General features: G+C 69.8%; 50 protein-coding genes and 1 tRNA gene (1 of these 51 cut by a window edge). 26 read left to right on the forward strand and 25 right to left on the reverse strand.

The features are described from left to right. The first annotated feature begins 255 nt into the window (after window positions 1-255). Both ypfJ and ACZ6SD_RS22025 read left to right on the forward strand, forming a co-directional pair. Window positions 256-1,164: a KPN_02809 family neutral zinc metallopeptidase gene (gene ypfJ, locus ACZ6SD_RS22020; protein ID WP_465318845.1), complete on the forward strand. Its 909-nt coding sequence runs from the start codon at window positions 256-258 to the stop codon at window positions 1,162-1,164. After that, on the forward strand, window positions 1,161-2,072 hold the full coding sequence (locus ACZ6SD_RS22025) for an aminoglycoside phosphotransferase family protein (RefSeq protein WP_465318894.1): 912 nt from the start codon (window positions 1,161-1,163) through the stop codon (window positions 2,070-2,072). Before ypfJ ends, ACZ6SD_RS22025 begins: the two co-directional genes overlap by 4 nt. Window positions 2,073-2,097: 25 nt before the next feature. Here the strand turns inward: ACZ6SD_RS22025 and ACZ6SD_RS22030 are convergent, their stop codons facing one another. Next, entirely contained in the window at window positions 2,098-3,678 is a 1,581-nt protein-coding gene (locus ACZ6SD_RS22030; RefSeq protein ID WP_465318846.1) for a M28 family metallopeptidase, read from the reverse strand. A 210-nt stretch (window positions 3,679-3,888) separates the two neighbouring features. On the opposite strand from ACZ6SD_RS22030, the gene ACZ6SD_RS22035 reads away from it, so the two are divergent. Continuing rightward, complete coding sequence (locus ACZ6SD_RS22035; protein ID WP_465318847.1) at window positions 3,889-4,851, forward strand: NAD(P)H-quinone oxidoreductase; 963 nt, start codon at window positions 3,889-3,891, stop codon at window positions 4,849-4,851. On the opposite strand, the gene ACZ6SD_RS22040 is transcribed toward ACZ6SD_RS22035, so the two are convergent. Continuing rightward, entirely contained in the window at window positions 4,841-6,043 is a 1,203-nt protein-coding gene (locus ACZ6SD_RS22040; protein WP_465318848.1) for a cysteine desulfurase-like protein, read from the reverse strand. The two genes, ACZ6SD_RS22035 and ACZ6SD_RS22040, sit on opposite strands and share 11 nt — an antisense overlap. 138 nt (window positions 6,044-6,181) lie before the next feature. Here ACZ6SD_RS22040 and ACZ6SD_RS22045 point away from each other — a divergent pair, with 138 nt between their 5' ends. Further along, a complete protein-coding gene (locus ACZ6SD_RS22045; RefSeq protein ID WP_091450047.1) occupies window positions 6,182-6,739 on the forward strand; it encodes a bacterial proteasome activator family protein in 558 nt (185 codons plus the stop codon). 407 nt (window positions 6,740-7,146) lie between these two features. Here the strand turns inward: ACZ6SD_RS22045 and leuA are convergent, their stop codons facing one another. Further along, on the reverse strand, window positions 7,147-8,937 hold the full coding sequence (gene leuA / locus ACZ6SD_RS22050) for a 2-isopropylmalate synthase (RefSeq protein WP_465318849.1): 1,791 nt from the start codon (window positions 8,935-8,937) through the stop codon (window positions 7,147-7,149). Window positions 8,938-9,182: 245 nt separating this feature from the next. On the opposite strand from leuA, the gene ACZ6SD_RS22055 reads away from it, so the two are divergent. Both ACZ6SD_RS22055 and ACZ6SD_RS22060 read left to right on the forward strand, forming a co-directional pair. Next, window positions 9,183-9,479 carry a hypothetical protein gene (locus ACZ6SD_RS22055; RefSeq protein ID WP_465318850.1) on the forward strand — a complete coding sequence of 99 codons (297 nt, stop codon included), beginning with the start codon at window positions 9,183-9,185 and terminating at the stop codon, window positions 9,477-9,479. A gap of 40 nt (window positions 9,480-9,519) precedes the next feature. Then, window positions 9,520-9,846, forward strand: coding sequence for a hypothetical protein (locus ACZ6SD_RS22060; RefSeq protein WP_465318851.1), 327 nt, complete (start codon window positions 9,520-9,522; stop codon window positions 9,844-9,846). Here ACZ6SD_RS22060 and ACZ6SD_RS22065 read toward each other — a convergent pair. Beyond that, on the reverse strand, window positions 9,827-10,408 hold the full coding sequence (locus ACZ6SD_RS22065; RefSeq protein ID WP_465318852.1) for a nitroreductase family protein: 582 nt from the start codon (window positions 10,406-10,408) through the stop codon (window positions 9,827-9,829). The two genes, ACZ6SD_RS22060 and ACZ6SD_RS22065, sit on opposite strands and share 20 nt — an antisense overlap. Continuing rightward, window positions 10,398-11,630 (reverse strand): hypothetical protein, encoded by a 1,233-nt coding sequence (locus ACZ6SD_RS22070; protein WP_465318853.1) that lies wholly within the window; start codon window positions 11,628-11,630, stop codon window positions 10,398-10,400. Before ACZ6SD_RS22070 ends, ACZ6SD_RS22065 begins: the two co-directional genes overlap by 11 nt. Window positions 11,631-11,831: 201 nt before the next feature. On the opposite strand from ACZ6SD_RS22070, the gene ACZ6SD_RS22075 reads away from it, so the two are divergent. Genes ACZ6SD_RS22075 through ACZ6SD_RS22085 form a run of 3 tightly spaced genes read left to right on the forward strand, consistent with a single transcriptional unit; the run spans window position 11,832 to window position 15,945 of the window. Further along, window positions 11,832-13,097, forward strand: coding sequence for an aspartate kinase (locus ACZ6SD_RS22075; protein ID WP_465318854.1), 1,266 nt, complete (start codon window positions 11,832-11,834; stop codon window positions 13,095-13,097). Further along, window positions 13,097-14,158 carry an aspartate-semialdehyde dehydrogenase gene (locus ACZ6SD_RS22080; protein WP_465318855.1) on the forward strand — a complete coding sequence of 354 codons (1,062 nt, stop codon included), beginning with the start codon at window positions 13,097-13,099 and terminating at the stop codon, window positions 14,156-14,158. The genes ACZ6SD_RS22075 and ACZ6SD_RS22080 overlap by 1 nt, the downstream gene beginning before the upstream one ends. Window positions 14,159-14,187: 29 nt before the next feature. Next, window positions 14,188-15,945: a serine/threonine-protein kinase gene (locus ACZ6SD_RS22085; RefSeq protein ID WP_465318856.1), complete on the forward strand. Its 1,758-nt coding sequence runs from the start codon at window positions 14,188-14,190 to the stop codon at window positions 15,943-15,945. On the opposite strand, the gene ACZ6SD_RS22090 is transcribed toward ACZ6SD_RS22085, so the two are convergent. Next, window positions 15,920-17,110, reverse strand: a complete 1,191-nt coding sequence (locus tag ACZ6SD_RS22090; protein WP_465318857.1) for an MFS transporter — start codon at window positions 17,108-17,110, stop codon at window positions 15,920-15,922. The two genes, ACZ6SD_RS22085 and ACZ6SD_RS22090, sit on opposite strands and share 26 nt — an antisense overlap. A 245-nt stretch (window positions 17,111-17,355) precedes the next feature. Here ACZ6SD_RS22090 and ACZ6SD_RS22095 point away from each other — a divergent pair, with 245 nt between their 5' ends. Then, the gene (locus ACZ6SD_RS22095; protein ID WP_465318858.1) at window positions 17,356-18,513 is read left to right on the forward strand and encodes a serine hydrolase domain-containing protein; all 1,158 of its coding nucleotides are present in this window, start codon (window positions 17,356-17,358) and stop codon (window positions 18,511-18,513) included. Window positions 18,514-19,036: 523 nt separating this feature from the next. On the opposite strand, the gene ACZ6SD_RS22100 is transcribed toward ACZ6SD_RS22095, so the two are convergent. Then, window positions 19,037-20,092 (reverse strand): alpha/beta hydrolase, encoded by a 1,056-nt coding sequence (locus tag ACZ6SD_RS22100; RefSeq protein WP_465318895.1) that lies wholly within the window; start codon window positions 20,090-20,092, stop codon window positions 19,037-19,039. Between the two features lie 141 nt (window positions 20,093-20,233). Between ACZ6SD_RS22100 and ACZ6SD_RS22105 the strand changes: the two genes are divergently transcribed. Further along, window positions 20,234-20,791 (forward strand): NADPH-dependent FMN reductase, encoded by a 558-nt coding sequence (locus ACZ6SD_RS22105; RefSeq protein ID WP_465318859.1) that lies wholly within the window; start codon window positions 20,234-20,236, stop codon window positions 20,789-20,791. A 237-nt stretch (window positions 20,792-21,028) separates the two neighbouring features. Here the strand turns inward: ACZ6SD_RS22105 and ACZ6SD_RS22110 are convergent, their stop codons facing one another. Further along, window positions 21,029-22,870, reverse strand: a complete 1,842-nt coding sequence (locus ACZ6SD_RS22110) for a S9 family peptidase (protein WP_465318860.1) — start codon at window positions 22,868-22,870, stop codon at window positions 21,029-21,031. A gap of 79 nt (window positions 22,871-22,949) precedes the next feature. Here ACZ6SD_RS22110 and ACZ6SD_RS22115 point away from each other — a divergent pair, with 79 nt between their 5' ends. The 3 genes from ACZ6SD_RS22115 to ACZ6SD_RS22125 all read left to right on the forward strand — a co-directional run bounded on the left by ACZ6SD_RS22115 (window position 22,950) and on the right by ACZ6SD_RS22125 (window position 24,653). Beyond that, a complete protein-coding gene (locus ACZ6SD_RS22115) occupies window positions 22,950-23,615 on the forward strand; it encodes a hypothetical protein (RefSeq protein WP_465318861.1) in 666 nt (221 codons plus the stop codon). Between the two features lie 43 nt (window positions 23,616-23,658). Further along, complete coding sequence (locus tag ACZ6SD_RS22120) at window positions 23,659-23,868, forward strand: ferredoxin (RefSeq protein ID WP_465318862.1); 210 nt, start codon at window positions 23,659-23,661, stop codon at window positions 23,866-23,868. A gap of 155 nt (window positions 23,869-24,023) precedes the next feature. Continuing rightward, entirely contained in the window at window positions 24,024-24,653 is a 630-nt protein-coding gene (locus ACZ6SD_RS22125; protein ID WP_465318863.1) for a hypothetical protein, read from the forward strand. Between the two features lie 487 nt (window positions 24,654-25,140). Here ACZ6SD_RS22125 and ACZ6SD_RS22130 read toward each other — a convergent pair whose 3' ends face one another. From ACZ6SD_RS22130 to ACZ6SD_RS22150, 5 genes are all read right to left on the reverse strand, one after another. Next, window positions 25,141-25,824, reverse strand: a complete 684-nt coding sequence (locus ACZ6SD_RS22130; protein WP_465318864.1) for a hypothetical protein — start codon at window positions 25,822-25,824, stop codon at window positions 25,141-25,143. A 614-nt stretch (window positions 25,825-26,438) separates the two neighbouring features. Continuing rightward, entirely contained in the window at window positions 26,439-31,163 is a 4,725-nt protein-coding gene (locus tag ACZ6SD_RS22135; protein ID WP_465318865.1) for a hypothetical protein, read from the reverse strand. Window positions 31,164-31,252: 89 nt separating this feature from the next. After that, window positions 31,253-31,441, reverse strand: coding sequence for a hypothetical protein (locus ACZ6SD_RS22140; protein ID WP_465318866.1), 189 nt, complete (start codon window positions 31,439-31,441; stop codon window positions 31,253-31,255). 173 nt (window positions 31,442-31,614) lie between these two features. Beyond that, a tRNA-Pro gene (locus ACZ6SD_RS22145) sits at window positions 31,615-31,688 on the reverse strand. 18 nt (window positions 31,689-31,706) lie between these two features. Next, window positions 31,707-32,672 (reverse strand): metallophosphoesterase, encoded by a 966-nt coding sequence (locus tag ACZ6SD_RS22150; protein ID WP_091456823.1) that lies wholly within the window; start codon window positions 32,670-32,672, stop codon window positions 31,707-31,709. Window positions 32,673-32,741: 69 nt separating this feature from the next. On the opposite strand from ACZ6SD_RS22150, the gene ACZ6SD_RS22155 reads away from it, so the two are divergent. Beyond that, on the forward strand, window positions 32,742-33,212 hold the full coding sequence (locus ACZ6SD_RS22155) for a GatB/YqeY domain-containing protein (RefSeq protein ID WP_465318867.1): 471 nt from the start codon (window positions 32,742-32,744) through the stop codon (window positions 33,210-33,212). Window positions 33,213-33,564: 352 nt separating this feature from the next. On the opposite strand, the gene ACZ6SD_RS22160 is transcribed toward ACZ6SD_RS22155, so the two are convergent. The 4 genes from ACZ6SD_RS22160 to ACZ6SD_RS22175 form a co-directional block, all read right to left on the reverse strand. Beyond that, entirely contained in the window at window positions 33,565-34,218 is a 654-nt protein-coding gene (locus ACZ6SD_RS22160; RefSeq protein WP_465318868.1) for a hypothetical protein, read from the reverse strand. Next, window positions 34,215-34,592: a hypothetical protein gene (locus ACZ6SD_RS22165; RefSeq protein ID WP_465318869.1), complete on the reverse strand. Its 378-nt coding sequence runs from the start codon at window positions 34,590-34,592 to the stop codon at window positions 34,215-34,217. The genes ACZ6SD_RS22160 and ACZ6SD_RS22165 overlap by 4 nt, the downstream gene beginning before the upstream one ends. Window positions 34,593-34,617: 25 nt before the next feature. Continuing rightward, window positions 34,618-36,957, reverse strand: coding sequence for a glycoside hydrolase domain-containing protein (locus tag ACZ6SD_RS22170; protein ID WP_465318870.1), 2,340 nt, complete (start codon window positions 36,955-36,957; stop codon window positions 34,618-34,620). 1,450 nt (window positions 36,958-38,407) lie between these two features. After that, on the reverse strand, window positions 38,408-40,948 hold the full coding sequence (locus tag ACZ6SD_RS22175) for a penicillin-binding protein (protein ID WP_465318871.1): 2,541 nt from the start codon (window positions 40,946-40,948) through the stop codon (window positions 38,408-38,410). Between the two features lie 246 nt (window positions 40,949-41,194). On the opposite strand from ACZ6SD_RS22175, the gene ACZ6SD_RS22180 reads away from it, so the two are divergent. Further along, entirely contained in the window at window positions 41,195-41,506 is a 312-nt protein-coding gene (locus tag ACZ6SD_RS22180; RefSeq protein ID WP_465318872.1) for a WhiB family transcriptional regulator, read from the forward strand. Window positions 41,507-41,555: 49 nt separating this feature from the next. On the opposite strand, the gene bagB is transcribed toward ACZ6SD_RS22180, so the two are convergent. From bagB to ACZ6SD_RS22195, 3 genes are read right to left on the reverse strand one after another with little or no spacing between them, the layout of a single operon-like run. Next, entirely contained in the window at window positions 41,556-42,677 is a 1,122-nt protein-coding gene (bagB, locus tag ACZ6SD_RS22185; RefSeq protein WP_465318873.1) for an ATPase BagB, read from the reverse strand. Further along, entirely contained in the window at window positions 42,674-43,678 is a 1,005-nt protein-coding gene (gene bagA / locus ACZ6SD_RS22190; RefSeq protein ID WP_465318874.1) for an ATPase BagA, read from the reverse strand. Before bagA ends, bagB begins: the two co-directional genes overlap by 4 nt. 46 nt (window positions 43,679-43,724) lie before the next feature. Further along, complete coding sequence (locus ACZ6SD_RS22195; RefSeq protein WP_465318875.1) at window positions 43,725-43,973, reverse strand: hypothetical protein; 249 nt, start codon at window positions 43,971-43,973, stop codon at window positions 43,725-43,727. A 49-nt stretch (window positions 43,974-44,022) separates the two neighbouring features. On the opposite strand from ACZ6SD_RS22195, the gene ACZ6SD_RS22200 reads away from it, so the two are divergent. From ACZ6SD_RS22200 to ACZ6SD_RS22215, 4 genes are read left to right on the forward strand one after another with little or no spacing between them, the layout of a single operon-like run. Further along, entirely contained in the window at window positions 44,023-44,181 is a 159-nt protein-coding gene (locus ACZ6SD_RS22200) for a DUF4177 domain-containing protein (RefSeq protein WP_436493282.1), read from the forward strand. Next, entirely contained in the window at window positions 44,181-44,639 is a 459-nt protein-coding gene (locus tag ACZ6SD_RS22205) for a RidA family protein (protein WP_465318876.1), read from the forward strand. The genes ACZ6SD_RS22200 and ACZ6SD_RS22205 overlap by 1 nt, the downstream gene beginning before the upstream one ends. 58 nt (window positions 44,640-44,697) lie before the next feature. Beyond that, complete coding sequence (locus tag ACZ6SD_RS22210) at window positions 44,698-45,300, forward strand: hypothetical protein (protein WP_465318877.1); 603 nt, start codon at window positions 44,698-44,700, stop codon at window positions 45,298-45,300. Between the two features lie 27 nt (window positions 45,301-45,327). Beyond that, window positions 45,328-46,371 carry a hypothetical protein gene (locus ACZ6SD_RS22215; RefSeq protein WP_465318878.1) on the forward strand — a complete coding sequence of 348 codons (1,044 nt, stop codon included), beginning with the start codon at window positions 45,328-45,330 and terminating at the stop codon, window positions 46,369-46,371. Window positions 46,372-46,824: 453 nt separating this feature from the next. Here the strand turns inward: ACZ6SD_RS22215 and ACZ6SD_RS22220 are convergent, their stop codons facing one another. Then, window positions 46,825-47,703 carry a Gfo/Idh/MocA family protein gene (locus tag ACZ6SD_RS22220; RefSeq protein WP_465318879.1) on the reverse strand — a complete coding sequence of 293 codons (879 nt, stop codon included), beginning with the start codon at window positions 47,701-47,703 and terminating at the stop codon, window positions 46,825-46,827. A 152-nt stretch (window positions 47,704-47,855) separates the two neighbouring features. Here ACZ6SD_RS22220 and ACZ6SD_RS22225 point away from each other — a divergent pair, with 152 nt between their 5' ends. From ACZ6SD_RS22225 to ACZ6SD_RS22235, 3 genes are all read left to right on the forward strand, one after another. Then, window positions 47,856-48,476, forward strand: a complete 621-nt coding sequence (locus ACZ6SD_RS22225) for an ATP-binding cassette domain-containing protein (protein WP_465318896.1) — start codon at window positions 47,856-47,858, stop codon at window positions 48,474-48,476. 81 nt (window positions 48,477-48,557) lie between these two features. Further along, window positions 48,558-49,427: an NUDIX hydrolase gene (locus tag ACZ6SD_RS22230; protein WP_465318897.1), complete on the forward strand. Its 870-nt coding sequence runs from the start codon at window positions 48,558-48,560 to the stop codon at window positions 49,425-49,427. Then, a complete protein-coding gene (locus tag ACZ6SD_RS22235) occupies window positions 49,424-50,215 on the forward strand; it encodes an MBL fold metallo-hydrolase (RefSeq protein ID WP_465318880.1) in 792 nt (263 codons plus the stop codon). The genes ACZ6SD_RS22230 and ACZ6SD_RS22235 overlap by 4 nt, the downstream gene beginning before the upstream one ends. Before the next feature lie 673 nt (window positions 50,216-50,888). On the opposite strand, the gene dnaN is transcribed toward ACZ6SD_RS22235, so the two are convergent. From dnaN to ACZ6SD_RS22255, 4 genes are all read right to left on the reverse strand, one after another. Then, complete coding sequence (dnaN, locus tag ACZ6SD_RS22240) at window positions 50,889-51,986, reverse strand: DNA polymerase III subunit beta (RefSeq protein WP_465318881.1); 1,098 nt, start codon at window positions 51,984-51,986, stop codon at window positions 50,889-50,891. A gap of 51 nt (window positions 51,987-52,037) precedes the next feature. Further along, a complete protein-coding gene (locus tag ACZ6SD_RS22245; protein ID WP_465318882.1) occupies window positions 52,038-53,279 on the reverse strand; it encodes an MFS transporter in 1,242 nt (413 codons plus the stop codon). Between the two features lie 411 nt (window positions 53,280-53,690). Beyond that, window positions 53,691-54,365 (reverse strand): Crp/Fnr family transcriptional regulator, encoded by a 675-nt coding sequence (locus ACZ6SD_RS22250; RefSeq protein WP_018683904.1) that lies wholly within the window; start codon window positions 54,363-54,365, stop codon window positions 53,691-53,693. A gap of 166 nt (window positions 54,366-54,531) precedes the next feature. Beyond that, a complete protein-coding gene (locus ACZ6SD_RS22255; protein ID WP_091456787.1) occupies window positions 54,532-54,783 on the reverse strand; it encodes a hypothetical protein in 252 nt (83 codons plus the stop codon). A 213-nt stretch (window positions 54,784-54,996) separates the two neighbouring features. Between ACZ6SD_RS22255 and nth the strand changes: the two genes are divergently transcribed. From nth to ACZ6SD_RS22270, 3 genes are all read left to right on the forward strand, one after another. Continuing rightward, window positions 54,997-55,713 carry an endonuclease III gene (gene nth, locus ACZ6SD_RS22260; RefSeq protein WP_465318883.1) on the forward strand — a complete coding sequence of 239 codons (717 nt, stop codon included), beginning with the start codon at window positions 54,997-54,999 and terminating at the stop codon, window positions 55,711-55,713. Next, a complete protein-coding gene (locus ACZ6SD_RS22265; protein ID WP_465318884.1) occupies window positions 55,710-56,312 on the forward strand; it encodes a TlpA family protein disulfide reductase in 603 nt (200 codons plus the stop codon). The genes nth and ACZ6SD_RS22265 overlap by 4 nt, the downstream gene beginning before the upstream one ends. A 64-nt stretch (window positions 56,313-56,376) precedes the next feature. After that, window positions 56,377-56,858 carry the 5' portion of an NUDIX hydrolase gene (locus tag ACZ6SD_RS22270; protein WP_465318885.1) on the forward strand. The gene runs 211 nt beyond the window's last position, so only the first 482 of its 693 coding nucleotides appear in the window; it begins with the start codon at window positions 56,377-56,379; its stop codon lies beyond the right edge, outside the window.

Genomic DNA, 56,858 nt, shown 5'->3' on the forward strand with positions numbered 1-56,858 from the left:
GGTTTCTTTTTCTCCCCCCCCCAGCGATACCCCACACCACCCGAGGGGCCGGCCCCCCCCCCCCCCCCCCCCCCCCCTCTTCCCCCCCCCCCCCCCCCCCCCCCCACCCAGGTGCTTGCGGTGACCCGCACCCAGGACCAGTGGGTTCCGGCGGACGCAGGTCGTCGCCCGCGATCGCCGGTGCGGCACTAATGTCTGGTGCGACAACCGGCAGCCGAGGACCGCTGAGGCCCCCGACGGACGCGGAGCGTGCTCGTGGAGTTCAACGACGACGTAGGCCTGGACGCCTCCCAGGTGCAGGACACCCGCGGCTCCGGCGTCGGCGGGCGGGTCGCGCTCGGCGGCGGTGGGCTGGGCATTGTCGGGCTGATCATCTACTTCGTGCTCTCCCAGCTCGGCGGTGTGCCCGCCGGGGCGCCGCTGAGCACGGACGCGGTCGGGCAGGGGCAGGCGGTCAGCAACACCGACCTGGCCGCCGAGTGCCGCACCGGCAAGGACGCCAACACCAAGTCCGACTGCGCCCTGGTCGCGATCATCAACTCCATCCAGGGGTACTGGGCCGACGAGTTCGCTCGCTCCGGCTCCACCTACCGGCAGGCGCCGACGAACTTCTTCAGCGGCGGGGTGAACACCGCCTGCGGCAGCGCCACCTCCGACGTCGGCCCGTTCTACTGCCCCGGCGACCAGGAGGTCTACGTCGACCTCACCTTCTTCAAGGAACTCCAGACCCGCTTCGGCGCGCAGGGCGGCACGTTCGCCGAGGCTTATGTGCTGGCCCACGAGTACGGCCACCACGTCCAGAACCTGCTGGGCACCTCCGACAAGGTCCGCCCCGGCACCGGCCCGACCTCCGACGGCGTCCGCCTCGAACTCCAGGCCGACTGCTACGCGGGGGTCTGGGCGAACCACGCGACGACCACCCCGGCCCCGGGCAGCAACAAGCCGCTGATCAAGTCGATCACCCAGGACGACGTGAACCGTGCCCTCGACGTCGCCGCCCGCATCGGGGACGACTTCATCCAGAAGAACCTGGGCAGCGGCCAAGTCGATGAGAGCCAGTTCTCGCACGGCACGTCGGCGCAGCGGGAGAAGTGGTTCACCGCGGGCATCAACAGCGGCGACCCCACGGTGTGCGACACGTTCAACACCCGCAACCTCGGCTGAGCGTGCCCATCCCCGTCCCCGCGCCGCTGATCGAGACCCACCGCGACAATCCCGGCTGGATCGCGGGCCTGCCAGGGTTGGCCGCGGGTTTTCTGGACCGCTGGTCGCTGCGGCTCGACGGGGCCGCCCGGCACGGCATGGTGTCGCTGGTGCTGCCGGTGGTCCGCGCGGACGGCACGCGGGCCGCGCTGAAGTTGCAGCCGGTGAACGACGAGAACGCTGGCGAGGCGTCGGGCCTGGCGGCCTGGGACGGCGACGGCGCGGTGCGCCTGCTCGACCACGACCCGGACACCGGGACGCTGCTGCTGGAGCGGCTGGACGCGACCCGGCCGCTGTCCAGCGAGCCCGACGACCTGGCCGCGCTGGTCATCCTCACCGAGTTGCTGGCCCGTCTGGTCGCCAAGCCCGCCCCGCCAAACCTGCGCCGCCTGGGCGACATCGCCGCCGCCATGCTGGACGAGACGCCCCGGGCGGTGCGGGCGCTGGCGGACCCGGCTGAGCGGCGACTGGTGCTGACCTGGGCGTCCGCCGTAGCCGAGCTGGTCGACGAGCCCGGCGACCGGCTGCTGCACTGGGACCTGCACTACGACAACGTCCTCGCCGGGCAGCGGGAGCCGTGGCTGGCCATCGACCCGAAGCCGCTCGCGGGCGACCCCGGCTTCGAGTTGCTGCCCGCGCTGGGCAACCGCTGGGAGGACATGGTCGCGACCGGCGACCTGACCGGCGCGGTGCTGCGCCGCTTCGACCTGATGACCGAAATCCTCGGCCTGGACCGGCAGCGGGCGACCCGGTGGACGCTGGGCCGCGTGCTGCAGAACTCTCTGTGGGACGTCGAGGACGGCACCACGGCGCTTGACCCCGGTCAGGTCGCCATCGCCACCGCCCTGCTGAACCGGCCCCTCACCTGATCGCGCAGGTGAGGGGCCGGGTCCGTCACGCCGCGGCGCGGTCGACGTGGATGCAGCCGACCCCGGCGTTGCCCGCCGAAGCCTTCGCGTCGTCCTGGGCCATCTGGACGCGCATCATGTTCTTCTGCGCGGCCCGGGTCTCCGCGCGGGCGGCGCGCGGCGGGATGCCGTTGACGTCCTCGGTGCTGATCGCGTACGAGGCCGTCACCCAGGCGATGGCGTCGGAGTTGCGGTCGAGAGCGACCCGGTCGAGGTTGCCCAGGTTGTCGCACTTCGCGTGGTAGCACTTGTCGTAGGCGACACCGGCGACACCGCCCCACTTCTCGGTCTGGGCCTGGGTCTTGACGCCCTCGGCCCCGGTGAACAGGCCGCCGGACGGGATGCCCTGGGCGATGAACTCGCCGTAGTCCGAGCGGCCGGTGAAGTCCGAGCCCTCGGTGGGCGCGCCGATGGCGCCGAGGAAGTTCGCGAACGCCGCCTCGATCTGCGCCGAGCCGTACGGGCCGGGGCCAGCGCCCACGGCGTCGGAGTCGTCGCCGTCGTAGACGAAGTACGCCGTGTTGGGTGAGGCGATCATGTCGAAGTTCAGGTAGAGGGCGATGTCGAGCTGCTGCTCGGACGTGAGGCCCTGCACGTACTTCTTCGACCCGACCAGGCCGAGTTCCTCCGCGCTCCACCAGGCGAACCGGACGGCGTTGCTCACCTTCGGCGAGCCGCCCATCTGCACCGCGGTCTCCAGCAGACCGGCGCTGCCCGAGCCGTTGTCGTTGATGCCGGGGCCCGCGGCGACGCTGTCGAGGTGCGCGCCCGCCATGACCACGTTGTCCTTGCGGCCGGTCTTGGTCTGGGCGATGACGTTGTAGCTGACGCGTTCCTCGCTCAGCGCGCGCAACTCCAGCGTCGCGGTGCCGCCCGCCGCGGCCAGGGCCTCGCCGTCGGCCTTGGTGATGCCGCCGGTGGGCAGCTTCGCCACGGCCGGGTCGCTGAGCGTGCCCGCGAGCGCGCCTTCGGTGTTGTTGTAGATGACCGCGCCGACCGCGCCCGCCTCGAACGCGGCCTGCTGCTTGGCGGCGAAGGTGCAGCCGCCGCGCGAGATCAGGGCGATCTTGCCGCCCGCGTCGGAGTAGTCGGCGACCTCGCAGCCGGGGGTGGTGTCCGCGCCAGCCGGGACAACCGCGAGCGGGGCGGTGACGCCGCCGACCGGGGTGGACAGGCTGTAGGTCATGATCGAGATCGGCACCGGCTTGCCGCCCACGCTCAGCTTCTCGGCCAGCGTCTCGGTGTAGGTGAACGGGAACTCGTGCCGGGTGACGTCGAAGCCAGCCGCTTGGAGCTTCGACTCGACGTACTCGGCGGACTGGGCGTGGCCGGGTGTGCCCGCGGCGCGGGTGCCGCCGTTGCGGTCGGCGATGCGCTGGAAGGCGATCAGGTGCCGGTTCACCCCCGCCCCGGTGACCTTCTTGACCAGGTTCCGTGCCAGGGCCGGGCCGTCCGGCACCTCGGTCGACGCGGTCGGCGCGGCCGTGGACGGGATCGTGGTGAACGCCAGCGCGCCAGCGGCCACTAGGACAGCGGCGCCGACACGTAACGTCTGATTGGTGGGCATGCAGGTCCCCTCGCTCACGAATGAGTACCACCGCAACCGGTGACCGCCCCGACGCGGGCCGTGTTCCGGAAACCACACCATTCACTCGAACGTGACGCCTGGTCAAGAGCTGTTCATTCCCAGGCACGCATGGATTGGTTCAGGCGGGCGCGAACGGGCGGGGTGGCGTGGACTGAATGCCGCAGCGGCGCGGGAGATAGCGTTGCGGGCATGCACGCGATCACCGTTCAGGAAGCGGGTGGGCCGGAGGCGCTGCGGTGGGCGGAGGTGGCCGACCCCGAGCCGGGGCCCGGCGAGGTTCTGCTCGACGTCGCCGCGACCGCGGTCAACCGGGCCGACCTGCTCCAGCGCAAGGGCTTCTACCCGCCGCCGAAGGGCACCAGCGACGTCATCGGCCTGGAGTGCTCCGGGACGGTCGCCGCGCTCGGCGACGGCGTCACCGGCTGGCAGGTGGGCGACAAGGTGTGCGCGCTGCTCGCGGGCGGCGGCTACGCGGAGAAGGTCGTCGTCCCCGCCGGTCAGCTCATGCCGGTGCCCGACGGTGTCGACCTGGTGACCGCGGCGGGCCTGCCCGAAGTGGCGTGCACGGTGTGGTCCAACGTGGTGCAGATCGCGCGGCTGGGCGCGGGCGAGACGCTGCTGGTGCACGGCGGCGCGGGCGGCGTCGGCACGCACGCCATCCAGCTCGCCAAGGCGCTGGGCGCGACGGTCGCGGTCACCGCCGGGTCGGCCGAGCGGCTGCGCCAGTGCGCCGACCTGGGCGCGGACATCACCGTGAACTACCGGGAGCAGCGGTTCGAGGACGAGGTCAAAGCCGACGTCATCCTGGACAACATGGGCGCGAAGTACCTGCCGCGCAACGTCGCCGCTCTCAACCGCGGCGGCAGGCTCGTGGTGATCGGCATGCAGGGCGGGGTCACCGGGGAGCTGAACCTGGGCCAGCTGCTGAGCAAGAACGCCAGCGTCACCGCGACCAGCCTGCGCTACCGGCCGCCCGCCGAGAAGGCGCTGATCACCGCCGAGGTCGCTGAGCACGTGTGGCCGCTGGTCACCGCGGGCGCGGTGCGGCCCATCACCCACCAAGTGCTGCCACTGCGCGAGGCCGCCGAGGCGCACCGGCTGCTGGAGGCGGGCGGGGTGTTCGGCAAGCTCGTGCTGGCCGTCAGGTCCTGAGCGCCGCGATCGCCTCGATGAGCTGGTCGACCTCGACCGCGTTGGTGTAGTGGGCGAGGCCGACGCGGACCGCGCCGCCCACCTCGCCCACCCCGAGGGTGGCGAACACGCCGCTGGGCACGTCGTCGGCGAACGCGCAGATGCCCCGCTCGGCCAGCCGGACGACCGCGTCCTGGGCCTTCATGTCGGTCACGGTGAACGCCAGGGCCGGGATGCGCCGCATCGCGTCGCCGATGACCATGACGTGCCGCTGGCCGCGCAGATCGCCGATCAGCCGGGACAGCAGCCCGGCCTGGTAGGACTTCGCCGAGCTCAGCGAGGTGATCAGCCGCTCCCGGCGGGTGCCGGTGGGGGCGTCGTCCAGCATGGCCAGGTAGTCCACCGACGCCACCAGCCCGGCCAGCAGCGGGTACGCGTGCTGGCCGAGTTCGAGGCGCTCTGGGCCGTGCGCGCGCGGGTCCAGCGAGCTGGCGGGCAGCCGGTCGAGCATCGCCGGGTCGGCGAAGGCCAGCGCGGCCACCGCCGGGCCGCCCCACGCGCTGGCCGACACCGTGACCACGTCCGCGCCGATCGCGTGGATGTCCATCGGCACGAACGGCGCCGACGACGACGCGTCGACCACCACGCACGCCCCGTTCGCCTTGGCCACATCGGCGATCTTGTTCAGGTCCGGCCGAGTGCCGACCGCGCCGGACGCCGCGGTCACCGCCACCACCTTCGTGCGGTGCGAGACCAGGTTCTCGTACTGCCAGGCGGGCAGCTCGCAGGTCTCGATGTCGATCTCCGCCCAGCGGACCGTCGCCCCCGCCCGCTGCGCCACCCGCAACCACGGCGCGGTGTTGGCCTGGTGGTCCAGCCGCGACAGCACGATCTCGTCGCCGATCAGCCACCCGTCGCCCAGCGCCTCGGCCAGCCGGGCCAGCAGCACCGCGTTGTTCGGCCCCAGCACGACCCCCGCCGGATCGCACCCCACCAGGTCGGCCACCGCGCGCCGCGCCGCGTCCACGATGGCCTCGGCACGCTGGGAGGCCGGAAACACCCCGCCCGGCCCCGACACCGGCGCCCGCAGCGCGGTGGACACGGCGGTGGCGACCTGCTCGGGCACCTGCATGCCCGCCGGGGAGTCGAGGTGGACCCAGCCGTCACCCAGCGCGGGAAACAGCCCACGGATACGAGCGACGTCGAACGCCATGCGCCACACCGTACGAGAGGCCCCTGATCCGGCGTTTCGTGGGGCGGCGAGGCGACTACCCTCGCAGTGGTGACCTCGGTCGCGTCCCCAGCGGGGACGCCCTTCGACCCGATCCGGATCTGGCCCAGGATGGAGCAGATGACTCACTCAACCAACGGCGCCGAACAGCCCGACGAGGGACACCACGTGATGGTGGTCGGCCCGGACGGCTCGCCACTGGGCACCGCCCGCATCCCCGACAGCGCGGACGGCCCCGGCGGCGAGTCCGTCGGCGACATGGTCGAGCAGCCCGCCAAGGTCATGCGCATCGGCACCATGATCAAGCAGTTGCTGGAGGAAGTGCGCGCCGCTCCACTGGACGAGGCCAGCCGCAACCGGCTGCGGGAGATCCACAAGCGGTCCATCGCGGAGCTTGAGGACGGCCTGGCGCCTGAACTGCGGGAGGAGCTGGAGCGGCTGTCACTGCCGTTCACCGACGAGAACACGCCTTCGGACGCTGAACTGCGGATCGCGCAGGCGCAGCTTGTGGGGTGGCTGGAAGGGCTGTTCCACGGGATTCAGACGGCGCTGTTCGCTCAGCAGATGGCCGCTCGGGTGCAGCTTGAGCAGATGCGTCGGGGGTTGCCGCCTGGGGTTGGCGCTGCTGAGGCAGCGCCGGAAGGGCCGCATATTCGCGGGACTGGGCAGTATCTGTAGGTGGCCTTGGGGCTCTTGGTCGCTTGCTTGGTGGGGTGGCTGGGTTTCGTGGGGTTGCTCGATGGGGTGGAGTGGTTTCTTTGGGGCCCCTACGAAGGAAGATCCCGTCGTGGGTAAGACGGGTGGGGAGCCTTCGGCCCCACGACCACGGCGAGTTTAGGGATCTTCCTTCACCCCCAAAGAAACCACTCCACCCCATCGAGCACCTGGCAGGGGCGGGTGCGGTTGGCAGGAGGGCGGGTTCGCTGCTGCTCGTTCCGCGCTGTCGAGCACCTGGCGGGCGCTGGTTCGGCTTGGTTGGGGGAGGGGCAGGGGGCAGGGCAGGGGTAGGGCAGGGGCAGGGGGCGAAGGCCGCCTTCGAGACGCTGGGTCTCGAAAGCGGCCTTCGCCGGTGTTGTGGGGGTGGGTTACTTGTGGGCGCGGTTTACCGCTGAGACGACTGCGCGCAGGGAGGCGGTGACGATGGAGCTGTCCACGGCCACGCCCCACAGGACCTTGTCGCCTACGGTGCATTCGACGTAGGCCGCTGCTCGGGCGTCGTCGCCTGCGGTGAGGGCGTGTTCGGAGTAGTCGAGGACGCGGACGTCGTAGCCGACTGTGGTCAGGGCGTCGACGAAGGCGGCGATGGGGCCGTTGCCCGCGCCGGTGATTTCGTGGTCTTCGCCTTCCACCTCGACTGTCGCGGCGATCTCGTCTCGGCCGTCGCCGTCGTCGGTGATGCGGTTGCGGCGCAGGCGCAGGGGGGAGATCCGGTCGAGGTACTCGGTGGCGAAGACGTCCCACATTTCCTTGGGGCTGACTTCGCCGCCTTCGCTGTCGGTGACAGCCTGGATGATCTGGGAGAACTCGATCTGCAGCCTGCGGGGCAGGGACAGTTGGTGCTCGGTCTTCATGACGTAGGCGACGCCGCCCTTGCCGGACTGAGAGTTGACCCGGATGACCGCCTCGTAGGAGCGGCCGACGTCCTTGGGGTCGATGGGCAGGTACGGGACCTCCCACGGGTGGTCGTCCACCGGCACGCCAGCGGCTTCCGCGTCGGCGCGCAGCGCGTCGAAGCCCTTGTTGATGGCGTCCTGGTGGCTGCCGGAGAACGCGGTGAACACCAGGTCGCCGCCCCAAGGGTGACGTTCGGCCACCGGGAGCTGGTTGCAGTACTCGACTGTGCGGCGGATCTCATCGATGTCGGAGAAGTCGATCTGCGGGTCGATGCCCTGGCTGAACAGGTTCATGCCGAGGGTGACCAGGTCGACGTTGCCGGTGCGCTCGCCGTTGCCGAACAGACAGCCCTCGATGCGGTCGGCGCCCGCCTGGTAGCCCAGTTCGGCCGCGGCGACGCCGGTGCCTCGGTCGTTGTGCGGGTGCAGGCTCAGGATCAGCGAGTCGCGGTTGTCGAGGTTGCGGTGCATCCACTCGATGGAGTCGGCGTAGACGTTCGGGGTGGCCATCTCGACGGTCGCGGGCAGGTTCACGATCATCGGGCGGTCCGGGGTTGGCTGCCACACGCGGGCCACCGCGTTGCACACCTCGACCGCGTACGACAGCTCCGTGCCGGTGTAGGACTCGGGGGAGTACTCGAAGCGGAAGTCGGTGTCGCCGTACTTCTCGGCGAAGGCCAGCACGGTCTCCGCGCCGTCGGTGGCGATCTTCGTGATGCCGTCGCGGTCCTGGCGGAACACCACCCGCCGCTGCAGGATCGACGTCGAGTTGTACAGGTGCACGATGGCGCTGTGCGCGCCTTCCAGCGCCTCGAAGGTGCGTTCGATCAGCTCGGGCCGGGCCTGGGTGAGCACCTGGATGCGCACGTCCTCGGGGATGGCGCCCTCGGTGACGATCTCGCGGACGAAGTCGAAGTCGGTCTGGCTGGCCGCCGGGAAGCCGACCTCGATCTCCTTGTAGCCCATCCGCACCAGCAGGTCGAACATGCGCCGCTTGCGGACCGGCGACATCGGGTCGATCAGCGCCTGGTTGCCGTCACGCAGGTCGACCGCGCACCACAGCGGGGCCTTGGTGATCCGGGTCGCGGGCCAGGTGCGGTCGGGCAGGTCGATCGGCTCCACCAGCTGATGGAAGGGCTTATACCGGTGGAACGGCATGGAGCTGCCGCGCTGCGGGTTCCAGGCGGGCTGGCCCTCGGGGATGGGCCGCGCGGGCATCCGCAGGCGGCTGGCGGCGGAATAGGAGGCGGGATCGGTGCTCATGTTCAGGGAACTCCTGCTGCTTTTCGGTTGCTGACAGCGACCGGCGGCAACGCCGAACTCCGCGACGGGGAGCCGGTCTGGTCAGGCCCCGTCGCGGCGGAGAAGCAGGAGAGCACGCGCCACCAGCCCAGGGTAACCAGACTCTCCGCGCGCACGTAACCGGGTTGTCCACATGCTGGACGGCGGATCGGCGTTGGGCTGATCGGAGTAGTTAAGGACCCGGAGGTCAGGGGCACTTTCCGAATATGACCACAAGCAGATGGCATGGCACCGGAAACCGAGGGGCCGCGGCGCGGATCGTGACCGGCGTCGGGGCGCTGTTCGCGCTGATCGAGGTCGTCCACATCCTGTTCGTCATCCTCGGCGCCAACGGCGCGAACGCGCTCGTCAGGTTCGTCCGGTCGCTGGCCGAGCCGCTGGCCCTGTTCTTCCCCAACCTGTTCCCCATCGCCAACCACAACCTCAACATCGTGGTGAACTTCGGGCTCGCCGCCGTGTTCTGGCTGGTCGTGACCAGTCTGTTGGCCCGTCTTGTCCGCTGACCGCGTGACCTTGGGGTGATCGGCGTGCCAGACTTCCGGCATGGCTGAGCACGCCGCGCGCACCGACGGGATGTCCAGCCGCCGCGGCGCGGCGGTGCGGTTGGTGGCCGGTGTCGTGCGGTGGGCCGGTCTGCTGATCGCCGCGCTGCTGGTGGCGCACGTCGTGCTGGTGATGGGCGACGCCAACCCGGGCAACCCGATTACGGGGTTCGTGCGGGGGCTGGCTGAGCCGCTGGCGCTGGCCTTCAAGGACCTGTTCACCCCCGACGATGCCAAGCTGCGCGTGCTGGTCGACTACGGCCTGGCCGCGGTGTTCTGGCTGGTCGTGTCGTCGGCGGGCAACCGGCTCATTCGCCGTCTGGGCTGAACGGTGTTCCCCAGTCGCCGGTAAACGCGGTTTCGCGCAGCGGTAGGCGGGTCCTGGGCGCGGTCTCTCGCGCCCTACGGTCCTCCGGTAGCAGGTCCGGTGACCCGAGCACGCCTACCGCGATCGCGGTAAGCGGCACGACCGACGCGGGCAGCCCGAACTCCCCGGCCACGCCCGGCGCGTCGAACCCGGCCATCTGGTGCGCCACCAGGCCCTCGGCGACGGCTTGCAGCACCAGGTTCTCCGTGGCCAGCCCCACCCCGTACTCGGCGTACGGCACGGCGCCCTTGGCGTTCTCGGTCTGCGCGCACGCCACCAGCAGCGCCCCCGCGTTCCCCGCCCACGCCTGGTTGCCCCGGTTGAGCAGCGCCAGAATCCGGTCGAAGGTGGCCGTCCCGCGCGGGCCGACCAGGTACCGGGCGGGCTGGGTGTTGCCGTACGAGGGCGCCCACCTGGCCGCCTCCAGCATCCGCAGCAGCGCGTCGGCGGGCACAACGCCCGCCGGGTCCAGCGCGCGCGGGCTCCACCGGGCTTTGATCAACTCGTGTGGATCAGATCGCATAGCCCCAGGCTGTCACGCCGTACGCGCCGAACCAGGAGCCGGTCAGCGCGATCGCGGCCAGCGTCAGCACCATCGTCGACGTCCGCCGCTTCGCCAGCGCCAGGGCGAGCGGCGCGAGCAGAGTGACCGCGGGCACCATGAGCCGGACCTTGGAGTTCATCATGCCGTTGGAGCACAGGTCCATCACCAGCACGCCGAGGGCGTAGACCAGCAGCGGCCACTCCAGCCGCCGCCGGATGCCGATCACCAGCAGCGCCAGCGCCGCCACGATCAGCCCGACTGTGGCCACCTCCAGCACCGACCGCGCGTCGGCCAGCACCTCGACGCTGAACCGCAGGGTGGCCGCGCCGCCGTCGAAGCCGGAGTCCCAGCCGCGCCGCTGCAGGGCGAACCAGCCGTTCCACTCGCCGGTCTGGGTGCCCACCCAGGCCAGGTACCCGACCAGGCCGAGCGGGGCGAGCAGGCCGCCGACCCACGGCCGCCAGCCGTCCCGCCGCTTGATCACCGCGACCAGCGCGGCCAGCCCGACGGCCAGGATCAGCGCCGCCGCGGTCGGCCGGACCAGGCCAGCGGCCGCCGCGCACAGCCCGGCGCCGATCCAGTTCCGCTCCAGGACGAACACCAGCGCCCACACCGCGAAGGCGCAGAACAGGGCCTCCGAGTACGTCATGGACAGCACGATCGCCATCGGCGACGCGGCGAACAGCGCGACCAGGATCAGGCCGGTCCGCCGCGACCCGCCGCGGATCAGCGTGCCCAGCCGGGTCAGCCCGTAGGCGCACACGACGCCGGACACGATGGTCACCGCCAGCGCCGCGGGCACCAGCGCGAAGCCCAGGTCGTGCAGCCAGCCCACCAGCTTCGGGTAGCCGGGGAAGAACGCCAGCGGGGTCTCGTCGCTGCGCTTGCCGTGCGCGTCGACCAGGTTGTGCGGGACGCCCGCGTAGCCCTTCTCGGCGATGGCCAGGAACCACTCGCCGTCCCAGGAGCGCAGCGTCGGGCCGACTTCGCGGTCGTTCTCCCCGGCCATCCAGCTCAGCACGAGCAGCCCGACCTGGCGGATGCCCAGGAAGACCAGCGCGGGGGTGAACAGCCGCAGCACCCTGGGCGCGGTCCAGCCGCGCGCCCGGCTCGCGGACGCCTCGGGACGCGTCGTCGGGCTCTCCGCCTGTGTCTCCGGCGCCTGCTCGGCTCCGGTGCGCGTCATCTCCGTCGCGGACACCAGGTTCCTTCCCCCGGGGCTGGTTGATCGGCTGGATTGATCGATGCCCCACAGTAGTGGGAGTACCCCCAACGGGGGGCGAAGTGGCAACGGCCACAGAACCCCCGGGGACGGCGGGACGGCGCGGGTACGCTCGGTCCGATGTGCGGCGACGGCCGTCCCGGCCGCCGAGTCGCGCACGGCCTGAGGAGGTTGCACGCAGTGGCGCTCGTCGTCCAGAAGTACGGCGGTTCCTCGCTGGAGAACGCGGACCGGATCAAACGGGTGGCCGAGCGGATCGTGGCCACCCGCAAAGCGGGCAACGACGTGGTCGTGGTCTGCTCCGCGATGGGTGACACCACCGACGAGCTGGTCGACCTCGCGAAACAGGTCAACCCGGTGCCGCCGGAGCGCGAGATGGACATGCTGCTCACCGCCGGTGAGCGCATCTCCAACTCGCTGGTGGCGATCGCGATCAGCGCGCTCGGCGCGGAGGCCCGCTCGTTCTCCGGCTCGCAGGCGGGCGTGATCACCACCTCGCGGCACGGCAAGGCGCGGATCATCGACGTCACCCCCAGCCGGGTCCAGACCGCGCTGGACGAGGGCTACATCGTGCTCGTCGCCGGATTCCAGGGTGTGAGCCAGGACACCAAGGACATCACGACCCTGGGCCGGGGCGGCTCCGACACGACCGCGGTGGCGCTGGCCGCCGCGCTCAACGCCGACGTCTGCGAGATCTACACCGACGTGGACGGCGTCTACTCCGCCGACCCGCGGATCGTGCCCGACGCCAAGCGCCTCGACCAGGTCACCTACGAGGAGATGCTGGAGATGGCCGCGAGCGGGGCCAAGGTGCTCATGCTCCGCTGCGTCGAGTACGCGCGCCGCTATGGCGTGCCCATCCATGTCCGTTCGTCGTACAGCACCAAGGCCGGGACGCTCGTCACCGGAGCAGTGGAGGACTTGACCGTGGAACAGGCGATGATCACCGGTGTCGCGCACGACCGGTCCGAGGCCAAGGTGACCGTGGTGGGGGTGCCCGACCACGCTGGCGTCGCCGCGCGGATCTTCCGCACCGTGGCCGACACCGAGATCGACATCGACATGGTGCTGCAGAACGTGTCCAGCACGGTGTCGGGCAAGACCGACATCACGTTCACCCTGTCCAAGAGCAACGGCCCGGCCGCGGTCGAGGCGCTGGAGAAGATCCGCGAGGAGCTGGGCTTCACCCAGGTCCTCTACGACGACCACGTGGGCAAGGTCTCCCTGGTCGGCGCCGGGATGCGCTCGCACCCGGGGGTCACCGCGACCTTCTGCGAGGCGCTGGCCAAGGCGGGCGTGAACATCGAGATCATCAACACCTCGGAGATCCGGATCTCGGTCCTGATCCGCGACACCCAGCTTGACGAGGCGGTTCGCGCGATCCACGAGGCGTTCGAGCTTGGCGGCGACGAGGCCGCTGTTGTCTATGCGGGAAGTGGGCGGTAATGGCACCTACCCTGGCCCTGGTCGGCGCTACGGGCGCCGTGGGCACGGTGATGATCGACATCCTGAACGGCCGGGAGAACTGGCCGTGGGGCGAGGTGCGGCTGATCGCGTCGCCACGCTCGGCGGGCAAGAAGATCACCGTGCGCGGCGAGGAGCTGACCGTGCTCGCGCTCGCGCCGGAGGTCTTCGACGGCGTGGACGTGGCGATGTTCGACGTGCCCGACGCGGTGTCCGCGCAGTGGGCCCCGATCGCCGCCGAGCGCGGCGCGGTCGCGGTCGACAACTCGGGCGCGTTCCGCATGGACGACGACGTGCCGTTGGTCGTGCCGGAGGTGAACTCCGACAAGATCGGGGATCGTCCCCGAGGCATCATCGCCAACCCCAACTGCACCACCTTGTCGATGATGGCCGCCCTCGGCGCGCTGCACCACGCGTTCGAGCTGCGCGAATTGGTCGTCGCCTCCTACCAGGCCGCCTCCGGCGCTGGCCAGGACGGCATCGACCGCCTCTACGCCGAGTACGCCGCCGTCGCGGGCAAGAACCTGGGCAACCGGGCGGGCGACGTCCGCGAGGCGCTCGCCGCCGCCGGTCTGGCGCAGGAGGACTCGCCGTTCCCCGCGCCGCTGGCGTTCAACGTCGTGCCGTGGGCGGGCTCGCTCAAGGAGGACGGCTGGGCCAGCGAGGAGCTCAAGGTCCGCAACGAGTCCCGCAAGATCCTCGGCATCCCGGACCTGAAGGTCTCCGCGACCTGCGTGCGCGTCCCGGTGGTCACCACGCACTCGCTGGCGGTGCACGCCACCTTCGCCTCCCCGGTCACCGTCGAGGAAGCCCGCAAGATCTTCGGCGCGCAGCCGTCGGTCGTGCTCGTGGACGACCCGGCTAATGGCGAGTTCCCGACCCCGGCCGACGTCGTCGGCGGCGACCCGACCTACGTCGGCCGCGTCCGCCAGGCGCTGGATTTCCCCAACACGCTCGACTTTTTCGTCTGCGGGGACAACTTGCGCAAGGGCGCCGCGCTCAACACATACGAGGTCGCGGAGGCTCTCGCCGCCCGCCTGTAAGCCCGGTGACGGCGCCTTCGTAGCATTCGATGCGTACGGGGGCGCCGTTCGGGGTTTCGGGGGGTCTGGTGGAGCAGAAGGTGGTCGCGGGCCGGTACGCGGTCGTTGGCGAACTCGGCCGCGGCGGCATGGGCGTCGTGTGGCGGGCGCAGGACCAGGTCATCGGGCGGCAGGTCGCGCTCAAGGAGGTCCCGATCCCGCCCGGCATCGGCGGCCGCGAGCGCGAGATCTTCCTCGAACGCGTGCTGCGCGAGGCGCGCACCGCGGGCCGGTTGAACGACCCGGCCGTGGTCACCGTGTTCGACGTGACCGCTGAGCACGGCTCGGCCTACATCGTCATGGAGCTGGTCGAGGCGCCCACCCTGGCCGACCTGCTCGCCCGCGGCCCGCTGCCGGACGCGCGGGTCCGCGAGATCGCCCGGCAGGTGCTCGGCGCGCTGCGGACCGCGCACGCCGCGGGCATCGTGCACCGCGACGTCAAACCCAGCAACATCATGGTGCTGCCCGGCGACCGGGTGAAGCTCGCCGACTTCGGCATCGCCCGCGCCATGGACGACCCGGCGCTGACCACGACCGGCATGATGGGCTCGCCCGGCTACATGGCCCCGGAGCTGTTCTCCGGGTCCTCGCCCGGCCCGGCGTCGGACCTGTGGGCGCTGGGGGCGACGCTGTTCCACGCCGTGGAGGGGCAGGCGCCGTTCACCCGCACCACCACCGCGGCCACCCTGCACGCGATCATGTTCGACAAGCCGCGCCCGGTGCGCGCCCAGGGCGCGCTCGCCTCGGTCGTGCTCGGCCTGCTCAACCACGACCCGGACGCCCGGCTCACCGCGGGCGGTGTCCTGAGCCTGCTCGGCCCGCCCTCGGGCGGCGGCGACCCGGAGACCACCGACGTGCTGTCCGCGATCACCGACGAGACCCACGTCGTGGCCGGGCCGACAGCGGTCGTGGCCGAGCCGCGGCGGATGACTCGGCCCGCCGTCGCCCAAGCCGATGACTGGGACCAGCCGGCACGGGACCAGCAGCCGGGCTGGGACCAGCCGGACTGGGACGAGCCGCCGCGCAAGTCGAAGCGCACGCTGCTGTTCGCGGGCGCCGCAGGCGTCGTCGTCGCGGGTCTCGTCGCGGTGTTCCTGCTGGTCCCGGGGCAGGGCGAGAAGGGAACGGCGGCGCCGCAGCAGGTCGCCAACGAGCAGTCCGCCACGACGGAGACGCGGGACGCGCCGGGCGCGCCCGGGTCCGCCGCCCCGGCTGCTCCCTCGGCCGCGGGGCCGTCGGTGTCGGTCTCGGTGTCCGTGTCGGTGGCCCAGCCCAGCGGCGGCGCCTCGGCCGCGCCCACCTCGGCCGTGTCCAACGGCGCCGCATCGCCCGCGCCCGGCCAGCCGTCGAGCGTCGCGCCGACCTCGTCCACGCCCGCCCGGGTCCCGGTCGCGCTCATCCGGTACAACCACCCGTCCGGCTGGCACTACAGCGGCACGGGCGCGCCGCCCGCCGGGTTCAGCCGCGAGGCCGTGCTCGGGTCGCTGGTGAAGGACGCGGAGCCAGGCACCCGCAAGCTTTTCGCCTGCCAGGTCAGCAACAGCGAGGACCGGTTCACCTCGACCGACCAGACCGGCGGCTGCGAGGGCCAGAAGACGCTGGGGTTCCTCGGCTACATCCTCACCAAGCAGGCCCCGGGCACCATCGCGTTGCAGCGGTGCAACCAGGGCGGCAGCCACTTCGACTCGCGCGACCCGAACTGCGAGGGCAAGACCACCGAGTTCACAATGGGCTACCTGCTGAAATAGGCGTCCGCTCGACCCGGCCCGCGCCGAGCGCCCACGCGGCCCCGGCGACGAGCACGCCGCCGACCCCGGCCACCGCGAACCCCCACGCCGCCGACGAGTGGTCGACCACGAACCCCACTAACGGCGACCCGGTAGCCGCGCCAAGAGTGAACGCCGAACTTTGCAAACCGGTCGCCTCACCGCGCATAGAGGGCGGCGCCAACCGGCTTATCTCTTCGCCGGTAGCCGCGACTGTCGGCGCGCACATAGCGCTGCTCGGGATCAGGGCGAGCGCGAGCATCCACCACTGCCCGGCGAACAGCCCGACCGGGATGACCAGCACCCCGAGCAGGGCCATCAGCGTCACCTGCGGCAGCGAGCGCCGCACCGCCCCGTGCACCAGGCCGCCCGCGGCCGACGCCACGCAGATGGCCGCGACCACCGCGCCGGTCCAGTCGAGCTGACCGGCCGCGCGCAGCGCCGCGACCATCGTGACGTCGGTGCCCGCCAGCACGAACACCGCGCCCGCGCCGACCGCGTACACCCCGACCATGCGCGCGGTCAGCCACTCGCGGCGCGGGATGCGCTCGCTGCCGTGCGCTTCCTCGTGGTGGGCCCGAACCCGCGGATTCACCACGAACAGGGCCACCCCCACCAGGATCACCGTGACACCAACCCCGGTGGCCGCCGCGCCCGTGGAGACCTGCGTGGCCAGCAGCACCGCCACCGCGGGCCCGACCATGTAGGTCAACTCCACCGACACCGAGTCCATCGAGTACGCCGTGCGCCGCAGCGCCTCCGGCACCAGCGCGGCGATGGCCTGCCTGCCGATGGACATCGCGGGCAGCACGAGAAACCCGCCCGCGAACGCGCAGGCGAGCAGCACCGGGTAGGACATGTGCCGCGCGGTGAGCCAGAACGCGGCCTCGCCCGCGGTGGTGACCACCAGCATCGGCCGCAGGCCGTAGCGGTCGACCACCCGGCCCATGACCGGCGCGCCGAGCGCGATGCCGACCGTGGCGACCCCGCCGACGAGCCCGGCCGCCCCGTAGCCCCGTTTCATCCCGACCGCGACGTGCAGGGTCAGCACCATGCTCGCGGCGGAGGTCGGGAGCCGGGCGAAGAGCATCAGGATCATCAGCGTCCGCATCCCGGGCAGGCTGAGCATCCGCCGATAGCGCCGCATGACCTGATGCCACCGTGTCGGGCAGGCGCCGTCAACCGAATAACCCCGACCGGGTGGGGGCCGGTCTTGATCGACTCCAGGAACGACGGCGGCCGCCCGTTGCGCGAAACGGATAACAAATACCGTCTTCGCCCGCCCGAGAATTGTCGTTGGCTTTCAAAGGTGACAAAGCGAAAAGTTGGCGTTGACAACCGCTTGTCCGCGCCGCCAATATTTTCCGGAATCGGAAAATCGGAGGGGCAGGCATGCCTGTTTTCACGCGTCGCAAACTCGCCACCACCGCCACCGCCGTGATGCTCGCCGCCGGTGCGCTGGTCGCGTTCCAACCGGGCGCCTCCGCGCGGCCGGGCGCCCCGCTGGGCGTGAATTGGTGGACGGGCGCCTACCCGGGCGCGGAATGGCAGCGCGCCGACGCCGCCGCCGAGGGCTTCGACCCGGCCAAACTCGCCGAAATCGCCGCCGCGGCCCAAGCCGACGGCTCGAACTGCATGGTCGTCATCCGCCACGGCCGCCTCGTCGGCGAGTGGTACTGGAACGGCGCCACCGCCGACTCGGCGCAAGAGGTCTTCTCGGTCACCAAGTCGGTCACCAGCACCCTGGTCGGCATCGCCCAGTCCCGCTGGAAGCTGAATGTCGACGACAAGGCCGCCAAGTACATCCCGGCCTGGGCGGGCACCCCGGCATCCCAGGTCACGGTGAAGAACCTGCTCAGCAACAACTCCGGCAGGCACTGGGACATGTCCACCGACTACGGCGCCCTCCCCACCGCCAACGACCGCACCGCCCTGGGCGTCTCCCTCCCGCAGGACCACCGCCCCGGCGACGTCTGGACCTACAACAACGCCGCCATCCAGACCCTGGACGACGTGCTGAGCAAGTCCACCGGCGCCGAACCGGCCGAGTACGCCGAAAAGAACCTGTTCGCCCCCATCGGAATGCGCGACACCCGCATGACGAAGGACCCGGCGGGCAACACCAACATGTTCTTCGGAATGCAGTCCACCTGCGAGGACCTGGCCCGCTTCGGCCACCTGTTCCTCAAGGGCGGCCGCTGGAACCTCCGGCAGATCGTGCCCAGCCGCTGGGTGCACGAGGCCACCGGCAAACCATCCCAGCCCATCACGTCGGCTTACGGCTACCTGTGGTGGCTCAACCGCCTCGGCGCCGTCGCCGACCCACTGGTCCCCATGACCCCCGAAGACAGCGCCAACGCCCCCCGCGAGCACATGGTGCCGAACGCCCCAGCGGACATGTACTGGGCCCTCGGCCTCGGCGGCCAAACCGTCCAGGTCGACCCAGGCTCCGACACCGTCGTCGTCCGCCTAGGCCCCATGAGCCTGAGCGACAACAACTGGCCCGAGACGAGCGCCCGGGTGGTCACTGAGGCACTGGTTCGCCGCTGACCTCATTGGTCGACGTGGTCTCTCGGAAGCCCGACGAAGGAAGATCGCTGTGGTGGAATCCCTTCGGCCACCCCCGCGAGCCCAGCCCGGCGATCTTCCTTCGCCCCGAAGAACCACTCCACCCCACGGCAGGTTCGGGTGCTTGGTGGCGTTCAGGTGAGCGCCCACCCACCGACCGCCTCCGCGGCAGGCTTGGTTGGCAAGAAGATGGCTAGCTGCCCGCCAGGCGCCCAGCAGGGCGATCGCTTGTCCCGACCTCGGGCTCAGTCAGGGCACAAGAACCTCGACCGCCCACGTCCACAACGGCCCAATTTCGGCCTTTTCACCGCCCCACAGCCCCCACAACAAAACCCCACCCACCCTGGGGGCTGACCCCGCTCCAGTCTATCGCCGCAGGTCAGCGCAGGGAAGAGGGTGCGCCGCGCCTGTGGATAACTCGCGATCATTGTGGATAACTTGCGATCACGGAGTGCTCGGGGCTCGATGAAGGCCGCGTGCCTTGGCGGTGGCGAAGCAGGCCCGCTCAGGACGTGCGGACGGGGACGCTCATCGCCAGGCCGGTGCGCAGCGCGCCCGCCGCTTCCGCGGTGGCTTCGCGGAAGCGGGTGCCGACGCCGATGAAGTTGGCGTAGCCGTGGATCAGGTCGGGGTGCCTGCTCAGGGCCACGGGGACCCCGGCGGCGGCGAGTTTGTGGGCGAACTCCTCGCCTTCGTCGCGCAGGGGGTCGAAGCCCGCGGTGGCGATGTAGGCGGGAGGCATGCCGGTCAGGTCGTCGGCGCGGAGCACGGAGAACAGCGGGTCCGCGCGCCGTTCGGTGTCGGGGCAGTAGTGGTCGGTGCACCAGTCGATGTCGGCGCTGGTGAGGAAGAACCCGTCGGCGAACAGGTCACGGGAGCGGCGGCGGGCGGTGGCGTCGGTGCCGGGGTAGAACAGGAGTTGGAACGCCGGGCGTGGGCCGCCAGCGCGGACCGCCTGGTACGCGGTGACGGCGGCCAGGTTGCCGCCCGCGGAGTCGCCGCCGACCGCGATCAGGTCGGGGTTCACGCCGAGTTCCGCCGCGTGCGCGACGGCGTAGCGGAACGCGGAGTAGGCGTCCTCGGCGGCGGCGGGGAAAGGGTGTTCGGGGGCTAGGCGGTAGTCGACGGAGAGCACCTTCACCTTGGCGTGCTTCGCCAGGAAACGGCAGGTGTTGTCGTGGCTGTCGAGGGTGCCCAGCACCCACCCGCCGCCGTGGTAGAACACCAGCAGCGGGGCGTCCTCGCCCACGTCGGCGGGGGTGTAGAGCCGGGCTGGGATGTCGTCGTCGAGGGTGAGTCCGCGCACGGTCACCGGCTCGATCGGGACGCCGCTGACCAGGTGCCGCGACCGGTCCAACATGGCGCGCGACCGTTCGGGGGTGCCGTCCACAAGCGAGTAACCGGCCATCTTGTCCAAGGTGAGGAGCAGCTGCGCGTCGAGGGCGAGTTCCTGCCCGTCGATGCGGGTTGGCTGGCCCGCGATGAGCCTGCGCAGCGGCTGCGGCAGCGCGAACGCCGCGCGCATGAAGGCGGCCTGGGCCTGGATCGGGACCCGTTCCATCAACTTCGACACGCCGCCTCCTCGGTAGCTCTGCGGGGATGTTACCTGCTGGTAGCGATTTCGGTAACCCGTCTCACAGGTGTGGGACCTCCAGCGCGGTAGAGGTCGTACGGTGCGGGGAACCGATGGAAGGATGGCCAGGTGACGGTCACCGTGGTGGGAATCGGCGGGTCGCTTCGCGCGGACTCGCAGTCGGAGCGCGCCCTGCGCATCGCCTTGGCGGGAGCCGCCGCGGCGGGCGCCAAGACGACGGCGTTGTCCGGCGCGGACCTCGTGCTGCCGTTCTACGACCCGGCGGTCCCGGACCGCTCACCCGAGGCCCGCCGCCTGGTCGAGGAACTCCGCGCCGCCGACGGCGTCATCCTGGTCTCGCCCGGCTACCACGGCACGGTCTCCGGCCTGGTCAAGAACGCCCTCGACTACGTGGAAGACCTCCGCGGCGACACCCGCCCCTACCTCGACGGCCGCGCCGTCGGCTGCGTCGCCACCGCGGCGGGCTGGCAGGCCTCGGTCACCACCCTCACCGCCCTCCGCTCGGTCGTCCACGCCCTGCGCGGCTGGCCCACCCCCCTCGGCGCCGCCGTCAACTCGGCGGAAGCCACCTTCGACACCACCGGCGACTCCTCCGACCCCGTCGTCGCCACGACGCTGCGCACCATCGGCGCCCAGGTGGTCGAGTTCGCCCTGAACCGCTCTTGATCCCGGTTCGTTCCACCCCGGCGCGCAGCCATGATCGCAAGTTATCCACAGGCGCGCCGCACCCTCTTCCCTGCGCTGACCTGCGCCGATAGGATGGAGCAGGGCCCGGCCCCCAGGGCGGGTGGGGCATTTCGGGTGGGCTTCGACGGGTGCCGAAAGCGTTTGCGGCGTTGGCGTTGTGGGGCGGTCTTTCGGGTAGGGGGAGGCCACTTCCGTGGGGAAGTGGCCTCCGTTCGCTTACCGCAGTTTGAGTGCCCGTAGCGCGAAGTAGACCTCGATCAGCGACTGCTTGATCGTCTCCGCGACCACCAGCGACCCATGTCCCGCGTCATACCGGTACATCTCGTACGGGATGTAGCGTTCGGCGAGGCGGTCGAGGTAGTTGTCGATCTGGCGGATGGGGCAGCGGGGGTCGTTCTCGCCCGCGAGGACCAGCACGGGGGCGCGCACCTCGTCCACGTAGGTGATCGGGGAGCACTCGACGTACCGGTCGCCGACTTCGGCGGGGGAGCCGCCGAACAGGGCGCGGTCGAACGCGCGCAGCGGCTCCATCTCGTCTTCGTACGCGGCCAGGTAGTCGGCCACCGGGACGCCCGCGACGCCCGCCGCCCACAGGTCGGGTTGGGTGCCCAGGGCGAGCAGGCTCAGGTAGCCGCCCCAGGACGCGCCGTTGACCACGCAGCGCTGCGGGTCGGCCAGGCCGGACTCGACCGCCCAGGTGTGCACCGCGCGGACGTCGGCGAGTTCGGTCAGGCCCGGCCGTCCCTCGATGGCGTCGCGCCAGGCGGAGCCGTAGCCGGTGGAGCCGCGGTAGTTCACGTGGACCACGGCGAACCCGGCGTCGAGCCACAGCGCCCGGTACGCGGAGAACCGGTCTTCGTCGGCGGCGTGCGGGCCGCCGTGCAGGCTGAACACGGTCGGTAGCGGGCCGTCCGGGGCATCGATCGGTCGGGCGACGAGCGCGTGCACCCGGCCGTGTTCGGTCTCGATGAACGCGTCGGCCAGCGGCGCGGAGCCGGGCGCGCGCTCTCCGGGCGGGGTCAGCAGGACCCGTTCGGTGCCGTCGTCGTAGAGGGCGCGCACCACGGCTGGCTCGGCCGCGCTTGACCAGGAGTACTCGACCGTGCCGTCAGGGCGGGCGTGCGCGGAGCCGATGGTGCCAGCCGGGGTGTCCAAAGTGGTCAGTTCGCCGGTGGCGATGTCGTAGCGGTGCAGGGTGTTGCGCGCTTCGTGGGTGTGCGCGACCAGCAGAGCGCGCCCATCGGTGTACCAGTTCGCGCTCACCTCGCCGGGCAGGTCCAGGGTGATCTCCTGCTCGGTGTCGGCGGCGACGTCCCAGATCAGCAGCTCCTCGCGGCCTCGGCGCTCGTGCAGCACCAGCAGCCGCGCGTCGCCCGCGACCGGGCTGAACTCGATCGCGTCGAGCCCCTTGCCCGGCCCGTCCCACTTCTCGGCGACGGTCGACCCGTCGGCGACCGACAGCACGCGCAGCGCGGGGTGCCGGTTGTCGCCGTGCTCGGAGTGCGCGATGGCCAGCAGCCGCTCGTCGCGCGAGAGCGCGGACACGCCGCCGTCGTGCTCGTTCTGGTAGATCACCTCGGCGTCGGCTGAGCCGCGGGCGAGGAAGATCGTGGTGCCGTCGTCGTCGGCGACGCCCACCGCGCGCACGGTGTCGCCGATTTCCAGCCCCGCTGGGTAGCCGCTCTTGGTGCCGGGCACCGCGGGGCTCGCGGCGGCGCCTGCGGGCAGCCCGGCGAACGGTTCCCGCACCCACGAGCCGAACTCGTCACCGTCGGTGTCGGCGAACCACCAGATGTGCTCTCCATCGGGGGACACGGTCGCGTGGAGGGTGCCGTTGGGGCGGTCGGTGACCTGCCGGTGGGTGTCGGTGGCCCGGTCCCAGGCGTAGACCTCCCACACCCCGCTGGCGTTGGAGACGTAGACGTTGCGGTCGGGCGCCTCCAGCGCCCAGCTCGGCAGCGACACCCGGGCGGCGTGGAAACGCGCCCGCCACCGTGTCTCGGCCTCGTCGTCGGCGAACAGGCGGTCGGGTACCTCGGCGACAGGATGATTCGTCACACCGTCGATCCTGCCAGGCCGATAGACTGGCGTCGCCCGCTGATCGAGCGGGCGGACCCGACCTGGGGGCGGTGTCTCGATGTGGGATGACTTTCCGGGGCCGAGAACCAACGCGCCAGGCCAGTTCGCCCCGCCGCAGCGGTTCCTGGCGCCCCTCGCGGAGCCGCCGCGCAAGTCCACCCGGTTGTGGGTCGGGTTGTCGGCGCTGCTCGTGACCTTGCTCGCGGCGATCACCTGGCTGGTCGTGGCCACCGCGACCAGCCCGAGCGGCGCCCCGGCCGCCGAGGTCGACCAGGGCACCGCGGTCGTCACCGCCCGCGACGGCCGCAGCAGGCTCACCCTGCCCGCGCAGTGGAAGGAGCTGCCCGAGGAGTACCGCAACGAAGCCGCGGTGCTGACCTACGGGCAGATCTACCAGGAGCGCTACGTCATGGTGATCACCGACGACAAGGCGGGCTTCGCGGACTTCGCTGATTTCGAGGAGACCGCCCTCGACTCGATGACGTCCCTGCCCGACCAAGCCACGGTCGACCAGGGCGAGGAGCTCACCGTCGGCGGCCACCCCGCGGTCCGCTACGAGGTCAAGACCAAGATCGCCGGTGTCGACGCCCTGTTCTGGCACACCCTGGTCGACGGCGAGAACGCCTACCACCAGGTGGTCAGCTGGACGCTCGCCGACCGCCGGGAGTCGGCCGAGCCCGCGCTGCGCCAGATCGTGTCGACGTTCGAGGAGATTCCCGGGTGACGAACCCCTGACGCGAGCCACCGGAAGCCCTTACGGTGGTGGGGTGACATGGAAACTGGGAGTGGACGCTGGCCGCTGCATGGCCTCCGGCGTCTGCGTGGCCACCGCGCCAGACCACTTCGAGCTGAACGGCACCGCCGCCACGGCCCGCGCCACCGAGATCGACCCGGACGAGAACGTGCTCGACGCGGCCGAGTCCTGCCCCGCCCTGGCCATCTCGGTGACCGAAGACGGCCGTGACCTCCTGGAGTGATCGCGGCGCGCTGACCACCGACGCACCCGGCTCGCGTGCCACCGGAAAGCACGCGAGCCGGTCTCCCTGACCTGCGCGAACACCCGTTCAGTCGAACATTTGTGTCATGCCCCGGCGGTAGGCTTTCCCCAGGCACTTCGACCGAGGGAGAGACCGTGGAGACCGTCGCGATCAACACCGCGTCCTTCGCCGAGTACGCCGCGGGAGACCGCCGCAGGCGCACCGAGATCATCGCCAGCCAGCACGACCGCGCCCGCGTTCCCGGGCACAACGCCACCCTCTTCTACCGCCCGATCCTGGCCGCCATCCACACCGCGGTGACCGCCCAAGACCCGGAAGCGGCCCTCATCGCCACCCCAATTCCCGACGACCTGACCGGCCAGCCCCGCGCCTTCGCCGAAGTCACCACCGGCTTCCTCCACTGGTGGCGCCAAGCGAAGGCCACCCCCATCCCCACTGCCACAACCACCCTCCGCGTAGCCGACCTGGACGTCGAGGTGGCCCCGCACCTGGGCATCCGCACCCGCCAGGGCGCCCACCACGCGGTCCTCCTCTACCTCAAGGAAGCCCCACTTCCCCGAGACGCCGCCAACGCCGCCCTCCGGCTACTCCAACTCTGCATGCCCGATCTGCTTCCCATCCCCACCGCCACGCCTCTGGTCGTGGACGTCCGCCGGGCCAAAGAACACCGCCTTCCCAAGAACACCAACACCACCACCCTTGACGCCTGGCTCACCGCGGAAGCCTCCGCCTACACCAGCCACTGGCACGCAACTGACTCCTAACTCACACCAAACCCCACCGACCAAGCCATCACAAATGGCCCACGTTGGTTCGGCTACCCACCGCACCGCGGGCGACAAGCCCATTGGTTACACATTTGCTGCCCAGCGGGCCGACCGCCCGCCGGACCTGGGCCGCGGCTGGATCGGCTGTCGACCGCGCCGTGGGTGACTCAATCCACGGTTACATGTGCCCTGACCATGGCAACTGCATCGAATATGCGTGGACGGGGGGCCGGTGCGGCTGGCCAGTCGGGCCTGGCGCTGGTCGAAGGTGGTTGTTGGCTGCTCGCGTTGATCGGGCGAGCGCGGCGCCCGCGCCCGACTGGGCCGATCGCGGTGAATGCGCTCCCCGATGACGGGTAGCCGTCACGCTGTCCCCACCCGTGTCCGAGCCTGGCGAAGGCTCGGGCCGGAGTTGACACCTGATCGGATAGCCACGGCCGTCCCCTTGGTCTCGCTCGATTAGCCCGAGGGCCCACCGGGTTGGTCAATCCGGCTCGTGCAGTAACGCCGCGGTCTCCGCCGCGCCGTCAAGCTCCGTGAAAGTCGGGTGCCCGCTGACCACGGCGGACTCCCCAATGACCACTATGTCCCCATCTAGACGTGAGCCGTAGTACCTGCCCGTGTAGCGCACTCCGGCAAGACCCAGCGCTGACGACGCGATAGCCGACACGTTTCCCGTGCCGTCCCGATCAACCAGCCCTTTGAGCTGAGCCGCATCACCCGCGGACGGCATGTGCACCCAGGAGATCGCCACAACGAACGTCGCCTGATCCCGACCGATCACCACGACAAGCTCTCGGTGAAGCTTCGCGCACCGTGTGCGCAGGAAGAAGTCCCGCACCTGCCCGTATGAGTGCACAGCGCACTGGAACTGGTCGTCGAATTCCTGCCTAAGCACCTTCAGGCCCCGTTTGAGCAACGCCTTGTCCCGTTTGGCATTGCGCCCATTTCCCCTGGTCGAGTCGACCGTATTGTCAGTGGCTCGATCCACCCCCCTGCCTGCCTGGGACTCAACCGTCGAACCGACCTCCACCCCGAACGCGCCCTCGCCCCCCAAGGCGACCGCGGCCCCGACGCCGAGCGCTGCTACCGCCGCCGCCCCAGCCTTCTTGGGCTGGTTGATGAGGACCGGCTTGCCATTGATCGTCTTCCAGTTCGCTTCAGCCACGCTTCCCCCTCGGTCGATGACCGAGGATGCCAGGACCACCGTCCGCACGGGCGCAAAATCCCGTCGACAGACCCAGTCGGCTTATCATCGACACCCATTCGTGGACGTGCGAGAGCTGAAGGCGAATTCCTGGCATTGCCTTCCGCCGGTATCATCCACCAGCACACGAACTTCGGCGGTTCGACCAAATCGAGATCGACGGCCGCAACCGCCACGGCTACCTCCGCCGCACCGTCGCTGGCGCCCGGGCGGCTAATCGCGAGAGCACGCCGCAGTCGCTTCTGGTACCGCCGGACCAGCGAGCCAGCTGATCATCGCGGTCCCGGTGCTAATAGTCGGGCTGATCGTCTACCTGCGCCGCCGCTACCGAAATAAGGCGTCAACGGTGGTGCTCGGGTTCCCTGTTTACCGGCTGGCCCAGTCACAGCGCAGAGAGGAGGTAATCTGCCGCGACCACACCGACCAACCAGACGACGAAAGATCGCCAGTGAGGAAGGCGACCATGAGCCTTGCGCAGACAGGGCGGCGACGGTGGCGATCTGTTCGGCGGTGAGGGGCCCCTGGGTGTCATGGATGGTCTGTCGCAGCTTGACGGAAGTGTTTCGCCTGTGGCCTCACTCCAATCTTTTTTGGAGTTCCACCGCACGCTCGCTCCCTTCGGCCGCCAGCGTGTCCACGATCCGGTTGAACACTCGGACGTCCGGCGGCGCGAAGCAGCCGACCGAGTGCAGTTCGTCCAGCCAATCCATCACCGTTCTCGAGAAGAATCCAACGTAGTCGTAGTCTCCGCCAATGACCCTCTCGATCATGGGCAGTCCGCTGGTAACCTGCTCGCTCACCGGCATGGACCTGACCACGCCGACGAGGGCATTCACAGCGCGGAAGTCGCCGTGCACCAACGGTATCCACCGATCCACCAGGTCGCCGAGCGCCTCGAGGGTGATCCATTGGCTCCGTGTGGTCGACAGCACATCCTCGGGGTTGGCCGTGGTCATCCCCAACGCGTCGGCAAGGGGCCTGACGTCGATCGGAGGCGGTGGCCAATCCTCCCGCGAAACACGCGGCTCAGGAATAAGCACGGCAAGAGCCGCCCGGTAATCGGCATCATCGACCACAGGCAGGTCGAGAACCGCCGACATGACGCTGGGCCAGACGTCTGGCAGCGACCGGCGTACCTCGACATCGCTCGTGGCCTGACAAGCCAAGTCGCGCAGGAACACGCCCAACGCAACAGGACTCTTAGCCAAGACCTTCACATGTGTAGTCAGGATCTCGCGGTTGCCGCGTGCGGCGACGAGGAAGAGCGCTCTTGCAACCGCTTGGTGTCTCTTGCCGGTCTCGTGCTGCCAGCTGGGCACGACACAACGATGTTGGATAGCACGACGGTAGGCATCAAGCAGGACTCCAACCAGCGACTCAGCCCGTTCGGTGACACAACAATCGCTGCACACGGCATACACACAAGCCGCGACGACGCCCGGAAGGCTGTCTACCGCCAACTCGTCGGCAGACAGCCTGCGAATGGCTTCCTCAAGGCGGCCGCTCAGCCTTAGCCTTGGAGTGCCACCTCTGCCGTAACCTGTCCTCCAGCGGGCCTCTCGGCGAAGAACTTCGTCCACGACGGTCCATGCCACCGCATGCGGGCAACGGCCCGTACCGGGACAAGGCGCCTCCCAGAGTCGGTCGGCACCGAGCGCCAAGCCGTCCTCGAGTTCGTTCAACAGTGCTTTGGCCTGTTCGAGCAGGCTCTGCTCCAGCCTCGCGTAGTCGATGTCTTCGGTAACGAATCTCGGATGAAGCAGGGTTACCAGAGCCACGCCAACGCCGTGGAAAATCAACTCATCATGGTCGTAGGTGAACGGGAGGGCCATCAGATAGATCACTACCCAACGGAGGTCCTCACCGGAGATCATGACCTTCTCGTCGGCGAACGCGGTCACGGCTGTCGCGACGACCCGCCGAATTGCGATGCGATCTGATTTGCTGAGCGACTCGCCCACTGCGATCGCCTGGACAAACGTCAAGTCGTCGGCCAAATGGTAAGCCAGGCCCTCTGGAATCTTGATGGCGCCGAAGAAAATTCCCGGTGGGGGGTAACGCATGGAGATTTCAAAGAGGCGATTTGGTGTGTCCAGTTCACGTTGGAGCACCTCTCCCCTGGATCGGAGTCCAGATGACACAAAGCCAATATCAGCGATCTTGCCGTCACGCCACACAGGCCGATAGCGCTCAGCATTCAGAAGGTCAACCCACAGCACCGCGCGCTCGGCTATGGCGCCGTCGCTTGCCGCGACCCGCTGCCGGATTCGGCGGGCCAACTCCAACCCGACCTGTTTCAGCGCGGTCACACGACTCTGGTCGTGCTGTTCGAGTGCGTTGACCATCAGCAAAGCGGTTGCCAGCCGGATATCCGGAGCCTGATGGCTCGCGACAGGCGGGTTCGTGCGCCGATTCTGGACGCTACATTCGAATTCCCATACATGAGGTTGCATCAGCCAGTGGTCGAGTTCATCGACGACGGAGTCGATGTGTCGCCGCAACAATCCGACCACCAGTCCTGGCATTGCCAGGTTCTCGCAGCCACGCAACAGGGAATCCGCCACGTCGCGGAGCGGCGTTCCAGACCGTATCAATTCATCCGCGTAGATCTCGACGGCCCGGAGCGCGTTGACGCACGCCCTCGAAGTCGAGGGAGTGTGGGTATACAAGCTCCACGTGACCGCGTCGCCTTTGCACCACCGCCGATTTTCAGCGCTGAGTTCCAGTTCGACGCCGGTCCCGCCGCCCCGAGCAGCGAACTCATCCAGCAGCCGTCTAACCAGCGACAAAGTTCTGCCGCGATTTGCGTAAATAAGCGCGAGAAAAACGATGCAGTCATCAGGCCACGGGAAATCCGACATCGTGAGGCAGGTATGGGTGAGGTCGAACAATAGATCAAGTCTATTACGGGTCATCGACCACACGGCGAGGTCAGACGTGAACACTGGTAGCAGATCCTCACACTCCCGTTCGGCCGCCTCACGCAGAAATTCCTCGGCGGGTAAATTGAGATCGGGGCCAAGCAGGGCGATCATCTCCACAGCGGCTCTGTCGCGACTAGAGGGCGCCGCCGCTAGCACCGTGTCCCGCACCAGTTGGCGGACTGGATTCATCGCATCGCTCTCGTCCGAGGTGCTCCGGAGCCAAGCGAGTGTCAGCTCGCTCGTCTGGTAGTCGATATCGAGCCAGCCGAGCGCACTGATCCCACACGGCGAGTGGAACGAAAGTCTGACCAGGGGGGTGAGAACGGTCGTGTCGCCTTTATCGCCCCAGGTGTAGCGCTGCACGCCCAGTCGGATCAGGACAGCCCGCTGGGCGCTGGTGAGCCAGGGCCAGGCCGTGGCCAAGACCTCGTCGGCGTTCCCGAGTGTCAGCATGGCTTCGAACGGCAGTTCGGCCCACCTCTGGCCATGTTCCTCGGCGATTGCTTCAAACGCCTGAGTCAGCTGAAGGAAGTGGTGCTTCAAGTCGGGGCCTGCTGCGGCGACCGTCGCCTGGCACGCGAGCCGCACTGCCCGCAACGCCCACCGCGGAGCACCCGCCTCGGCGAGTAGAGACCAGCCGTCGAGCAGAAGCAATCGAGCCACCGCCAGATCCCGCACCAGGTCGGTGGCGAAGTCCTCGCGGCAGTTCCAACTCGATGGCAGCAACAGGCCATCCGAACGGAGCGATGGCAGCGCGGACACGTCCACAGACAAGGCGGGGGTCGACCCCAGGAGAAACTGGCTGCGGGCAAGGGCGACAAGGGTGCGCTCTCGCGCGTCGGGAGAGCCGACCCCAGTGCGGCGGACGAGACCTTGCCAGATCGCAGCGAACACATCGGCTTCGGACAACGCCCGGTCGGGCAGGGCCAGTGCCGCGTCGCTCCTCAGTAGGAGGTCCACGAGACCGGGACGTCGCAGGACTTCGACGGACCGCTGGTCCTCGGCCAGCCTGCTCAACCCGCTGAACGCCGCGGCTAGCTGGTCGACCTCGTCGTCGTTAAGCGGCGGGACCACGTACTCGGGTGGGCGGGAAGCCACCCGACCGACCGCGCGTTCGGCTGATCTGAGGCAGTCGGCCACCACGCTCGCGGCGTCCGACCGAGTGACCGTGACAACACCGAGCCCGGCGCGAAGAGCTGCGGTGGCAAGGTCGGCCAACAGAGTCTGCCGCCCCTCCAGCGCTGCCTCAGCGCCGTCCACCACCAGCAGTCGGACCTCGTCGACCGATGCCCCAGCCAGCACCTCGACACAGCCCGTCCCCAGGATCGCCTCAAACTCGACCATCGTCACGGGCAGGTCACGGAGGCTGAGCGCGGCCACGCCCGCGTGCTCGGCTCGCAGTTCCTCGATGGCCTGCAATGTCATCGAGGACTTGCCGACGTCAGGTTCACCGCGGACGATGAGTACCCCGGTGTCCGCGCCGACCGCCCGCAACCGGTCCCGCAGCGCCGCTCTCGACTCGACACGATCGATCTCGAGTTCACGTTCGGGAGTAGCCAGCCGCAGGCTGGTGCGGTCACGCAGTCGGGCCAGCAGCCGATCCAATACCAACCATCCCGGCGCTGACGCGGACGAGCCAATGAGGGGGAATTCGGCGAGGTCGCGGCGCAGCATGGCCTCACTCACGACGGCGCCTGCGGGTGCGTAGTCTCCGACCAAGTCATCCAGCCGTCGGAACAGCGCGTCGGCGGCGGCCAGCGTCCCTGACTTCACGACTCCGCGAAGCATTCCGACCGTGTCCGCGCGGTCTCGCTGATCAGCGCCCTCAACGTGGATTTCAACCGGCCAGAGCGCGAACAACAACCGCCAGGTCAGCTCGCGAGGGGCGACTGCCTCACCGACCTGCTCGGCCGCGAGCACGACCATCTCGTCCAGTCGCTTCAGCCTTGTGGCCAGCGCCGCCGCACCTGACGCGACGGCGGTGCGAAACTCCGCTTCATCGAGTGCCCGCGCCAACGCGGCTAGTTGAGCGATCCTCCGCGCGTCGGCATGCGGGCCTGCGACGGCCAGTCCGAGGCGCCATCGGCCCGCCACTATGTCGTCCCAGCGATCACGTGCTACTAGGAGGTAAGTCGCGAGCAGCTTCACTGTCTTCCCGTGACTTGGGATGAATCTCGGCGATCGCCGCACACCAATCGCGAGGTGCCGCTGGCGCCCGTCGGCCATCCGTCCGATGACAACGATGTCGTCGACCTCGCTGACCGCATCACGCTGGAATCCGATTTGAACCGGCGAGACACTGTCCCCGAGCATCGGAATTGGACCGGCTGTCAGCAAGCGAGCCAATAGTGTCGCCCCGTAGCGGTGCTCCAGCACCGTGCCGCCTCCGCCAGTCGCATAAGGCCTAGCCACTCGAACACCCTAACGAGGCCCCACAGGCTGATCGTGTCAAGTCCGACCTGGCATCAACGCCAGGCATATCCGAGGCCACTGGCGGCGTCGTTGTTGGTAGACGCGGCATGAGCCGGGGGCGGGTACAACCCGCCCGTGCTGTTGCGGGTCATGCGGCGCAGCGTGTTATCCAGGTCGCTGACAACGTCGGCGACGGCTTGCGCAGCAGCTCGACGTACGCGCTCCTCGATCTCGGCGTCCACGCACACGTCGTATCTCGACCGAGATCGGCACCTGTTGCCTCGCGGCGATGGCTGCGCAGTCGAGTCTGTCCACCATATGTAACCAATGGAAGGTTCGCTTAGGGGCACCCCCAGATACGACAACGGGCGACGCAGTCCGCGCTTTCCGCGGACATGCGTCGCCCAGTCGATCGTCGGGGTGACAGGATTTGAACCTGCGACCTCTTCGTCCCGAACGAAGCACGCTACCAAACTGCGCCACACCCCGGTGTGGAACGAGGGAAGTCTATCGGACGCGTGCTCCGGCTCCGAATCGGGCCCCCTTGGCGCCTTCTTGGGCCGGGTCGTTGCTGGTCGTGCGGGGTACGAGGGTCAGGAGGCTGGCTTCGGGGGGGCAGGCGAAGCGGACGGGGGCGAAGGGGGAGGTGCCCAGTCCGGCGGAGACGTGCAGCCAGGTGTGGGCGCCCCAGCGGGAGGAGCCGCGGGCGCGGGAGCGGTCGAGTTCGCAGTTGGTGACGATGGCGCCGTAGCCGGGGATGCGGAGCTGGCCGCCGTGGGTGTGTCCGGCCATGATCAGGTCGTAGCCGTCGTCGGCGAAGCGGTCGAGGACGCGGGGTTCGGGGGAGTGGGTGACGCCGAGGCGGAGGGTGGCCTGGCGGTCGGGTTTGCCCGCGATCTCGTCGTAGCGGTCGCGCTTGAGGTGCGGGTCGTCCACCCCCGCGGCGGCGATGGTGCGGCCGTCGACGGTGAACAGGGTGCGGGTGTGGGTGAGGTCGATCCAGCCGCGTTCGACCATGGCGGCGCGCAGGTCCCGCCAGGGCAGCGGGATGCCGTGGATGCGCTTGTCGGACGGGAACAGGTACCGCGCCGGGTTCTTGAACCGGGGGGCGTAGTAGTCGTTGCTGCCGAAGACGAACACGCCGGGGCGGTTGAGTAGCGGCCCGAGGGCGCGCACCACGGCGGGCACGGCCTGCTTGTGCGCGAGGTTGTCGCCGGTGTTGACGACCAGGTCGGGGTTGAGTTCGTCCAGGGCGGCGACCCAGCGCTGCTTGGACTTCTGCCCGGGCAGCATGTGCAGGTCGGAGATGTGCAGCACCCGCAGTGGCCGCGCCCCTTCGGCGAGCACCGGCAGCGTGGCCTGCCGCAGGGTCCAGTGCCTGCGTTCGATGCCCGCCGCGTAGGCGAGGGTGGCGGCGCCGACCGCGGTCGTGCCGAGTGCGATGCGACTGAGGGTCCTGGCTGCGTCACTCACACCCCTGAGCGTACGGGGCGGCGTGGCCGAGGCCGAAACTCCGTTTGCGGAGTCAGTAGGGTTCTTCTCATGGCTCAGCTCAAGGACCGGTTGCAGGCGGACCTCACCGCCGCGCTGAAGAACCGGGAGAAGACCCGGCTCGCGACACTGCGCATGGCTCTTGCCGCGGTGACGACGGAAGAGGTCGCGGGCACCGAGGCCAGGGAACTCACCGACGACGAGGTCCTCAAGATCCTCACCCGCGAGGTCAAGAAGCGCAAAGAGGCCGCCGCGGCGTTCGCGGGCGCGGGACGCGCGGAGCAGTCGCAGCTGGAGCTGGACGAGGCCGAGGTCCTCGCGGACTACCTCCCCAAGCAGTTGTCCGACGACGAGCTGACCGCCTTGGTGGACGAGGCTGTGGCTGACGTCACGGGCGAGCTTGGCGCCGCTCCTGGTCCCCGTCAGATGGGCCAGGTCATGAAGGCGGCCAACGCCAAGGTCGCGGGGCGCGCTGAGGGCGGCCGGGTTGCCGCCGCCGTCAAGGCCAAGCTCACCGGCTGAGCGCTCAGCAGGTCGTCTCGCGCTCTCCAGCCGCCAAGCATCGCCGCAGGTCAGGGTGAAGGTGAAGCACACGCTCACCTCGCGCTGGCCGAGCAGTCCTGCGGCGTGTCCGCGATAGCCCGCGACCACTTGGACGCCGTCCGGAATCCGCCGGATGGCCGAGAGCCACCCGGCGGTGTCCCGCACGACCGCGGCCAGCGCCGCGTCGAGCGGGGCCCGCCGCCTCGCCACCCTCCCCGAAGGAGGACCCGTCGGTCTCGTCTTCCGAGACGACGATGTTGTGCTCTGGTGACCGACCGGCTCCGCGCGGAGGAGAAGGGTGGCGAGGGCTAGGTCCTCGCCACCCGTCGGATCAGCGGCGGCGTTGTTCGCGTTCCAGGGCCATTGCCCGGGAGCGGCGCTGGGGGATGAACGGGTCCGGGTTGGTGCCCGCAGTGCGGTCCAGTGTTTTCGCGGTCTTGGCCAAGGCGCGGCTGCCCGGGGCCGCGGCGATGTGGAACAGGCCCTCGGCGGGGCCGGTCAGGTCGTCGCCGCCCCAGCGAACCAGGCCGTCGCAGTCCGCCAGGATGTCGCGGAGGATGGCCAGTTCGTGCGGGTAGTAGGTGTCGACCACGCCTGCGGGGCGCAGACCCGGTTGCAGAGTGATCGCGGTGCCAGACAAGTGGTTGGATTCGACGGGAACCGTGACGGCGGAACCGGTGCTGGCGCCGACGACGTCACCGGCGTCGAGGGTGGCGATCTCATAGTGGAAGCGGCGGGCTACGTGCAGCAGCAGAACCGCCACCGGGCCCGCGGGCAGCGGGACGAAGGCCGCGGAGCCCTCCACCGGGTGGGTCGACACGTCCTTCGGCGGGATCGGCCAGCCGTTGGCGGAGGTGTCCGCGGCCCACCCCGCGGCACTGGCAGGGGTCGCCAGGCCAATCGTCCAAGCCCCGGCCACGCCACCGGCGAGGCCGAGCCCGGTCAGGAACCCGCGGCGGCCGATACCGCTGCTCGTCTCGGTCATCGTGTGCTCCTCTGAGGTGCCCTCCGCGCCTTGACCAGCGCGGTGACCGCGCAGGCCGCGGTGAGGGCGAGCAGGGCGAACAAGATCGGGTTGATGTGCGCGGGCACCAAGTTCTCGGTACCCGCGCAGGTCCAACTCAGCGGGAAATAGGAAGGGACGTCGGCAGGGTCGTGACCGGGGCACCGGTACTCCAGGTCGACGACGAACAGGTGCGACCACCCCCACCCGTACCAGGCCAGGGTGGTCACCGCGGCCAGGCCGGTCAGCAGCACCCAGTCCTGGGCCGCGGGCCGCACGGCCTGCCGGACCAGTCGGAAGAAGCCCCACCACAGCAGCGAGGCCGCCAGCCACAGGACGATCACGAACAAGGCCACGAGGCCGCCACCCCTTCCGCTGACGTCACGAGCTCTCCTGTCCCACCAGGTTCTGGAGCACGTCCGCGTAGCCCTGAAGGAACGGGTCCAGCTTGTCATCGGGCATGAACCAGGGGTACATCGCATTCCCGAGCAGGCCCAGCCGCAGGCCCGCTATCACCGGGGGCAGCGTCGCGGCCAGCATGGTGCGGGCGGTGGCCACGGCGTCCGCGGCGCGGCCGTTGTGGCGGGCGAAGAAATAGTCGCGGAAGCGGTGCAGGTGACCGCCCTGCTTGAGGTGGAACCGCAGCGCCTGGTGGATCTGGGCGCCGTCGCGCAGCGCCCAGCCGACCAGGCAGGCGTCGACGTCTTCGATCAGGTCGCCCAATGGGAACGACGAGACGACGTTCACCTTTGCCAACCGATCCTGGCAGAAGGCGTAGCCCGAGGCGTAGGAGGTGGCGTTGTCCCGCCAGTCGACATAGAAGCTGATCAAGGCGCCGCCCCAGGAACCGAAGTCGCCTTCGTTGACCTCCGATCCGGGACCGGTGTTCTTCAGTAGCACGGCGTTCATCGACGCGGCGAGGTGGTTGGTCTGCACCTCGACGCCCCAGGACGGGTCGACGAAGCTCTCCACCCGCGGCGGGATGTTGTTGTGGGCGTACTCCAGCCACTCCTCCTCGGCGTCGCCGATCAAGCTTTGCCAGCCTGAGGCGAGGCCGTGGTAGCGGGGGTAGCGCATCCACTGCAGGGTCAAGTTGTTCACATCGACATCGGGGTGGGTGTTGCGGTAGTTCACCGCTGCCGCGTAGACGGCCTCCACCCAGATGAGGAAGGTGTCGACGGTGGTGGCCGTGGAGCCGACGTTCTCCGGCCCCACGCCGCGGTCCAGGCTGGACCGGTGCACGTCCCGGTCGAGGTCGATGGGTGTGGATCCGCCGGGGGCGAAGCGGTACTCCTTGATCTGGTTGTAGACCCAGTTGCGCGGCATCGGGAAGCCGAGGTTGCCGGAGAATCCGTAGGACATGCCTGACACGAAGGAGAACCGCGCGCTGGCCTCGGTGGAGACCCGTGTGCAGACGTTGCGCGAGCCATACACCCCGGCGATGTAGCGCTTGCCGCGGCTGGCCAGGCCCGCCTGGACGCCGCGGAAGTACGGAATGATGTTGCTGGTGATCTCCTCGTCGGTGGCGTCGTAGTCGACCGCGAAGTAGATCACCGTTCCCTGGTTGAAGGCGTAACCGACGGCGCGGTCGTGCGCGCGCTGGCCGTGAGCCCGGCCCTTGTCGTAGTCGAAGTCCACCAGTTGGCGGGAGTTCAGCTGGAAGATCGGGAACATCCGCACGCCACCGCTGAAGATGTTGTTCAGTTCGCCCGGCTTGAGCTCCTTGTCCAGGGTGCTGGTTTCGTCCTCGTCGATGTAGCGACCGACGATGTCGTAGCCGGAGGCCTTGAGCTCGACCGCCCGCGCGGCGGAGATCTCGAACCGGGTGTCGCAGCCGTGTGCCTCGCGGTCCTTGTCGCCGGTGGAGATCAGCAACTGCGCCCACGTCCCGTAGTCGCCGTTGCCGGTGGCGGGCAGCAGGGAAAACGCTTGGAAGGCGCGCACCCAGGCGGCCAGGTCAGCGTCATAGGAACTCTGGAACCGCGCGTAGACGTCCCCGCCCGCGGTGAAGGCGGGGCCGTTGAACACGCACGCGGCGCTGAACAGTTGGACGAAGACCCCGCTCGCGCCTTGGGCGAGGGTGTGGTTGCGCAGACCGTTCTCCGTGGCAGGCCCGAAGTTGCCGGTGGCCTGGTCGTCCGGGATGCCGAACTCGTACTGCAGGGCCCGCATCAGGGCCTTCTGCACATCGCGGGAGAACACTCCGTCGCACGGGATGATGAAGAACGTGGACCGGTTGAAGTAACGGTTATTCAGCCAATGCTGAATCCAGCGCACCTCGTCGCGGCCGGGTGACAGCAGGACGTAGGCGTCCATGGTCAGGATCGCCTTGAACACCTTGGGCGACGTGCTGATCGAGCGGTCCAACCCCATGTCGCCCATGATCTTGAAGATAGAGTTCTGGGTGGCGGTGTCGTAGTTGCCGGGAATATTGCCGCCCCAATAGCCCTTGCAGAACAGGCCGTGCTGCAGGATTCGAACGATGTTCTGGTTGCCGAAGCCGGGGCCCACATCGCCCAGGGCTCCGAGCTTGCTGAGCGTCGTCGGGCCGAAAGAGTCGGACAAAGCGGTGATCCCTAGTTCGTGCTGCAGCGCGCGGGTGAGCGAGAACATGGTGCTCCACGCGGTTTTCCCGTCCTCCGGACAGCGGTTGTAGCCTGCCACGGCCCCGTAGGTCGCGTTGACCCACTTCTGCGCTTCAAGCACCTTGGCGTCAGGCATTCTTCTCCCCAAGTCTGGCAAGCACGCCAGCAGACGAAGTTGGCCGAATCCGATTTCGTGCCGGATCCGGCGGTGCGCGACTGCGCCCGCACCGACTACCCCCGATATTCAGTGCGACATCTCCCCCAAGCGCGCATAGGAACCACTACGTCAAGCGGGTGGTCGGCTAATAAATGTCAGCAGGAATATCAGCTGTGCATCGACCTGCGCTGCCGCGGATGTCCGCGCATGTTCGGTGCGCTGCAATCAAACCGCTGACGGTACTGTGTTGGATCGCACAGGTCGACCTTGTGGCCGTGTCGGGCCGCAGGTCAAATTAACCGGGCATTTTGCTCATCTGAGCCCCCACTCGTCAGGTTGAGCACCTTGCGGGTAGCTTCGCAGGTAAGGCGATGTTTGGCAATAGCCCGTTCAGGTTGGTATCGGTTTCTGAGTGCGCGGAAGGATGCTCGCGTTACGGTGGCGTAGATCATAAGCGCAGGGAATGTTGCTGCGCGCGATCGCTTGCCGTCCCGTAGCGCGATGGATCTTTGGCGTTCTTGATCGCTCCGGTTGGCGGACTTCTCGTGGCTGCCGCCAGTGACGCAGATCGGCCGTGAAGTGTATTGCTCAAAGTCGCGCTCGTATGCTTCCATGGAACCCTGTGGGAAGGGGGCGATCGCGTAGCTCGCATGTCATTCGGCCCGCGTCGTTCTGATGCGCTTGGCATGTGAGTCTGGACGCGTTTGCTAAGTGTTTCTGGGGTGAACGATAATTTCTGCGCACCGCCTCGCGTGTGTTTTATCGCCGCAATGGCAGGTGATGTCTTGAAGAGTGAGATCCTGGCTGTAATGGTGAAGTGATCGACTAGTCGCCCCTGGTGGCGAAGGGACTATTCAATGTATTCTGTCAAATTTTCTCGTCGCGCGGTTCTCAAGGTCGCCGGAGTGTTGTCAGGCGCAGTGCTGATGTTAGGCACGGTGACGGCCGGGACTGCTTCGGCGGCGATCCACGCATGTTATACGGGATCTCCTGATGATTTGTACTGCGCTGACACTACGGCCCGGGTCAATGTACGCGCCGGGGCAAATACGAGTACTTCGGTCATTGGGACTTTGAACGCTGGCCAAGAAGTGTGGCTCGGGTGCTATGTGTATGGCCAGTCCATTAATGGCGATAGTGTGTGGTACTACGTGGGAACTACCTACGCCAACCCGTGGGAGAACGTGATCGGGTACGTCGCGGGGTATTACCTGGCCACGGGACGCGATCCGCACCCGGCGGTTAGCCCGTGCTGACCCCTGCTGCAAGTCGCTTTGTTGTTCCAATCGGGTTGGGTGCACACCAAAATTGATGTGTGCGCACCTGCGCTGAATAGTCCGTGCTTGTGTTCATCAAACCCGGCATTCGACCGATCATCGCGTCACGTTTGGCGCAGTGACCCTCGACGCCTATCCGCCCTTGATTGCCATCAGGGGCGGATAGGGCCGATGGTGATCGGTGGGCCGCCGCCGGGGAAGCCGCCGCCGGGGTTGCCGTTGCCGTTCCCGTTTCCGGGGTTCTCGCCTTCCGCGGGTGGGGTGCCGCCGCCGTTGTCACCGCCGCCGTTGTCGCTTGGGGGTGGGGCTGATTCGCTGGCTGGGGGTGGGGCGTCCGAGGTGCGTGGGGGTGGGACGTAGCCGGTGCTCACCTGGATGGTGATGGTCTCGCCCGCCAGGGCTGCGCCGCGGGGGGACTGGCCGACGACGGTGCCCTTCTGCCGGGCGTCGTTGCGGTCCTTGGCGACGACCTGGTAGCCGGCCTGCTGGAGGATGCTGGTCGCCTCTTCCTGGCTCTTGCCGATGACGTCCGGGACCTTGATCTCCGGGCCGCCGTCGAGGTAGCGCGGGTCCGGTGGCGGCAGTGGCAGCGCGGGCTGGCCCTCCAGGAGCTTCGACATCGTCTGGAACCAGGTGCGGGCGGGGACCTTGCCGCCGTAGATGTTGCCGCCGGTGCCGCAGAGGCGGGGCGGGTCGGTGTCGCAGATGCCCTGGGGCTTGGGGCTGTCGTTGAAGGTCAGCACTGCCGCCGCGTACTGCGGGGTGGCGCCGAGGAAGCCCGCCGACTTGTACTCCTGCGTGGTGCCGGTCTTGCCGATCATCGGCCGGTTCCAGCCGACGGCCTGGGCTGCGGCCCGCGCGGTGCCGGTGGTCTCGTCCTTGGACAGGCCGATCGCCAGCGTGTTGGCCAGCGGCTCGGCGACGGCCTGCTCGCACGGCTGCTCGTTGACCTCGATCTTCTTGCCGTTGCGATCAAGGATTTCGATCAGCGGCGACGGTGGGCACCAGACGCCACCGCTCATGATGGTCGCGCCGACGTTGGCCAACTCCAGGGTGCTCACCGGGCCAGGGCCGAGCGTGAACGACGCCTTGCCCGCGTTGGTGGGCGTGGGCTTGAAGAAGTCGGACTGGCTGAGCCGGTATTCGTCCTCTTTGCGCTCGGGGTTCGGATCGAAACCGGCCATGCTGGACGCCATGGTGTCGCGGAGGCCGAGCCTGCTCGCCATGTCGACCACCGGGCTCATCCCGACCCGTTCCTCAAGGATCACGAAGGCGGTGTTGGGGGAGGTTGCGAGAGCGTCCTGCAGGGTCAGCTTTCCCGGGTAGTCCGCGGCGTTGCGCACGCAGTATGTCCGTGTGGCGCCGTCGCCCTGTCTGGCGGTCGGGGGGCAGGAAGCCGCGCCGTTGATGAACACCTGAGAGGTGTAGGTGGACGGCACGTCGACCTGGTTCATGATGCCGCCGCCCTTTTCCAGGTAGGCGGCCGAGGTGAAGATCTTGAAGATGGAGCCCGCGCCGAACTTGTTCGCGATCCGGCTGGGCAGGCCGTAGGTGGTCTGGCCCGCGGCGGCGTCGAGGCCGTAGTCGCGGTTGGCGACCAGGGCGAGGACTTGGTGGCGTTCCTTGCCGGGGGCGACGATGGCCATGGTGTTGGCGATGCCGGGCTGGCGCTTGGGCACCTCGGCCTCGGCCGCCGCCTTGGCGAGCTGGGTGGCGCGGGCGTCGAAGCTGGTCTTGATGGTGTAGCCGCCGGTCTTGATCTGGTCCTCGGTGAACCCGACCTTCTCCAGGTACTCGAACACGTACTGGCAGTAGAACCCGTACTCGGGGCCCGCACCGACACAGTTGGCCGCGGGCTTCTTAGGCGAAGGAAGCACGCCCAACGGCTCCTTCTTAGCCGCCTCTGCGAAGTCCGGTGAGAGCTTCTGGTTCTCGACCATCTTGTCGATGACGACGTTGCGCCGCTGCAGCGTCTCAGCGGGCTTGCGCCACGGGTTGTAGAGCACGGGGTTGTTCACCGCGCCCGCGAGCAGCGCCGACTGCGCGACGGTGAGCTTGTCGGGCGTGGTGCCGAAGTACGCGCTCGCCGCCGCCCCGATGCCGTAAACCTCGTAGGCGAACTCGACCACGTTGAGGTACCCGGCGAGGATCTCTTCCTTGCCCATCTTCTGCTCAAGCTGGATCGCGATCCGCGCCTCGCGCAGCTTGCGGGCGATGGTCTGCTCCTGGGCCCGGGACTGCTCGGTCTTGTTGTCCCGGTTGACCACGTTGATCAGGTAGTTCTTGACGTACTGCTGGGTGAGGGTGGACGCGCCCTGCACGTCGCCGCCGGACTGGTTGGAGATCGCGGCGCGGATGGTCCCCTTCCAGTCCACGCCGTGGTGCTCGTAGAAGCGGCGGTCCTCGATCGAGACCAGCGCGGCCTTCATCGTCGCCGAGATCTGCTCGGGGGCGACCGGGATCCGGTACTGGTCGAACAGGGACGCGATCGGGGTGCCCGCGCTGTCGGTGATCGTCGTGATCAGCGGCGGCGGGGTCGCCACGAGGTCGGCCGAGACACTGTCGATCGTGTCACTTGCCCGGTTGGACACGACCCCCAACGCCCCCACGATCGGGAACAGCATGCCGGCGACGAGCACGCCGGCGAGCAGGCAGAGACCGAGTAGTTTCAGCAGGCTGTCTCCCACACGCACGTGCACCAGCGTACGCGTGGCCGGGCCAGTCCACCGCCAAGCGCCGCCGGTCTCCCCCGTGCGGTGCGTTGACATTCTGTAACGGGTGCCTATCCCGGTGTTCTCTATGGAACCGTGACCGACTAAAGTCCGTCAACGTCTCACGACAGCGCCGAACAGCGCCACCGGTCACGCGGTGGGGCTCGGAGGCACTCGATACCGGGGGGTATCGGGTTCTGGGTCGCGACGACGACAGGGGTGGGGGATATGCATCTCGAAAAGCAGAAGGCCGACTGGCGCGTGCGCGCGACGTGCCGAGACGAGGACCCCGACGGGCTCTTCGTTCGGGGGGCCGAGCAGCGCAAGGCCAAGATGGTCTGCATCGCGTGCCCGGTGCGCACGGAGTGCCTGGCCGAGGCCCTGGACAACCGCATCGAGTTCGGTGTGTGGGGCGGGATGACCGAGCGGGAGCGTCGGGCGCTGCTGCGCCGCAGGCCGGACGTGGCCTCGTGGCGTGAGCTGCTCGATGACGCCCGTCGCAGGCACAGCTACGACGACGAAGACGTCCGAGTCGGCTAAGAGCCCGTTGACGGTTACCCGCCGCGGCTCCGGCCGCCGCGGGTGACTGTCATGTCCCGGCCAGGCGGTCGCCGATCTGCCGGAGGCCATCGAGGTCGTGCACGTCGGCGGCCATGGCGGGCACATGCGCCAGCGACACCCCGGGGTGGGCCTTGGTGAACCGGGTGATCAGCCTGCGCTCCCGCTGGGCGAGCGCGACCCGGTCGGCGTGCAGCCGCAGCACCGCCGCGGCCAGTGGCGCGTCGCCCTTGCCGTCGAGGCTGTCCGCCGCGGCGAGGGCCTTCGCCGCGGACAGCTTCGCCAGGACAGGATGCGTGCGGTTGACCACGAGCCCGGCGAGCGGCATGGACTCGGCGTCGAGCCGTTCCACGAAGTAGCTCGCCTCGCGCAGCGCGTCCGGCTCCGGCGCGGCCACCACGACGAACGCCGTGCCGCTGGAGCGCAGCAGCTCGTAGGTCTTTCGGGCGCGCTCGCGGAACCCGCCGAACATGCCGTCGAAGGCCTGCACGAACGCCGACGCGTCGCTGAGCAACTGCCCGCCGACGATGGTCGACACGGCCTTGGCGAACAGCCCGAACCCGGCGCTCACGACCTTGCGGATGCCCCAGCTGCCCGCCCGGGCTGGCCCGGTCAGCAGCTTGATCATGCGCCCGTCCAGCGCGGTGGACAGCCGCTGCGGCGCGTCGAGGAAGTCCAGCGCCGACCGCGACGGCGGCGTGTCGACCACGATCAGGTCCCAGGCGCCCTCGGCGGCGAGCTGCCCCAGCTTCTCCATCGCCATGTACTCCTGCGTGCCGGAGAACGACGACGAGATCGTCTTGTAGAACGGGTTGGCCAGCACCTCCTGGGCGCGTTTCTCACCCGCGTGCGCCAGCACCATGTCATCGAACGTGCGGCGCATGTCGAGCATCATCGCGCTCAGCTCGCCCTTGGGCTCGAACCCGGGCAGGGTGATCTGCCGGGGCGTGTTGCCCAGTTCCTCCAGGCCGAGGGCCTGCGCGAGCCTGCGGGCCGGGTCGATGGTCAGCACCACCGTCTTGCGCCCGCGCTCGGCGGCGCGCAGCGCGATCGCGGCGGCCGTCGTCGTCTTGCCGACTCCGCCGGAGCCGCAGCACACCACGACATGGGTTTCGGGGTCATCGATCAGCGCGTCCACGTCGAGCACGGTCATCGGACCCCCTGGTCCACCAGGCACTCGGCCAGCTCGTAGAGGGCGCCGATGTCGATGCCGTCGACCAGGTCGGGCAGCTCGACGGCGGGCAGGTCCACCTCGGCGAGTTGCTCCCGGGCCCGACGCTCCGCCTGCACGCGGACAGCGTGCTCGACGGTCTCGTCAACCAAGCCGTCCAGGTCGTCCTCGGACAGCGCGAGGCCCGCCGCGGCCAGCCCGTCGCGGACCCGGGTCGCGTCGACCCGGCCGTCGGCCGCCGCGGTGACCGACCGCGCGGGCAGCCGGGGCGGGCGGACCCGGTTCAGCAGGATCGCGCCCGGGCGCAGGTCGGCGCCATCCAGGTCGCCGACAGCGTCCATGGTCTCGCGGACCGGCATCTCTTCGAGCAGGGTGACCAGGTGCACGGCGGTGTCACCGGAGTGCAGCAGCCGCACCACGCCGTCGCTCTGCCCCTTGATCGGCCCGACCTTCGCCAGATCCGCCATGGCCTTGGTGACGTCGAGGAACTTCACGACCCGGCCGGTCGGCGGCGCGTCGACAACCACCGCGTCATAGACATGCCTACCGGCGCCGTCAGTGCGCGTGACGCACTCTTTGATCTTGCCGGTGAGCAGCACGTCGCGCAGGCCCGGCGCGAGGGTCGTGGCGAACTCGATCGCGCCCATCTTGCGCAGCGTGCGGCCCGCGAAACCAAGGTTGTAGAACATCGCCAGGTACTCCAGCAGCGCCGCCTCGACGTCGACGTGCAGCGCCCGGACCTCGCCGCCGCCGGGGGTCGAGGCCACCTTCTCCTCGGAATACGGCAGCGGCTGGGTGTCGAAAAGCTGCGCGATGCCCTGCCTGCCCTCGACCTCGACCAGCAGGACCCGCCTGCCGCCGGTGGCCAGCGCCAGCGCGAGCGCCCCCGCGACCGTGGACTTGCCCGTGCCCCCTTTGCCGGTCACCACATGGAGCCGCGCGCGGGCTATCTCCTCGGTCCAACCGACGACGGGGGTGGTCACCCTTTCAGCGTAAATGCCCGGTCGCCGCGCACGCCGCCCGACCGGCTCAGCCAGCGAGCAACATCACCGAGGCGGTGGCGCCGACGACCACCACCGCGCCCCACGCCACCGCCGTGGGCAACACGGTCACCGTCAGCACGCACAGCAGCACCAGGATCGTGAACGCGATCGCCCCGGCGATCGCGACCGGCCCGCCGGAGGACACCCGGTCACGCACCTTGGCCATCGTGACCAGCACCAAGAGCAGCCCGCCCGCGGCCAGCAGGGCGGTCGCGATCAGTCGCCACGTCTCCACTTCGCCACCGTACCCACCGGCGCCGCGGCCACTGGCTAGGCTGCGGCCCATGACGAAGTGGGAATACGCCACCGTTCCGCTGCTGATCCACGCGACGAAGCAGATCCTCGACCAGTGGGGCGAGGACGGCTGGGAACTGGTCACGGTGCTGCCGGGACCCACCGGCGAGCAGTTGGTCGCCTACCTCAAGCGTCCCAAGGGGGCCTGATGGGCTGGCGAGAGCGGCTTGTCGAACTCGGCATCGAACTCCCGCCCGTCGCCCCGCCCGCCGGGTCTTATGTCCCGGCCGTGCGCACCGGCTCGCTGGTCTTCACCGCGGGCCAGATCCCGCTGGTCGACGGCGCGCTCGCGGCGACCGGCAAGGTCGGCAGCGAGATCAGCCCCGAGGAAGCGCAGAAGCTCGCCAGGGTGTGCGCGCTCAACGCGCTGGCCGCCGTCGACGCGCTGGTTGGCGTCGACGCGATCGTCCGGGTGGTGAAGGTGGTGGGCTTCGTCGCCTCCGCCGAGGGCTTCACCGGCCAGCCCGCCGTCCTCAACGGCGCCTCCGACCTGTTCGCCGAGGTGTTCGGCGAGCAGGGCAAGCACGCCCGGTCCGCGGTCGGCGTCGCCGAACTGCCGCTGGGCGTCCCGGTCGAGGTCGAGCTTGTGGTGGAGGTGTCATCGTGAGCGGACCAGTGGCACAGCGTGCAAGCGCGAAGGGCCACCGAACGAGTGAGGTGGCCCGGTGAGCGTTCAGGAGACCCACGAACTGCTTCTCCGGCTCGCCGGAAGGCTCAGCGACCGTCAGCTCTGGCGGTTCCGCGACTGGCTTTCCGCGGGCGCGGTAGACGCGGTCGCTCGCGCGCTACCGCTGACCCTCTTGCGCGAACGTGTCGGCATCACACCCACGGAATCGCGGTTGCTCGGGTCCGCGCTGCTGCCCGCGGGAGCCGACCCCGAACGGCTCAACGCCCTGCCGTGGGTGGACGAAATCAGCGAACTCGACTACACCTTCTCCGCGGAGTCACCTGACTGGGTGAGCTTGGGCGACTCGGTCGCGGTGGTGCTCGGCGCGCTGCTGCGCGGTCGGCCCGAGGTGGTCGAGGCGCGGTCGAGCTGGCGCCGCGGCCGGGTGGTGGCGGGCTCGGTCGCCCGGGTCGTCCTGGTCACCGTGTCCGGTGACGGCGCGCGGCTCACGGGGGAGCTGCAGCGCGTGCTGCGGGCACTGGGCGCCTACGAGCCCGCGGTCGAGGTGCTGCCCCAGGGCATGGACCTGACGCAGTACCACCGGGCCGCGCTGGCGGCCTCGGAACCGCTGGTCGCCGAAGGCCACCTGGTTCCCAGTTAGCGCTGGACGAGTGGGAGGGGAACGATCGTGACGCAGGTCGCCGCAGGCAAGGGTTCTTGGTCCGGGGTCGCGTTGCCCGTCCGGGTGCACGACCTCCTGATCGCCCTCGCGGGCCGCATGGACGACGACGCGCTGGCCGACGCGCGGGAGCTGCTGGCCTCCGCCGAGGTCGACCGCGCGCTGGAACTCATCGCGGGCTGCCTCGCGGCGGGCCCGGTCGCCGTCGGCGCCGCCGAGCGGGAGGAGCTGCTGGCCCTGTTCGCCGCGGCCCACTGCGACCCGGCCGTCGTCGCGCGCCTCACCGTCGCCGAGCCGTCCCTGGTCACCGCCCACCGCTTCGCGGGCGGCAAGGTCGACGGCGTTGGCGCGGAACAGGGCATCGCCGAAGCGGCCGACCGCGTCATCGCCGCCCTCCCCGACATCCGCGCGGTGTGGGCGGTCTGGCGGCTGACCCCGTCCGGCGCGGCGACCGGCGCGGTCCCGCACCGCGTCGTCCTCATCGGCGTCGGCCCGGCGGGTTCCGCCCCCGCCACCGCGTACCGGGTCGAACACGCGTTACGCCGCGCGGGCATCACCGCCTCCGTCGAAGTCCTCCGCGACGGCGCTGAGCCGACCGACTACCACCACACGGCCATGCGCTACGCCACTGAAGTCCCGGTGTCCCGCAAGAAGCCGCAGCTCGCGTCGCCGCCGCCGATGCCCCCGCCCGCCCCCGCCCCACCCGGCGCGGGCACGAAAGCGGACGTGCAACTGACGGCCCCCGTCGTCAAGCCCTCCCGCGCCGAACGCCGCACCGCCGAACCCAAGAACACCACCCCCGACCCCCAACCCCCCACGTGGACCCCCGACGCGCCCCCGGCCCAACCGGACGAGTCCCTCAACGACCAGGAACTGGGCCTCCTGCGCCAACTCCAGGAGGAACTCGCCCGCCGCGAGCAAACCGACCCCGCCCACCCCGGCTGGCAGGGCGACCTCGAAGGCACCGGAACCCCACCGTTCGACTGGCAGGAAGCGGGCGGCCCCACGATGGTCAACGGCACCCCACTCCCGCCCCCGGACAAGCGCGCCTGACCCAGCGAACTCCCGGGAGAAGCACGCCTGACCTCGGAGCCTCGGGGGAAGCACGCCGCAACCCGAACCGTCGGGACACCCCGGCTTGATGCGCAAGTCCCAGATGAAGCGCGCTTTACCCGAGTCTCCCGGGAGAAGCGCGCCTCAAGCCAAACCTTCCGGACAAGCGGACCGAGAACCAGGACAAGCCCGCTTGAATCCAGGCCCGCCCCACAATCCACTGGCCGCCACCCCGTCCGATCGAACACGCCGCCGACCAGACCGCACCCCGACCACCTGCCAAAACCCATCCGCGAAGACCCGCGACCCGGCCACAACAGACCCCACCCGCCCTGGGGGCTGACCCCGCTCCAGTCTATCGGGCCAGGCCGACAATCGAGGCGGGAACGATCTTGCCTGTGGATAACTTCGCTCGGCGGCGACTGCCTTGTGGACAACCTCGCTGGGCGGCGGCTACCGCAGGGTCGTGCGGACCGCGTGGAGGAGTTCCTGGATGCGCACGCCCCGGTGGACGTCCAGGGGGTGTTCGGTCTGGTTGGAGTGGACCATCTTCGCGAAGTCGTCCAGCAGGGCCGCGTAAGAGGTTTGCGGTGGTGTCGCTCGGCCTACCAGTTCGCGGTAGCCGTTGTCGCCGTATACGGAGATGTCGGTGATGGTGGGGCGCATGGGGAGGCGCATCGACAGTGTCGCGGTGCTTGTCGCGCCGGTGTCGTGGGCGAGGGTCAGGTGCCACAGGTCCGGGTCGGCGTGGTGGGCGGACAGCACCTCGGTGATCGGGCCGAGGGCGGCGTCGAGCAGGTCGAGCACGTGCGGGCCGATGTCGGTCAGCGCGCCGCCCTCCTGTCGCCAGGGGGAGCCGGAGTAGGCGCCGCCGAGCAGGGCACCCGACAGCCAGCGGGCGCTGCCGCCGGACCAGGCGCCCGCCGCGCGGACCTCGTCCAGCCAGGCGACGGTCTCCGGGGCGAACCGGCGGATGAAGACCACGATCGAGGCGACCCCGGCCGCGTCCACCGCGTCGGCCACCCGGCGCGCGTCGGCGACCGTGGTCGCGAGCGGCTTCTCCAGCAGCACGTGCTTGCCCGCCCGCGCCGCCAGCGGCGCCAATTCGGCTTGGACCAATGGCGGCACGGCGAACGCCACCGCGTCCACAGTGGACAACAGGGCGTCGAAGTCCGCCGCGACCGGCGCCCCCACCTCGGCGGCGGCCTCCGGGCGGCGGGCCCACACCGCGGCGAGGTCGAACGCCGGGTGGCTCGCCAAACCCGGCGCGTGCACCGCCCGCGCCCACGGTCCCGCCCCGACCAGTCCGACCCGCAGCACGTCTCCGCTCATGCCGACCATCCTGCCGTTAATTCGGTTGCGCCCCCGCACCCCCGGTCGGCATCGTTGGCGCATGGGCAACTGATGAGCACAAGACGTCGACCTCAGCGCCGCACCATATGAGTGCGTGCCGCCTCCGTCTGTGGCTCCAGGAGTCCTCTTGACTGCTTCCGCAATGCTCCCACGCCGTCCTCAAAGCCGACCGCCTCAGCGCGGACGTCGACGGCGAACCCCTCTTCGATGAGGTCAGCTTCACCCGCGGTCCCGGTGAACGGCTCGGCGTCGTCGGTCCGAACGGCGTCGGAAAGTCGACGCTGCTGCGCCTGCTCTCGGGCCGAATCCGCCCCGAGGACGGTCACCTCACCGCGCCCGCCGAGGTCGGTTTCCTCGAACAGGAGATCCCCGACCCGTCCGTCCGCGTCGGCGACTACCTGGCGAGCGGGTTGGCCGAGACGCACGCCGTCCGACAGCGGATGCGCGCGCTGGAGTCGGCGCTGGCCACAGATCCGTCGGCGCTCGGCGCTTACGGCGACGCGGTGGACGAGTGGACAGCGTTGTCCGGCTGGGACTTCGAGTCGCGTATTGCCGAGCTGCGCGACCGCCTCGGCATCGCCGACCTGCCGGACGAGACGCCGATGTGGCGGGTCAGCGGTGGGCAGCAGGTCCGACTCATGCTGGCCCGGCTGCTGCTGCGCGACCCGCCGCTGCTCCTGCTGGACGAGCCGACCAACCATCTTGACGCGGCGGGCACACCTGGCGGGTGGGTGAGAGCCGTCTCCGGGTGAGCTGAGGCGGCTGGGCGGCTGTCGTCGGTGTGGGCGACGGCACCGTGCCGGGGCGGGCGAGCCGCGTAGGGTCGGGGCGTGCTGGAGTTGCCCGAGGAACTGGTTCTCCCGGAGGGACTCGTGCCCGCGGTCGCGCCCGACCCGCCCGTGGTCCCCAAGGACGCGGCGACGGTGATGCTGGTTCGGGACGCGGCGGCGGGGCTGGAGGTTTTCCTGCTCCGCAGGGTCGTGGGCATGGCGTTCGCCGGGGGCATGACGGTGTTTCCCGGCGGTGGCGTCGACCGGCGGGACGCGGACGTCTCGGTCGCCTGGCACGGGCCGGAGCCCGGGTGGTGGGCGGCCCGGTTCGCGTGCGCCGAGGGGCTGGCGCGGGCGCTGGTGTGCGCGGCGGTGCGGGAGACGTTCGAGGAGTCCGGGGTGCTGCTGGCAGGCCCGGACGCCGACAGCGTCGTGTCCGACCCCCGGCCCTTCCACGCCGCACGGCAGGACCTGGTCGATCGGAAGTACTCGCTGGCCGAGTTCCTCGCGGACAACGGCCTGGTGCTGCGGGCCGACCTGCTGCGCCCGTGGGCCAACTGGGTCACCCCGGCCGAGGAGCCGCGCCGCTACGACACCCGCTTCTTCCTCGCCGCCATGCCCGAGGGCCAGCGCGCCGACGGCGACACCACCGAGGCCGAGGACGCCGCCTGGCAACTCCCCGCAGGTGCCATCGAAGACTGGAAACAGGGCGCCCGCGCCTTGCTTCCGCCCACCTGGATGTCCCTCGCGGAACTGCACGAGTGCGGCTCAGTCGCCGCGGCCATGGCAGCGGACCGCGCCGTCGACAAGATCATCCCCAAGGTCGTCCGCGACGGCGCCCGCATCCGCGTCGTCCTGCCCACCGACCCCGCCTACGCGGGCGCGGCCAACCACATCGACGCCCGCCCCGACGACCGAGTGGACCACCCATGACCCACCCCGCCTACGGTGTCGTCCGCGAGGTCACGCCGTTCGCCTCGGTGTTGTTGGAGGACAACCCGAGCCCGATGACCCTCGACGGCACCAACACCTGGCTCCTGCGCGCCCCCGGCTCCCCAGGCTGCGTCGTGGTCGATCCGGGCTACGAGGATGAGCCCCACCTGGAGCGGGTCATCGCCGCTGCCGGGCAGGTTGAGGCTGTGTTGATTACCCACCACCATCCGGACCATGTGGCAGGCGCGCCTTGGCTGGCCCGCCGGACGGGCGCCCCGGTTCGCGCCTTTGATCCGGGTCTCTGCGTCGGGGCGGCTCCTCTGCGGGACGGTGAGGTGGTTGCTCTCGCGGGTCTGGACCTGGAAGTTCTGCACACTCCCGGCCACACTGCTGATTCGCTGTGCCTGACGGTCGATTACGACGGTCAGACGGCGGTCCTGACTGGTGACACGGTGCTTGGCCGGGGCACCACGGTCATTGCCCCACCGGATGGGGCGCTTGGCGCGTATTTGGACTCGCTGCGCGCCCTTGTGGATCATCGCCCAGGGGCGAAGGTTCTTCCCGGGCATGGGCCGGACCTGCCGGATTTGGCTGTGGTGGCTCGGGAATATCTTTCGCACCGGGAACAACGTTTGGACCAGATTCGGGCTGCTCTGCGTGCTCTCGGGCCGGACGCGACTCCACGCCAGGTAGTGGAGATCGTCTACGCCGATGTGGACCAAGCTCTTTGGGGCCCTGCTGAGTGGTCTGTGCGAGCCCAGTTGGACTATCTGCGTTCGTCCGGGTGACTTGGCTGCTTGCTCTTCGGGGGGTTGCTCGATGGGGTGGAGTGGTTTCTTCGGGGCCCCTACGAAGGAAGATCGCCGTGTGAAAGACGGGTGGGAAGCCTTCGGCCTCACACGTGCGGAGCCAGCTTAGCGATCTTCCTTCTCCCCCGAAGGAACCACTCCACCCCATCGAGCACCTGGCAGGGTTGGGTTTCTGCTGGCAGGGGGACGGGTGTTCTTGCTGCTCCACCCCATCGAGCACCTGGCAGCTTCGGGTTTCTGCTGGTAGGGGGCGGGTGTGTTCCGCCGCCCGTCGAGCATCCAGCGGCCTTTCCCCGCGAGAGGACGGCCTCGATCCCCCGCCCGAACCGCTCCCCGCACCGGTGGTTGTTGCTTGGGTGGGATGCCGGTCGGGTGGGGTGCCGCTCGGGGCCTGGCGGCTCCTTCGCGGCTTGGCCGTTGTTCGTGCTTGCCGTTGTCCGGGTGCTCAATTGCCGCCCTGAGCATCGGCCACGGGTCTACCTGCCTGGGCCTGGTGGTCGGATGTGGCGTGCTGGGTGCCGGACGCGCCGTTGGCCGCTTCGGTGGGTCGGTACCGGGGGTGCTGTGGCCCTGTCACCCGGGTGTGTGGTGCCTGGCCCTGCGCGGGGGCATGGGCTCGGTGTGGGGATGGTCCAACCGAGGCGCGGGTGGGTCAGGTTTTGGGTGGCAGCATGGGCATGAGGATGTAGCGCAGGTCCACCTCCCCGGGGTCCACGGCGGTCAGGACTGTTGCCCGCATGCCAGGTTGGATCGCGAGGTGGACTCGCGTGCCCGTGAAGGGGCGTAAGGCGTCGAGCAGGTAGCGGGACTGGAAGGACGGGCTGGTGCGGCCGCCGGTGATGGTGGCTTTAACGGGTTCCTCGGCTTCGCCTGCTTGGTGGTCGGTGGCGCGGAGGCGGAGTTCGGTGTCGCCCACTTCCAGGTGGACCACGCCTCGGGGGTCGCTGTAGAGGGCTACTCGGCGGGTGGCGGCGGTGAGGGTGTCGGCGTCCGCTTCGACGTGGGTGTCGACGTTCGAGAGGGCGAGTTTGGTTTCGCTGAGGAAGGAGCCGTCTAGGACGGCGGTGGTGACCACGGTGTCGGACCAGGCCAGTGCCAGGTGGTTCTCGGTGGCCTGGAAGGTGACGCGGTCGATGTGCGCGACCTGTTTGCCCACCTCGGCGAGGAGGGCGGCCGGGACCATCAGGTCGATCTCGGTGTCGGCCGACCAGGGGATGCTGGCGATGGCCATGCGGTAGCGGTCGGTCGCGCGGAGGACGAGGCGGTCGCCCTCCGCGCGCAGCCGGACGCCGGTGAAGATCGGCAGGGCCTCGTCCCGGGACGCGGTGGTGGCGACCGTGGCCAGGGCGGCGGCGAACTGGGAACCGGAGACCGTGCCGCCGCCCACTGGGTCTTCCGGTGTGCCCGGGTGCAGGTCGACGTCGAGCAGGGGCAGGGCGAACCGGGCGCCGTCGGCGCGGATGGCGAGCCTGCTGCCCTCGACGACCAGCCGCACCTGGGGCTGAGTGAGCGCGCGCAGCGTCTCGGCCAGTGGCTTCGCGGGCACCAGGACCCGGCCCTCGGTGTGAACCAGCGCGTCGCGGGACACGCGGGCCGTGCGCTCGCGGTCGTTCGCGCCCAGCACCACGCCGTGCGCGTCCGCGGTGAGCAGGACACCGCTGAGCACGGGGTCGATCAGCTTCCCCGGCACGAGCCGCACCAGGTCGGCGGCCGCGGTGGCGAGGTGTTGGGTCGTTGCGGTCAGGTCCATGCCTCGAAGTTACCGGCGGCCACCGACAGCCGTCGGAAGTTATCCACAGGCTCAGACGAGGGCTGGCGACCGGCTCTCGACCGGGTGCGCGGGTTCTCCCACGGTCCTCCGACGTGCGTAGACGACCGCGGCGAACACCAGGCCCGCGCCCGCCGCCGCCAGGTAGGACGACCAGACGCCGACGTGCTCCACCAACTGTCCGCTTACCGACTGACCCGTAGCGAGTCCGAGAGTGACCGAGGTGATCACCCAGCCGAACGCCTCGGTGGCCGTGTTCTGCGGCGCGACCAGTTCGATCGCCGCCGAGTGCGTGGTGGCCTGCGGGGTCACCAGGGTGCCTGCGACCAGCAGCGCCAGCGCCAGGCCCAGCAGCGAGGTCGGGATCGCGAGCAGCGCCAGGAGCAGCGAGAACCCCGCGAGCAGCACGGGCAGCCGCAGGCGCATCGGCCGGGGCCACGGCCGCACGCCGTAGAGCACGCCGAAGATCACCGAGCTGACCGACCAGAGGCCGAGCAGCAGGCCGCCCGCCGGGGCGTTGCCCGCGTCGGTCGCCGCGGCCGGGACCGCGACCTCGATGAACCCGATGGTCACGCCGAAGCCCATGGCGGCCAGCGCGAGCGTGCGCATGCCGGGGCTGCCCAGGGCGCCGAGCAGGCCGCCGCCGCGCGGTTCGCCGCCCGAGGGCCGGAACCGGCGGATGGTCGGCGTCAGCGCGAACCAGACGCCGCCGAAGATCATGCAGGACGCGCCAGCGACCACTCCGGTGCCCGCCCACGGGGCCGCGAGCAGCAGACCGGACACGGCGGGGCCGAGGATGAAGAAGACCTCCATGCTGATCGCTTCGTAGGCCAGCGCGGCGTCGCGCGTGGGGCCGGGCGGGGTCAGCCGGGTCCACATCGCCCGGGACGCGGAGCCGGTCATCGGTTCGGACAGTCCGATGCCGACACCGAGCGCGATCAGGACCGGTGTCGCCGCGCGGGACTCGACGGCCAGCACACCCGCGGTGACCAGCACCGCGAAGACGGCGCAGGTGACCAGCAGCGGCCGGGACGGTCCGATGCGGTCCATGATCCGGCCCTGGAGCACCGACCCGACGGCGACGCCGATCAGCGCGCCCGCCGAGACGAGTCCGGCGGTGGCGAAGGAGCCGGTGGAGCGCTGGACGTAGAGCAGCAACGACAGGCCTACCATGGCGATCGGCATCCGGCCGATCAGGGCGGCCAGGACCGGGCCGCGCGCTCCAGGCGTGGTGAGGGCGGCGCGGTAGTCGGCGAGGCCAGAGGAGTGGGACATGCGTACCAGTATGCCGGTTTTCGGTACGGCCGTACCAGTAAATATCCGTGGTTTCCGCCACCCGAACCGGTGGTAAGTCTCAGATGGGTAACAGTCAGGCCGTTACGCGTAGAACCCGCGCAACGAAACAGGGGCGAATGGAGTCTCTGAGGGTGAATACGGGCGAAAGCCCTTGAGGTTTGGGTGGGAGTCCGTGCGATGGTTCTCCCAGCAACAAACACACCGCGAGTTCCCTCCGGCAACGGGTCGGGGCCTGGTCCGGAGGGCGGGGAGCGTGGGCCGTCGGGGGATGGTTCGCGCACAGCGAGAGGTCGGTGCGCCGCGTCGGGGGCGGCGCCCGACCTCTCGTCATGTGGAACGCAAGAGGGGCCCGGTCACCTGGTGACCGGGCCCCTCTTGTCTCAAGAGGTCTTAACGGGCGCGTCGTGCGAGCCGCTCCGGGTCGAGGATCAGCACGCTCTTGCCTTCCAGGCGCAGCCAGCCACGGTGCGCGAAGTCGGCCAGGGCCTTGTTCACGGTCTCGCGAGAGGCGCCGACGTACTGGGCGATCTCTTCCTGCGTGAGGTCGTGGGTGACCCGCAGCAGGCCCGCCTCCTGGCTGCCGAACCGCTGGGCGAGCTGCAGCAGCGCCTTGGCCACGCGGCCGGGCACGTCGGTGAAGATCAGGTCGGCCAGCATGCCGTTGGTCCGGCGCAGCCTGCGGGCGATCACGCGCAGCAGCTGCTCGGCGATCTCCGGGCGGGTCGCGATCCACTGCCGCAGCGCGGGCCGGTCCATCGTCACCGCGCGCACCTCGGTGACCGTGGTCGCCGTCGACGTGCGCGGGCCGGGGTCGAAGATCGACAGCTCGCCGAACATGTCGGACGGGCCGAAGATCCCCAGCAGGTTCTCGCGGCCGTCCGGGGACTTGCGGCCGAGCTTCACCTTGCCGGACTGGATGATGTAGAGCCGATCGCCGGGCTCGCCCTCGGCGAAGATCACGTGCCCCCGGGGGAACTCCACCGCTTCGAGCGTCTGTGCTAGCGCTTCCGCAGCGGCCGGCTCGACCCCTTGGAAGATGCCCGCACGGGCCAGGGTCTCATCCACCTCGGTCCTCCTGTTTCAACCCGGCGGTCGCGAAGGCTGCGTCGCCGATCACATGTGCAGTGTAGGGCGTGTGCCCGGATGGTCCGGGGGTGGCTCGCCGTCAGTCCGTTGTGGACCTCCGACGTGCCGGTCAACGCCCTAGCCGCATGACCTTAGCCTAGTCAGCCTAGTCGCGCCCCCGCCGACCACGCAGTTTCGCGGCGCGCCCGCCGAGCCTGCGCAGTCGGAACAGCTCAAGCGCGCGGCCGATGCCGTGGCCGTAGAGGGCGCGGACCTCGTCGGGGCGGGCCGACTCCAGGAACTCCTCGACGTCGGTCTCCTGGACCGCGACGTGGCGCAGCCTGGCCTCGACGCGTTCCATGAACAGCGCGAAGAACATGATCACTACGGGTACCGCGAACACGAACCAGACAGCCATGGTGTCGTCGATCCTCGCTCGTTCTCACTCCGTGCCGGGACCCGCCCGCGGTTCCGGCTGTCGACATCGGCTTGGTAGACGTCTAGGGCACATTTCGGGTTGTTCGACGGCCCGTAGGCTAGCGATGTGCCTCCCACCACCCGACGCCCGCCCCGGGCAGCAGCAGCCGCGGACGGCGGGTCCGCCCTCTCGGTGACCCGGAGGGTGCGGCGGATGACGCGCGCGCTGGCGGAGGGCTATCCCGACGCCCACTGCGAGCTCGACTTCGCCTCGCCGTTGGAACTGGCCGTGGCGACTATCTTGTCCGCGCAGTGCACGGATAAGAGGGTCAACGAGACCACCCCGGCGCTGTTTGCCCGCTACCGCACAGCCGCCGACTATGCGAGCGCGGACAGGACTGAGCTGGAAGAACTGATCAGACCTACCGGCTTCTACCGGAACAAGACCACTTCTCTTATCGGCCTGGGCGCGGCGCTGGTGGAGAAGCACGGCGGCGAGGTGCCGAAGACCCTCGCCGAGCTGGTGGCGCTGCCGGGCATCGGCCGCAAGACGGCCAACGTGATCCTCGGCAACGCCTTCGGTGTGCCCGGGATCACGGTCGACACGCACTTCGGGCGGCTGGTCCGGCGTTGGCGGTGGACCGAGGAGGAGGACCCGGTCAAGGTCGAGCACGCCGTCGGCGCGCTGGTCCCGCGCAAGGACTGGACCATGCTGTCGCACTGGGTGATCTTCCACGGCCGCCGCGTGTGCCACGCGCGCAAACCGGCGTGCGGGGCGTGCCTGCTCTATCGCGACTGCCCGTCGTTCGGCACCGGCCCGACCGAGCCGGAGCAGGCCGCGAAGCTGGTCAAAGGTGTGGAGGCCGACCACCTGATCGCCCTCGCCGAGCGCGCCCGCGACGGCTACCGCCCGGGGAAGTCGACCGGGTGACCGCACGCGCGAGGTGGGTGCTGGTCGCGGTGGTCCTGCTGGTCGCCGGGGTGGTGGCGGTGTGGCCCAGGGGCGGCGACCCGGAGCCGGTCGCCGCGCCGCCCGAGCCCGACCTCACCGCGTCGCGGGCGGCTGCCGCGCTTGAGCCGTGCCCCGCGGGCGCGGGCGGGCCCGCCGCGCTACGGGAAGCGCGGGCCGAGTGCCTGGCTGACGGTTCGCGGGTAGTCGCGGGCAACGTCCTGGGTGGGCGGGCCGTCCTGGTGAACGTGTGGGCTACCTGGTGTCCGCCGTGCCGTGACGAGTTGCCGCTGCTTGCCGAGTACGCGGCAAGCCAGGACGCGGTGGACGTGGTCGGCGTGGCGATCAAGAGCCCGCCGAAGGACGTGCTGGACCTCCTGCACACCCTCGACGTGCGCTTCCCGAACCTGCTGGACCGCGACGGGTCGGTCGAACGGGGGCTCAAGGTGCCCGACGCGCTGCCCGCGTCCTACCTGGTCGCCGCGGACGGCACGGTCACCTTCGTCGGCCAGCCCCGGGTGTTCCGCGGCGTGGACGACATCCGCGAGGCCGTGAGCCGCTATCTCGGAGGAGCTCCATGAGCGAGCTTGCGAGCGAATCATCAACACAGTGCGTGGGAGGCCGCCGAACTGGTGAGGTGGCACGGTGACCACGCATGGACCGTTGGTCGATCCGGGGGAGCTGCCGGACTGGCTGCGCCCGCTGGTGGCGGCCACCGCGGACCTGGACGAGAACCTGTGGCGCCGGTTCTCCGCCTCCGGGCCCGACGCGCGGGACGCGGCGGTGCTGATGCTGCTCGGCGAGGACCCGGCGCGCGGCCCCGACCTGCTGTTCCAGCTGCGCGCGGACACCGGCGGCAAGCACTCCGGGCAGGTCGCCTTTCCCGGCGGCGCGGCCGAGCCGGGCGACGACGGCCCGGTGGCCACGGCGCTGCGCGAGGCGGTCGAGGAAACCGGGCTCGACCCGGCCGGGGTGCGCCCGGTGGCGCTGCTGCCCAAGCTGCACGTGCCCGTGTCTCGGTTCGACGTGGCGCCGGTGCTGGCGCACTGGGTGTCGCCGAGCCCGGTCCGGGCCGTCGACCCGGCCGAGACGCAGGCCGTCGCCCGGGTGCCGCTGGCCGACCTGGC

Source organism: Actinokineospora sp. NPDC051303, from assembly GCF_055586285.1.

Coding starts and splice junctions, on each gene's coding strand:
- ACZ6SD_RS22065 (WP_465318852.1), bottom strand. CDS start 10,408: ATGCGATCTGATCCACACGAGTTGATCAAAGCCCGGTGGAGCCCGCGC.
- ACZ6SD_RS22060 (WP_465318851.1), top strand. CDS start 9,520: ATGGCTGAGCACGCCGCGCGCACCGACGGGATGTCCAGCCGCCGCGGC.
- ACZ6SD_RS22115 (WP_465318861.1), top strand. CDS start 22,950: ATGTGGGATGACTTTCCGGGGCCGAGAACCAACGCGCCAGGCCAGTTC.
- ACZ6SD_RS22035 (WP_465318847.1), top strand. CDS start 3,889: ATGCACGCGATCACCGTTCAGGAAGCGGGTGGGCCGGAGGCGCTGCGG.
- ACZ6SD_RS22245 (WP_465318882.1), bottom strand. CDS start 53,279: ATGTCCCACTCCTCTGGCCTCGCCGACTACCGCGCCGCCCTCACCACG.
- nth (WP_465318883.1), top strand. CDS start 54,997: ATGACGCGCGCGCTGGCGGAGGGCTATCCCGACGCCCACTGCGAGCTC.
- ACZ6SD_RS22170 (WP_465318870.1), bottom strand. CDS start 36,957: ATGCCTGACGCCAAGGTGCTTGAAGCGCAGAAGTGGGTCAACGCGACC.
- ACZ6SD_RS22205 (WP_465318876.1), top strand. CDS start 44,181: ATGGGCTGGCGAGAGCGGCTTGTCGAACTCGGCATCGAACTCCCGCCC.
- ACZ6SD_RS22100 (WP_465318895.1), bottom strand. CDS start 20,092: ATGGAACGGGTCCCGATCCAGGCCCAGGCCGCCTTCATGCGCGCGGCG.
- ACZ6SD_RS22155 (WP_465318867.1), top strand. CDS start 32,742: ATGGCTCAGCTCAAGGACCGGTTGCAGGCGGACCTCACCGCCGCGCTG.
- ACZ6SD_RS22085 (WP_465318856.1), top strand. CDS start 14,188: ATGCGTACGGGGGCGCCGTTCGGGGTTTCGGGGGGTCTGGTGGAGCAG.
- ACZ6SD_RS22180 (WP_465318872.1), top strand. CDS start 41,195: ATGCATCTCGAAAAGCAGAAGGCCGACTGGCGCGTGCGCGCGACGTGC.
- ACZ6SD_RS22160 (WP_465318868.1), bottom strand. CDS start 34,218: ATGACCGAGACGAGCAGCGGTATCGGCCGCCGCGGGTTCCTGACCGGG.
- ACZ6SD_RS22055 (WP_465318850.1), top strand. CDS start 9,183: ATGACCACAAGCAGATGGCATGGCACCGGAAACCGAGGGGCCGCGGCG.
- ACZ6SD_RS22235 (WP_465318880.1), top strand. CDS start 49,424: ATGACCCACCCCGCCTACGGTGTCGTCCGCGAGGTCACGCCGTTCGCC.
- ACZ6SD_RS22030 (WP_465318846.1), bottom strand. CDS start 3,678: ATGCCCACCAATCAGACGTTACGTGTCGGCGCCGCTGTCCTAGTGGCC.
- leuA (WP_465318849.1), bottom strand. CDS start 8,937: ATGAGCACCGATCCCGCCTCCTATTCCGCCGCCAGCCGCCTGCGGATG.
- ACZ6SD_RS22220 (WP_465318879.1), bottom strand. CDS start 47,703: ATGAGCGGAGACGTGCTGCGGGTCGGACTGGTCGGGGCGGGACCGTGG.
- ACZ6SD_RS22200 (WP_436493282.1), top strand. CDS start 44,023: ATGACGAAGTGGGAATACGCCACCGTTCCGCTGCTGATCCACGCGACG.
- dnaN (WP_465318881.1), bottom strand. CDS start 51,986: ATGGACCTGACCGCAACGACCCAACACCTCGCCACCGCGGCCGCCGAC.
- ACZ6SD_RS22040 (WP_465318848.1), bottom strand. CDS start 6,043: ATGGCGTTCGACGTCGCTCGTATCCGTGGGCTGTTTCCCGCGCTGGGT.
- ACZ6SD_RS22095 (WP_465318858.1), top strand. CDS start 17,356: ATGCCTGTTTTCACGCGTCGCAAACTCGCCACCACCGCCACCGCCGTG.
- ACZ6SD_RS22090 (WP_465318857.1), bottom strand. CDS start 17,110: ATGCGGCGCTATCGGCGGATGCTCAGCCTGCCCGGGATGCGGACGCTG.
- ACZ6SD_RS22080 (WP_465318855.1), top strand. CDS start 13,097: ATGGCACCTACCCTGGCCCTGGTCGGCGCTACGGGCGCCGTGGGCACG.
- bagB (WP_465318873.1), bottom strand. CDS start 42,677: ATGACCGTGCTCGACGTGGACGCGCTGATCGATGACCCCGAAACCCAT.
- ACZ6SD_RS22255 (WP_091456787.1), bottom strand. CDS start 54,783: ATGGCTGTCTGGTTCGTGTTCGCGGTACCCGTAGTGATCATGTTCTTC.
- ACZ6SD_RS22045 (WP_091450047.1), top strand. CDS start 6,182: ATGACTCACTCAACCAACGGCGCCGAACAGCCCGACGAGGGACACCAC.